General features: G+C 69.9%; 52 protein-coding genes, 3 pseudogenes and 1 riboswitch (1 of these 56 running past the window's edge). Of the genes and pseudogenes, 32 read left to right on the plus strand and 23 right to left on the minus strand.

Annotation, left to right across the window (positions count from 1 at the left end; all coding sequences use genetic code 11):
- Nucleotides 1-90 precede the first annotated feature (90 nt).
- From ACFWBT_RS10625 to ACFWBT_RS10635, 3 genes are all read right to left on the minus strand, one after another.
- Nucleotides 91-771: a TetR/AcrR family transcriptional regulator gene (locus tag ACFWBT_RS10625; protein ID WP_385698042.1), complete on the minus strand. Its 681-nt coding sequence runs from the start codon at nt 769-771 to the stop codon at nt 91-93.
- A gap of 43 nt (nt 772-814) precedes the next feature.
- Complete coding sequence (locus tag ACFWBT_RS10630; protein ID WP_385698044.1) at nt 815-1,510, minus strand: type 1 glutamine amidotransferase domain-containing protein; 696 nt, start codon at nt 1,508-1,510, stop codon at nt 815-817.
- Between the two features lie 217 nt (nt 1,511-1,727).
- Nucleotides 1,728-2,291, minus strand: a complete 564-nt coding sequence (locus ACFWBT_RS10635) for a PadR family transcriptional regulator (protein WP_385698046.1) — start codon at nt 2,289-2,291, stop codon at nt 1,728-1,730.
- A gap of 82 nt (nt 2,292-2,373) precedes the next feature.
- On the opposite strand from ACFWBT_RS10635, the gene ACFWBT_RS10640 reads away from it, so the two are divergent.
- Together ACFWBT_RS10640 and ACFWBT_RS10645 are read left to right on the plus strand one after the other, a co-directional pair.
- Entirely contained in the window at nt 2,374-2,766 is a 393-nt protein-coding gene (locus tag ACFWBT_RS10640; RefSeq protein ID WP_266755525.1) for a nuclear transport factor 2 family protein, read from the plus strand.
- A gap of 51 nt (nt 2,767-2,817) precedes the next feature.
- Nucleotides 2,818-3,192 carry a ferredoxin gene (locus tag ACFWBT_RS10645; RefSeq protein WP_385698049.1) on the plus strand — a complete coding sequence of 125 codons (375 nt, stop codon included), beginning with the start codon at nt 2,818-2,820 and terminating at the stop codon, nt 3,190-3,192.
- Nucleotides 3,193-3,224: 32 nt separating this feature from the next.
- Here the strand turns inward: ACFWBT_RS10645 and ACFWBT_RS10650 are convergent, their stop codons facing one another.
- Nucleotides 3,225-3,800, minus strand: a complete 576-nt coding sequence (locus ACFWBT_RS10650) for a histidine phosphatase family protein (RefSeq protein ID WP_385698051.1) — start codon at nt 3,798-3,800, stop codon at nt 3,225-3,227.
- A gap of 168 nt (nt 3,801-3,968) precedes the next feature.
- A riboswitch (cobalamin riboswitch) is annotated at nt 3,969-4,059 on the plus strand.
- A gap of 62 nt (nt 4,060-4,121) precedes the next feature.
- Between ACFWBT_RS10650 and ACFWBT_RS10655 the strand changes: the two genes are divergently transcribed.
- Together ACFWBT_RS10655 and ACFWBT_RS10660 are read left to right on the plus strand one after the other, a co-directional pair.
- Complete coding sequence (locus ACFWBT_RS10655; protein WP_385698053.1) at nt 4,122-4,343, plus strand: CbtB-domain containing protein; 222 nt, start codon at nt 4,122-4,124, stop codon at nt 4,341-4,343.
- A gap of 208 nt (nt 4,344-4,551) precedes the next feature.
- Complete coding sequence (locus ACFWBT_RS10660) at nt 4,552-5,742, plus strand: acyl-CoA dehydrogenase family protein (protein ID WP_385698054.1); 1,191 nt, start codon at nt 4,552-4,554, stop codon at nt 5,740-5,742.
- Nucleotides 5,743-5,825: 83 nt separating this feature from the next.
- On the opposite strand, the pseudogene ACFWBT_RS10665 reads toward ACFWBT_RS10660, so the two are convergent.
- Nucleotides 5,826-6,017 (minus strand): annotated as a pseudogene (locus ACFWBT_RS10665) (transposase family protein); the annotation flags it as partial.
- Between ACFWBT_RS10665 and ACFWBT_RS10670 the strand changes: the two are divergent.
- The 4 genes and pseudogenes from ACFWBT_RS10670 (at nt 5,985) to ACFWBT_RS10685 (ending at nt 8,213) form a co-directional block, all read left to right on the plus strand.
- On the plus strand, nt 5,985-6,203 hold the full coding sequence (locus ACFWBT_RS10670) for a hypothetical protein (RefSeq protein WP_385698134.1): 219 nt from the start codon (nt 5,985-5,987) through the stop codon (nt 6,201-6,203). The pseudogene ACFWBT_RS10665 and the gene ACFWBT_RS10670 overlap by 33 nt on opposite strands.
- Before the next feature lie 71 nt (nt 6,204-6,274).
- Entirely contained in the window at nt 6,275-6,733 is a 459-nt protein-coding gene (locus ACFWBT_RS10675; RefSeq protein WP_229876805.1) for a MarR family winged helix-turn-helix transcriptional regulator, read from the plus strand.
- Between the two features lie 77 nt (nt 6,734-6,810).
- Nucleotides 6,811-7,644, plus strand: a pseudogene (locus ACFWBT_RS10680) (MFS transporter); the annotation flags it as partial.
- A 164-nt stretch (nt 7,645-7,808) separates the two neighbouring features.
- Complete coding sequence (locus ACFWBT_RS10685) at nt 7,809-8,213, plus strand: MFS transporter (RefSeq protein ID WP_385698127.1); 405 nt, start codon at nt 7,809-7,811, stop codon at nt 8,211-8,213.
- On the opposite strand, the gene ACFWBT_RS10690 is transcribed toward ACFWBT_RS10685, so the two are convergent.
- Nucleotides 8,158-8,289, minus strand: a complete 132-nt coding sequence (locus tag ACFWBT_RS10690; RefSeq protein ID WP_385698056.1) for a hypothetical protein — start codon at nt 8,287-8,289, stop codon at nt 8,158-8,160. The genes ACFWBT_RS10685 and ACFWBT_RS10690 overlap by 56 nt on opposite strands.
- A gap of 36 nt (nt 8,290-8,325) precedes the next feature.
- Between ACFWBT_RS10690 and ACFWBT_RS10695 the strand changes: the two genes are divergently transcribed.
- On the plus strand, nt 8,326-8,619 hold the full coding sequence (locus tag ACFWBT_RS10695) for a DUF1330 domain-containing protein (protein WP_385698057.1): 294 nt from the start codon (nt 8,326-8,328) through the stop codon (nt 8,617-8,619).
- 45 nt (nt 8,620-8,664) lie between these two features.
- On the opposite strand, the gene ACFWBT_RS10700 is transcribed toward ACFWBT_RS10695, so the two are convergent.
- Together ACFWBT_RS10700 and ACFWBT_RS10705 are read right to left on the minus strand one after the other, a co-directional pair.
- Nucleotides 8,665-8,886 carry a hypothetical protein gene (locus tag ACFWBT_RS10700; RefSeq protein ID WP_385698058.1) on the minus strand — a complete coding sequence of 74 codons (222 nt, stop codon included), beginning with the start codon at nt 8,884-8,886 and terminating at the stop codon, nt 8,665-8,667.
- 118 nt (nt 8,887-9,004) lie between these two features.
- Nucleotides 9,005-9,748 (minus strand): SDR family oxidoreductase, encoded by a 744-nt coding sequence (locus ACFWBT_RS10705; RefSeq protein ID WP_385698060.1) that lies wholly within the window; start codon nt 9,746-9,748, stop codon nt 9,005-9,007.
- A gap of 104 nt (nt 9,749-9,852) precedes the next feature.
- Between ACFWBT_RS10705 and ACFWBT_RS10710 the strand changes: the two genes are divergently transcribed.
- From ACFWBT_RS10710 to ACFWBT_RS10725, 4 genes are all read left to right on the plus strand, one after another.
- Nucleotides 9,853-10,701, plus strand: a complete 849-nt coding sequence (locus ACFWBT_RS10710) for a LysR family transcriptional regulator (RefSeq protein ID WP_385698062.1) — start codon at nt 9,853-9,855, stop codon at nt 10,699-10,701.
- Between the two features lie 238 nt (nt 10,702-10,939).
- Entirely contained in the window at nt 10,940-11,152 is a 213-nt protein-coding gene (locus ACFWBT_RS10715; RefSeq protein ID WP_385698064.1) for a hypothetical protein, read from the plus strand.
- Entirely contained in the window at nt 11,134-12,111 is a 978-nt protein-coding gene (locus ACFWBT_RS10720; protein WP_385698066.1) for a hypothetical protein, read from the plus strand. The genes ACFWBT_RS10715 and ACFWBT_RS10720 overlap by 19 nt, the downstream gene beginning before the upstream one ends.
- Nucleotides 12,112-12,195: 84 nt before the next feature.
- On the plus strand, nt 12,196-13,332 hold the full coding sequence (locus ACFWBT_RS10725; protein WP_385698068.1) for an FAD-dependent oxidoreductase: 1,137 nt from the start codon (nt 12,196-12,198) through the stop codon (nt 13,330-13,332).
- Nucleotides 13,333-13,771: 439 nt separating this feature from the next.
- Here the strand turns inward: ACFWBT_RS10725 and ACFWBT_RS10730 are convergent, their stop codons facing one another.
- The 10 genes from ACFWBT_RS10730 to ACFWBT_RS10775 all read right to left on the minus strand — a co-directional run bounded on the left by ACFWBT_RS10730 (nt 13,772) and on the right by ACFWBT_RS10775 (nt 22,389).
- Complete coding sequence (locus ACFWBT_RS10730; protein WP_385698070.1) at nt 13,772-14,425, minus strand: CoA transferase subunit B; 654 nt, start codon at nt 14,423-14,425, stop codon at nt 13,772-13,774.
- The gene (locus ACFWBT_RS10735; protein WP_385698071.1) at nt 14,425-15,180 is read right to left on the minus strand and encodes a CoA transferase subunit A; all 756 of its coding nucleotides are present in this window, start codon (nt 15,178-15,180) and stop codon (nt 14,425-14,427) included. Before ACFWBT_RS10735 ends, ACFWBT_RS10730 begins: the two co-directional genes overlap by 1 nt.
- A 14-nt stretch (nt 15,181-15,194) precedes the next feature.
- Nucleotides 15,195-15,359, minus strand: a complete 165-nt coding sequence (locus tag ACFWBT_RS10740) for an SDR family oxidoreductase (RefSeq protein ID WP_385698073.1) — start codon at nt 15,357-15,359, stop codon at nt 15,195-15,197.
- Between the two features lie 145 nt (nt 15,360-15,504).
- Entirely contained in the window at nt 15,505-16,260 is a 756-nt protein-coding gene (locus ACFWBT_RS10745) for an SDR family NAD(P)-dependent oxidoreductase (RefSeq protein WP_385698075.1), read from the minus strand.
- A complete protein-coding gene (locus ACFWBT_RS10750) occupies nt 16,257-17,228 on the minus strand; it encodes a fumarylacetoacetate hydrolase family protein (protein WP_385698076.1) in 972 nt (323 codons plus the stop codon). Before ACFWBT_RS10750 ends, ACFWBT_RS10745 begins: the two co-directional genes overlap by 4 nt.
- A gap of 91 nt (nt 17,229-17,319) precedes the next feature.
- Nucleotides 17,320-18,258 (minus strand): VOC family protein, encoded by a 939-nt coding sequence (locus ACFWBT_RS10755; protein ID WP_385698077.1) that lies wholly within the window; start codon nt 18,256-18,258, stop codon nt 17,320-17,322.
- 12 nt (nt 18,259-18,270) lie between these two features.
- Nucleotides 18,271-19,275: an amidohydrolase family protein gene (locus tag ACFWBT_RS10760; RefSeq protein WP_385698078.1), complete on the minus strand. Its 1,005-nt coding sequence runs from the start codon at nt 19,273-19,275 to the stop codon at nt 18,271-18,273.
- Complete coding sequence (locus ACFWBT_RS10765) at nt 19,272-20,402, minus strand: FAD-dependent oxidoreductase (RefSeq protein WP_385698080.1); 1,131 nt, start codon at nt 20,400-20,402, stop codon at nt 19,272-19,274. The genes ACFWBT_RS10760 and ACFWBT_RS10765 overlap by 4 nt, the downstream gene beginning before the upstream one ends.
- 23 nt (nt 20,403-20,425) lie before the next feature.
- Nucleotides 20,426-21,391 (minus strand): cyclase family protein, encoded by a 966-nt coding sequence (locus ACFWBT_RS10770; RefSeq protein ID WP_328552408.1) that lies wholly within the window; start codon nt 21,389-21,391, stop codon nt 20,426-20,428.
- Nucleotides 21,388-22,389 (minus strand): fumarylacetoacetate hydrolase family protein, encoded by a 1,002-nt coding sequence (locus tag ACFWBT_RS10775; protein ID WP_385698082.1) that lies wholly within the window; start codon nt 22,387-22,389, stop codon nt 21,388-21,390. Before ACFWBT_RS10775 ends, ACFWBT_RS10770 begins: the two co-directional genes overlap by 4 nt.
- A 126-nt stretch (nt 22,390-22,515) precedes the next feature.
- Here ACFWBT_RS10775 and ACFWBT_RS10780 point away from each other — a divergent pair, with 126 nt between their 5' ends.
- Both ACFWBT_RS10780 and ACFWBT_RS10785 read left to right on the plus strand, forming a co-directional pair.
- The gene (locus tag ACFWBT_RS10780) at nt 22,516-23,427 is read left to right on the plus strand and encodes a LysR family transcriptional regulator (protein WP_385698083.1); all 912 of its coding nucleotides are present in this window, start codon (nt 22,516-22,518) and stop codon (nt 23,425-23,427) included.
- Nucleotides 23,428-23,694: 267 nt separating this feature from the next.
- Nucleotides 23,695-24,921 carry an MFS transporter gene (locus tag ACFWBT_RS10785; RefSeq protein ID WP_385698085.1) on the plus strand — a complete coding sequence of 409 codons (1,227 nt, stop codon included), beginning with the start codon at nt 23,695-23,697 and terminating at the stop codon, nt 24,919-24,921.
- Between the two features lie 10 nt (nt 24,922-24,931).
- On the opposite strand, the gene ACFWBT_RS10790 is transcribed toward ACFWBT_RS10785, so the two are convergent.
- Nucleotides 24,932-25,942, minus strand: coding sequence for a LacI family DNA-binding transcriptional regulator (locus ACFWBT_RS10790; protein ID WP_385698129.1), 1,011 nt, complete (start codon nt 25,940-25,942; stop codon nt 24,932-24,934).
- Nucleotides 25,943-26,032: 90 nt separating this feature from the next.
- Nucleotides 26,033-27,046 carry a LacI family DNA-binding transcriptional regulator gene (locus ACFWBT_RS10795; RefSeq protein ID WP_385698087.1) on the minus strand — a complete coding sequence of 338 codons (1,014 nt, stop codon included), beginning with the start codon at nt 27,044-27,046 and terminating at the stop codon, nt 26,033-26,035.
- A 296-nt stretch (nt 27,047-27,342) separates the two neighbouring features.
- Here ACFWBT_RS10795 and ACFWBT_RS10800 point away from each other — a divergent pair, with 296 nt between their 5' ends.
- The 14 genes and pseudogenes from ACFWBT_RS10800 to ACFWBT_RS10865 all read left to right on the plus strand — a co-directional run bounded on the left by ACFWBT_RS10800 (nt 27,343) and on the right by ACFWBT_RS10865 (nt 47,176).
- Nucleotides 27,343-28,659, plus strand: a complete 1,317-nt coding sequence (locus tag ACFWBT_RS10800; protein WP_385698089.1) for an ABC transporter substrate-binding protein — start codon at nt 27,343-27,345, stop codon at nt 28,657-28,659.
- A 101-nt stretch (nt 28,660-28,760) separates the two neighbouring features.
- Nucleotides 28,761-29,645: a carbohydrate ABC transporter permease gene (locus tag ACFWBT_RS10805; protein WP_385698091.1), complete on the plus strand. Its 885-nt coding sequence runs from the start codon at nt 28,761-28,763 to the stop codon at nt 29,643-29,645.
- 5 nt (nt 29,646-29,650) lie between these two features.
- Nucleotides 29,651-30,562: a carbohydrate ABC transporter permease gene (locus ACFWBT_RS10810; RefSeq protein WP_385698093.1), complete on the plus strand. Its 912-nt coding sequence runs from the start codon at nt 29,651-29,653 to the stop codon at nt 30,560-30,562.
- Between the two features lie 45 nt (nt 30,563-30,607).
- A complete protein-coding gene (locus ACFWBT_RS10815) occupies nt 30,608-33,205 on the plus strand; it encodes a family 78 glycoside hydrolase catalytic domain (RefSeq protein WP_385698095.1) in 2,598 nt (865 codons plus the stop codon).
- Nucleotides 33,206-33,706: 501 nt separating this feature from the next.
- A complete protein-coding gene (locus ACFWBT_RS10820) occupies nt 33,707-36,142 on the plus strand; it encodes a glycoside hydrolase family 3 C-terminal domain-containing protein (protein WP_385698097.1) in 2,436 nt (811 codons plus the stop codon).
- A gap of 167 nt (nt 36,143-36,309) precedes the next feature.
- Nucleotides 36,310-37,521 (plus strand): ABC transporter substrate-binding protein, encoded by a 1,212-nt coding sequence (locus ACFWBT_RS10825; protein ID WP_385698099.1) that lies wholly within the window; start codon nt 36,310-36,312, stop codon nt 37,519-37,521.
- A gap of 49 nt (nt 37,522-37,570) precedes the next feature.
- Nucleotides 37,571-38,335, plus strand: a complete 765-nt coding sequence (locus ACFWBT_RS10830) for an IclR family transcriptional regulator (protein WP_385698101.1) — start codon at nt 37,571-37,573, stop codon at nt 38,333-38,335.
- A gap of 130 nt (nt 38,336-38,465) precedes the next feature.
- A complete protein-coding gene (locus tag ACFWBT_RS10835) occupies nt 38,466-39,455 on the plus strand; it encodes a PDR/VanB family oxidoreductase (protein ID WP_385698102.1) in 990 nt (329 codons plus the stop codon).
- A gap of 44 nt (nt 39,456-39,499) precedes the next feature.
- Nucleotides 39,500-40,717, plus strand: a complete 1,218-nt coding sequence (locus ACFWBT_RS10840; RefSeq protein ID WP_385698104.1) for a cytochrome P450 — start codon at nt 39,500-39,502, stop codon at nt 40,715-40,717.
- A 63-nt stretch (nt 40,718-40,780) separates the two neighbouring features.
- Nucleotides 40,781-41,866, plus strand: a complete 1,086-nt coding sequence (locus ACFWBT_RS10845; protein ID WP_385698106.1) for an S-(hydroxymethyl)mycothiol dehydrogenase — start codon at nt 40,781-40,783, stop codon at nt 41,864-41,866.
- 14 nt (nt 41,867-41,880) lie between these two features.
- Nucleotides 41,881-42,311: pseudogene (locus ACFWBT_RS10850) on the plus strand (MBL fold metallo-hydrolase).
- A complete protein-coding gene (locus tag ACFWBT_RS10855; RefSeq protein ID WP_385698131.1) occupies nt 42,274-43,146 on the plus strand; it encodes an oxygenase MpaB family protein in 873 nt (290 codons plus the stop codon). The pseudogene ACFWBT_RS10850 and the gene ACFWBT_RS10855 overlap by 38 nt, the downstream one beginning before the upstream one ends.
- A 65-nt stretch (nt 43,147-43,211) precedes the next feature.
- Nucleotides 43,212-45,491, plus strand: a complete 2,280-nt coding sequence (locus ACFWBT_RS10860) for a tetratricopeptide repeat protein (RefSeq protein WP_385698108.1) — start codon at nt 43,212-43,214, stop codon at nt 45,489-45,491.
- Between the two features lie 119 nt (nt 45,492-45,610).
- A complete protein-coding gene (locus ACFWBT_RS10865; protein WP_385698110.1) occupies nt 45,611-47,176 on the plus strand; it encodes a phytoene desaturase family protein in 1,566 nt (521 codons plus the stop codon).
- Between the two features lie 314 nt (nt 47,177-47,490).
- Here the strand turns inward: ACFWBT_RS10865 and ACFWBT_RS10870 are convergent, their stop codons facing one another.
- Nucleotides 47,491-49,209: a serine hydrolase gene (locus ACFWBT_RS10870; protein WP_385698132.1), complete on the minus strand. Its 1,719-nt coding sequence runs from the start codon at nt 49,207-49,209 to the stop codon at nt 47,491-47,493.
- 237 nt (nt 49,210-49,446) lie between these two features.
- Between ACFWBT_RS10870 and ACFWBT_RS10875 the strand changes: the two genes are divergently transcribed.
- From ACFWBT_RS10875 to ACFWBT_RS10885, 3 genes are all read left to right on the plus strand, one after another.
- Complete coding sequence (locus ACFWBT_RS10875) at nt 49,447-50,559, plus strand: NAD(P)H-dependent flavin oxidoreductase (RefSeq protein ID WP_385698112.1); 1,113 nt, start codon at nt 49,447-49,449, stop codon at nt 50,557-50,559.
- Entirely contained in the window at nt 50,556-52,106 is a 1,551-nt protein-coding gene (locus ACFWBT_RS10880; protein ID WP_385698114.1) for an acyl-CoA synthetase, read from the plus strand. Before ACFWBT_RS10875 ends, ACFWBT_RS10880 begins: the two co-directional genes overlap by 4 nt.
- 101 nt (nt 52,107-52,207) lie before the next feature.
- The gene (locus ACFWBT_RS10885; protein ID WP_385698116.1) at nt 52,208-53,707 is read left to right on the plus strand and encodes an acyl-CoA synthetase; all 1,500 of its coding nucleotides are present in this window, start codon (nt 52,208-52,210) and stop codon (nt 53,705-53,707) included.
- Between the two features lie 94 nt (nt 53,708-53,801).
- Here ACFWBT_RS10885 and paaK read toward each other — a convergent pair whose 3' ends face one another.
- A complete protein-coding gene (gene paaK / locus ACFWBT_RS10890) occupies nt 53,802-55,100 on the minus strand; it encodes a phenylacetate--CoA ligase PaaK (protein WP_385698118.1) in 1,299 nt (432 codons plus the stop codon).
- Between the two features lie 469 nt (nt 55,101-55,569).
- Nucleotides 55,570-56,849, minus strand: the 3' portion of a protein-coding gene (locus ACFWBT_RS10895) for an enolase C-terminal domain-like protein (protein WP_385698119.1). 52 nt of this gene lie beyond the right edge of the window; the window shows 1,280 of its 1,332 coding nt (coding positions 53-1,332); the start codon falls outside the window, past its right edge; it ends in the stop codon at nt 55,570-55,572.

Below are 56,849 nucleotides of genomic sequence, written 5' to 3' on the forward strand. Positions count from 1 at the left end.
AACTCACCCCGGAGCCGGTCCACTTCCCCCAACCTCATTCCGGGAAGCTGCCCACACTCAGCCGAGATCACTCAACGTAACGAAGCACTACTAGGGGCTGCCGATCGGATCAGGTCGCGGGGCGCGGACAACGCCGCGGACGGGCACGCCGGACCCCGCGTCCGCGGCGTGGTCCGGACGACAGCCCCCAGGTGCGCCGGCCGCATCCGCCGGTGTGCCCAGCAGCCCCGTCAGCAGGGCGTCCGCCGCCGGAGCGAGCAGCCGCCCGCCGTCGGGCGCCGACTCCAGCCCGGCCACCAGCGCGAGACAGATGTCCGCGGCCTCGGCGGGCTCGACACCTGCCGGTGACCGGGCCTCCGCGTCCGCCGCGCTGAAGAGCGCGATCAGCAGCCGACGAAGATCACCGGTGAACGCGTGGCAGATGTCGCCGAACAACCGGGCCTTCTCGTCGAGGAGTTCGGCCGTGTGGGGGGAGTCCCCGGCCAGACCGCGCGCCAGGTCGAGCTTGGCGGCCAGGACGCCCCGGACGCGTTCGGCGTACGGGGCGTCCTCGGCGCCGGCCGCCCGGCGGGCCCGTACGAGCGCCCGCTCGTGCAGTCGCCCGGCGAGGCGCCGGAACGCGTCGTCCTTGCCGTGGACGTACTGGTAGACCGCCGACCGGGACACCCCCATGGCGGTGGCGATGTCGTCCATCGTCGTGCGCCGCACGCCGTACCGGGTCAGGCAGGCGTAGGCGGCGTCGAGGACCTCGTCCAGCCGGTCACCGGGCATCGCGGGGACCGGCCGGGCTTCGCGGGCCGGGGCGTGTCATCGTTCAGGCCAGCTTCTTCAGCAGTTCCACGGCGAGCGGGGCGGAGGAGGCCGGGTTCTGGCCGGTGACGAGGTTGCGGTCGACGACCACCTTCGGGGTCCACGGCTCGCCCTCCTGGAAGTCGACGCCCACCTCGACGAGGCGGTCCTGGAGCAGCCACTTGGCCTTGTCGGCGAGACCGGCCTGGGTCTCCTCGACGTTCGTGAAGCCCGAGACCCGGTAGCCCGCGAAGGAGTTGGAGCCGTCCTCCCGGGTGGCGGCCAGCAGCGCCGCCGGGCCGTGGCACACCACGCCCAGCGGCTTGCCCGACTCCAGCGCGAGGGTGAGCAGCCGGCCGGAGTCGGCGTCGGCCGAGAGGTCCTCCATCGGGCCGTGGCCGCCCGGGTAGAAGACGGCCGCGTAGTCGTCGAGGTTGACCTCCGACAGCTTGAGCGGCTGCTGGAGCTCGGTCATGGACGCGAGGGTGCGGGCGACCTTGTCGGCGCCTTCCTGGCCACCGTTGTAGTCGGGGGCCAGGCTCCCCTGGTCCACGGTCGGCACGACGCCGCCCGGGGTGGCGACGACGACCTCGTGGCCGGCCGCCTTGAAGGCCTCGTACGGTGCGGCGGCCTCCTCGGCCCAGAAGCCGGTCGGGTGCAGGGTGCCGTCGGCGAGCGTCCAGTGGTCGGCGCCGGTCAACACGAAAAGGATCTTCGACATGGTGCGTTTCTCCGAGGGTCGGGCCCTGACGGACCTGGGAGGGATCTTGGTCGTACGTCCTGACGTTCTGTGCGCGGATCGTCAGGGCGGCGATGTCTTCGACCGTATGCGTGCCGGACATAGGTGACCAATAGGGAACCCGCTCGCAGCCATAGGCCATCCGATGGGGCCGCGGGAATACCCGGTGCCCGGGGTGGTGGCCGGGGCCCGCGACCGCCTAGCGGGGCACGGACGCGCGCCGCTCCAGGACCCGCAGTGCCTGCTCGGCCCAGTCGATGATCGCCTGCTCGAAGGCGCGTCCCCCCAGGAGAGTGAGATAGGGGCCGACGCGCTCGGCCCCGGCGAGGTACTCCTCCTCGGTGCGGCCGTCGAGGAGGCGGGCGCCGATCCGGTCGTAGTGCGCCAGCTTGGCGCGCGCCGACTCCAGCCGCTCGGCGATCGCCGCCCGGACGGCGTCGGCGTCCCCCTCGTCCAGGGCGTACACCTTGACCATCAGCTCGTCGCGGATCGCGGTGGGCCTCGCGGGACCGGCGGTGAAGGCGGCCAAGGTGCCGAGGCCCTCCTCGGTCAGGGAGAAGACCCGTTTGTTGGGCCGGCGTTCCTGCCGCACGAGCCGGGCCTCGATGAGCCCGTCCGACTCCATGCGGTCGAGTTCCCGGTACAGCTGCTGCGGGGTCGCCATCCAGAAGTTGGCCATCGAGGCGTCGAACCCCTTGGCCAGGTCGTAGCCCGACGCCTCGCCCTCCAGGAGCGCGGCCAGAACCGCGTTGCGCAATGCCATCCTCCAAGGCTAGACGGCATGCACCCGCACGACTAATCTGATCCGCACCTAATCAATTAGTTGAGTATGTGAGGTGGGTGCGATGAACTCCTTCCGCAAGGCCGTGGAGGCCGGAGACCTCGGCGCGGTCGAGGAGCTGCTGGCCGACGACGTCGTGTTCACCAGCCCTGTCGCCTTCAAGCCCTACCCGGGCAAGGCGATCACCGCGGCCATCCTGCGCGGCGTCTGGCGCGTCTTCACCGACTTCCGCTACGTCCGCGAGATCGCCGGCGCCGACGGCCGTGACCACGCGCTGGTCTTCACCGCCAAGGTGGGCGACAAGGAGATCAACGGCTGCGACTTCCTGCACTTCGACGAAGACGGACGCATCGACGAATTCACCGTGATGGTGCGCCCGTTGACGGCCGCGCAGGCGCTCTCCGAGGCGATGGGAGCGCAGTTCGAGCAGATCTCCCGCGAAGCGGCCGGCGCGTGAGGTCTCTGCCGCGCGCTGTTTGAACCGACTCCCCGCGGCTACCCGGCCGTTGTGACGACGACGACTTCCCAGCAGGAGCTCTTCCGGTTCCTGGAGGATCGCTTCGCCTGCGCCCAGGCCTGCGCCGACAGCGCGCTGGCCTGCGCGCTGCGCGCGAGCCTCCTGGACCCCGACGGGCCGAAGGAACAGGACCTCGCACGGCGCAAGGGCATCCAGTGCGCGGAGGTGTGCGAGGCGACCTGCCATGTCCTGTCCGGGCAGCCGGAGCAGAACGAGCGGCGTATCCGCGCCCAGTTGGAGTGGTGCCGTGACGTCTGCCTGGAGTGCGCCGACGTCTTCGACAGGCACCCCGGCGCGGAGGTCGCGGCGAAGACCAGCCGCACGTGCGCCCAGGCCTGCGCGGACTTCATCGCCACGCTGCGCTGAGGGCGCAGGTCCCCCGAGTCGGGTCGGGTCGGCTAGGCGAGCGGGCGTCCCGCGCGGACGTTCCAGCGCCCCGCGCGCCCGCTGAACTCCGTGACGGTGAGCGGCGGCACGTCCACGCGCCAGAACGCCGACTCCGGTGCCCCCAGCACCCGTACCACCAGGGCCCGTACGACCTCGGGCTCCACCACCGCGACGGTTCGGCCGTCGAACTCCGCGGCCGATTCCAGGCGTTCCGCGACCCGGTCGCAGAACTCCCGCACGGACTCCCCGTCGTGCGGCGCCGACGCCGGATCGGCGAGCCACCGGGCCACCGCCTCCGGCTCCTTCGCGCTCACCTCGGCCAGGGTCGCACCGCGCCAGCGGCCCACGTCCAGCCCGGCCAACTCCGGTGCGTCGACGCCGTCGTCGAGCCCGAGAGCCTCCGCGGTCTGCCGGCATCGCGGGGTGGGGGAGACCCACAGCCGTCCCCCGGCGGGCACGGCGCCCGCAGCGGCCGCCGTCCGGGCGGTCCGCAGGCCCGCGGCGTCCACCGGACTCCCGTCGTCGAAGCGGGCCTCGCGCAGCGCCTCGCTGATCGCCGCGGAGATCAAGATCACTCGGCTCGTCATGCCATCACTCTCATACGTTCTGGACCGTGCCCGGAGGTAAATCCCTGATCCGGCAGGGCGGTTGCCGTGCTTCCCGGCGTACGGGGCGCACATGGTGCGGGGCGTGCGCGCCCTTGGCCGGGACCCGGCTTCGCGGTACGGTCGCGTGGATATTGACGACGGTTCGGCGGAAGCCCGGTGGAAATCCGGCACGGTCGCGCCACTGTAAGCCCAGCACGCGTCGCTCCGGCCAGGGGCGGCGAGGCGGGCCAAGTCAGACCCGTGGCTGTCGTCCTGTGCACCACCGAGATGGGACGCGAGTTCCCCAGGAGGTTCTGCCCCATGGCGCAGTCCGTCGCTCAGCCGACCGTCACCCCCACCGCCCTTCCCGCCAAGCTGCCGATCGGGGCGATCGTCCCCTGGGCGGCCTTCTTCGGCATCCTGATGCTGGTCCTGCTCTACTTCGTCGGTGCCGAACAGGGCGCCACCTCCCTCGTGTCGGGCGAGAACGTCCACGAGTGGGTCCACGACGCCCGCCACCTGCTCGGTTTCCCCTGCCACTGACGGCCACGAGGAACGCGCGGGCGGGCCGACGCGCGCACCGGCACCCGCCGGGCTCCGCCTCCCGCGGCGGCGCCCGGCCTCAGGCGCGCCATGGACGGACCGCGGACGGGTTCCCGGGCTGAGCTTCCCCGTCATCTGCATTCCCAATTTCTGAAACACGTTCTACGGTGTGCGCCGTCAGGTCGGGCTCGGGGAGGCAGGAGGCGCCGTGCATCTCGAATACACGCCGGAGCAGCAGCGGCTGCGCACCGAACTGCGGGTCTACTTCGCCGAGTTGGTACCGGACAACGCCTATGCGCGCTACGGCGATCCGGCGGCGCAGAAGCGGTTCTACCGCGAGACGATCCGCCGGCTCGGCGCGGACGGCTGGCTGGGGGTGGGCTGGCCCAAGGAGTACGGCGGGCGAGGTCTGAGCCCGATGGAGCAGTTCATCTTCTTCGACGAGGCGGCGCAGGCCGGGGTACCGCTGCCGCTGATGGCGCTCAACACCGTCGGGCCGACCATCATGCAGTTCGGTACGGAGGAGCAGAAGTCGTACTTCCTGCCGAAGATCCTCGCAGGCGAGATCGACTTCGCGATCGGCTACAGCGAGCCCGACGCCGGGACGGACCTCGCCGCGCTCCGGACCAAGGCCGTACGGGAAGGCGACGAGGAGACCGGCCACTACACGGTCGACGGCCAGAAGATCTGGACCACCAACGGCGACACGGCCGACTGGGTGTGGCTCGCCGTCCGCACCGATCCCGACGCCCCGCCCCACAAGGGCATCACCATGCTCCTCGTACCGACCTCCGACCCCGGCTACTCGTGCACCATCATCAACACGCTCGCCTCGCACGACACCACCGCGAGCTACTACGAGAACATCCGGGTCCCCGTCACGCGCCGGGTCGGCGAGGAGAACAAGGGCTGGCGGCTGATCACCAACCAGCTGAACCACGAGCGCGTCACCCTCGCGGCGCACGGCACCATGGCCATCCGCGCCCTGCACGATGTCCAGCGCTGGGCGATGGAAACCAAACTCGCCGACGGCCGACGCGTCGTCGACCTGCCCTGGGTGCGCCGCCTCCTCGCCCGGACGCACACCAAACTGGACGCCATGAAACTCCTCAACTGGCGGATGGTGAACGCCGTCCAGGAAGGCACCCTCACCCCGCAGGACGCCTCCGCCGTCAAGGTGTACGGCTCCGAGGCGCGCCGGGACGCCTACGCCTGGCTGATGGAGATCGTGGCGGCCCCCGGTGTCCTCAAGGAGGGCTCCGCCGGTGCCGTCCTGCACGGCGAACTCGAACGCGGCTACCGGTCGGCGGTGATCTTCACCTTCGGCGGCGGGAACAACGAGATCCAGCGAGAGATCATCTCGTGGATCGGACTGGGGATGCCCCGGGTGCGGCGTTAGCCGCGTTGAGCTGAAGGAACGGGGTCGTCAGCGACAAGAGCGTCAACGTGTCCATGCCGCCGTCTGCAGACAGAGAGCCTGCCGACGCAGCGGATCTTGGCGTGGGTGGTGTTGTGGCGCCGCTTCCATCGCTTGAGGCGACGGCCCCGGAACGGGACTCGGATGGGACCGCCGGCCCCCTGATACGCCTTGTCCGCCCAGCACTTCAGCTCTGCAGTGGTGAGCGCGTCGATGATCCCGTGGTGCCGGGCGGCCGTCAGATCGTGAGTGCCGGGGTCCAGGTGGTCGCGATCGACATGTGCACCGTGTTCAAAGCCGCGGTGCGCGACTCGCTGCCGCACGTCAGCACGTGGTGGCCGCAGATCCTCGCCGCGATCACGACCGGCGTCACCAACGCCGCCTCCGAAGGGATCGACAGGGCGATCAAAACCGACGCCGTTCATCTTTACGCGAACGCGTAGTAAGTGAAGTATCGCCGAACCCTGCTCGGGAGATACATAAAGGATTCATATAAACCTGCTATGCTTCAGGCATGAGTCGCCGAGACGCCGCGCACGGCGCTTCCGATGCCATCGGGTCAGCCCTCTACGGTCTGGCCACCAGGGCCGTGAGACGCCTTCCCCGCGACATGAGCCTGACGTCCGCCGCCACCTTGGCCACCCTGGACAAGACCGGCCCGCGACGGATCACCGATCTGGCGGTGGCCGAGGGCGTCACCCAGCCCGCGATGACCGTCCTGGTCCGGGTGATGGAGGAATCCGGGCTGGTCGAGCGGAAGGGCGATCCGTCCGACAAGCGGGTCACGCTGGTGTGCCTGACCGAGGCCGGCGCGTCGTACGTCCGGACGCGACGCCAGGCGGGCGTCGACGCGTACGCGCGGTTGATCGACGAACTCACCGGTGACGAGGTCGAGGCCTTGGCAGCTGCCCTTCCGGCGCTGCTGCATCTGGCGGAGCTCGAAAGCCACGCCCGAGAGGAGTCGGACCGGTGACCGCGGCCCAGGCTCATGACCAGCCCATGAGCACTGCCCTGTTACGTTCCGAGGCACGTCTGCTGGTCCCCGCCCTGATGTTCATCGCCCTGGTCGTGGCGGCGGTCGCCAGCCTCGGGACGCCGCTCATCACCAGCGTGGCGACCACGTTCCACGTCTCCCTCGACAGCGCGCAGTGGACGCTGACCATCGCCCTGCTCAGCGGCGCCGTCGCCACACCCGTCCTCGGCCGGCTCGGAGCCGGTCCGCACCGGCGGGCCACGATTCTCGCCACGCTGGCGATCGTCGTCGTCGGCAGCGCGCTCACCGTGCTGCCGCTGCCGTTCGCCTGGCTGCTCGTGGGCAGAGCGGCCCAAGGCGTCGGACTCGGTCTCACGGCGCTGATGATGGGCGTGGCCCGTGACCATCTTCCCGAGGAGCGCAGCGCGGCCACGATCGCCCTGATCTCAGTGGTCTCCATCATCGGAGCCGGCGTCGGCTACCCGCTGGCCGCGCTGCTCGCCGAGTTCGGCGGACTGCGGGCCGCCTACGGCCTCGGCCTGCTCGTCACCGCCATCGCCTTCGTGACCGCGTGGCGCTCCATGCCCGCAGCTCCCGAAGGCCGCTCCGCTCACGTGAACGTGGCCGGTGCGCTCGTCCTGGCGGGTGGACTGCTCCTCGTCCTGTTCCTGGCCGGCGAGAGGAGCCTGTGGAGCCGACACCTCGCCGTGGCGGTGACCCTTGCCGTCGCCGCCGTACTCCTGCTCTGCGTCTGGACCGTTTCCGAACTGCGAACCAAGACGCCCCTGGTCGACGTCCGGGCGGTTCGGCACCCGGCGGTCGCCGGGGCGAACATCGCCATGTTCGTCGGCGGGAGCGGCATGTACCTCCTGCTCACGCTCATCACCCGCTACGCGCAGACGCCGCACAGCGCCGGCTACGGCTTCGGACTGACCACCTTCGTGGCGGGGCTGGTCCTCATCCCGTTCTCCGTGCGGGGTTCGTCGCCGGCAAGCTCACGCCGCGGGTCCGCGAACGGATCGACGGCCCCCTGCTCCTGGCCGGCAGCGCCGCCATCGTCGGCGGCGGGTTCGTCCTGTTCGCCACCGCCCGGTCCAACCTGGCCGAACTGCTCGCGGCCATGGGCGTGCTGGGCTTCGGCGTCGGCAGCTTCTCGGCCGCCATGCCCGGCGTCATCCTGGCCGTCACCCCCAAGAGCGAGACGTCGAGCGCCATGAGCTTCAACTACGTCGTCCGCAGCGTCGGGTACTCCCTGGGCAGCGCCATCGGCGGTCTGGTCCTGGCCGCCGGCACCGCCACGGGCCGCCTCTTCCCGAACGACGACGCCTACACGACCGCGGCGCTGGTCGGCGTCGCCGCGATGGCGATCACGACGATGGCCAGCCTCGCCCTCGCCCGCCGACGCTCACCCGAGACCGATCCGATCACAGCCCCAGTCGGTGTGCCGGGCCCGGGCCGCTCGAGTCGAACCGAAAGCTGAGATCGAAGCCGTCCGACTTCGACGCCGTCTCCGTCGGCTCGCTGACCCACAGCGCGCCGGCCATGGATCTGAGCATGCTTCTGAGCATCAATTCCGAACACAGGAGGTAACCGTGGCCAAGGGCTATTGGGTCAGCGCCTACCGCACCATTGCGGACCCCGAGAAGCTGGCTGCCTACAACAAGCTGGCTGGTCCAGCCGTCAAGGCCGCCGGCGGGCGGCTGCTCGCCCGCGGCGGCCGGGTCGTCGCACACGACGCCGGAATCGCCGAGCGCACCGTCCTGATCGAGTTCGACAGCTTCGAAAAGGCGGTCGCCGCACATGCGAGTGCGGCCTACCAGGAGGCGCTGGCCGCACTTGCTGACGGCGTCGAGCGCGACTTCCGCATCATCGAGGGCCTCGACTGACGATCGAGGCTGCGTCGGCGACGAACACGAAGCCGACTGCGGGGATCATCCCGGCTCGTCAGCGCGCCGCACCGTCGCGAACAGCGTCAGGCCAGTGGCATCGGCGGTGATGTCCAGTCCGGCGACGGTTCCCGGCGGCGCGGCGGCACGGACGTCGGCCTCGATGTCGGCGGGGGTGCGTTCGACGAGGTTCCGGCGGCCGATGTGGGTCATCAGGGCGGCGTAGGGGTTCGGGGTCGCGATGTTGGGAGCGACAAGGGCGGCCATTCCAGGGGGACACCGGCGCCAACGCCAGACCCGGGGAATGAGACATGACCTGCGAGGGACACACCTACCGCTGAAACAACATCGGCCATCTCCCCGGGGTGGCGCGAACCGGAACGCGTCACCAGGGCACCTCTCCCTCGTCGTCGAAGAAGCGGCCCGTCGGCCCGTCGGCCGATACGGTGGCCAGCCGGATCGCGGCGGCTGCGCCCTGCTGGGGAGTGCGCACTCCCCGGAAGCCGTTGAGGTCGGTCGCCGTGAAGCCGGGGCAGACGGCGTTGATCAGGATGTGGGTGTCGGCGAGTTCCTTGGCGTACTGCACGGTGACGGCGTTGAGGAACGTCTTCGACGGAGCGTAGGCGATGGCGATGGGGCCCGTCTCGGCGCCAGGCGTGGTCTGGAGTGCGAGGGAGCCGACGCTGCTGGAGACGTTCACAATCCGCGGCGACGGCGAGCGGCGCAGCAGAGGGAGCAGGGCGTTGGTGACGCGGATGACGCCGATCACGTTGGTCTCCACGGCCGCCCGTACCCGGTTCACGTCGACCGTGGTGGGCTCCTGCGGTCCACCGCCGGTGATCCCCGCATTGTTGACGAGCGCGTCGAGCCGCCCGGCCCGCTCCTCCATCAACCGAGCCGCCGCTGTCACGCTGGCGTCGTCGGTCACATCCAGCGGCACGCCGAACGCGTCGGCTCCGGCCGCGCGCAGCTTATCCACAGCGGCCTCGCGCCGCTCCTCGTTCCGCGCGCCGATTCCGACGGACCAGCCGAGGGCGCCGAGCCCGGCGGCGATCTCGTACCCGATGCCCTTGTTGGCCCCGGTCACCAGCGCGACCTTGTGGTGGTTCACGGTGTTCGTCTCACTCATGACATCGATACTTCTCCCCAACCGGGCAGGGCGTCCAAGACCGACTGGGTGGACGGCGATACCGCCCGGGTATCGCTCCTGGCCGTCCCGGTTAGGCTGGCGGGGTGGAGACACGTGAGCTGCGGTACTTCGTCGCGGTCGCCGAAGAGCTGCACTTCGGCCGGGCCGCGCAGCGGCTCGGGATCGCCCAACCCCCGCTGTCGCGGGCGATCGGCGGGCTCGAACGGCGCCTGGGCACCCTCCTGCTGGAGCGCGGCAGCCGGGGCGTCGCCCTGACCGGGGCAGGGGCGGTGCTGCTGCGGGAGGCGCGGGCGGCGCTGGACGCCGTCGAGGCCGCCGAACGACGGACCCGCCGGGCCGCCCTCGCGGCGACCGGCCGCCCCGCCGTGGTCCTGGCCGCGAAGGCGGGCGCCTCCGGTGAACTGCTGGCGAAACTCCTCGACGCCTACGCCGCCGAGCCCGGCGCCGTCGCCGTGGACGTCGTGCTGTGCGGGCCGGGCGAGCAGACACGGTTGCTGCACGACGGCCGGGCCGACGTAGCCCTGCTGCATCGGCCTTTCGACGACACGGCCGGCTTCGACACCGAGGACCTGCACTCCGAGGGTCAGGTCGCGATCCTCCCGGCGGGCCACCCTCTCAGCGCCCGCCCCCACGTGCGGCTCGCCGAGATCACCGACCTTCCCGACCTGCCCCTGCCCCGCTGGCCTCGCCCTGACGGCACCTTCCCGGACGGCCCCGGACCGCAGGTGCGCGACCACACGCAACTCACCCAGCTCATCGCCCTCGGCCGCGCCTGCGCGGTCGTGCCGGAGTCGGGCCGCACCGGCCTGCGCGAGGACCTCACCGCCGTACCGGTCCCCGACGCCCCCCACGTCACCACGGTCATCGCTTGGCCCCCACACAGCCGCTCAACGGCGGTCGCGGGGCTGGTCCGCGCCGCCACTGCCCTGTGACCGACGGCGGTGAACGCCGGGACACCGTGCTGGATTTCGGGGACAGCGTCCGGTCTGCCATCAGCTCCCGACACATCGTGCGGTACGAGGTGACTGGCCCGCACCGGCGTTGCCGGAACCGCGCCCCTGGCACAGCCAGGCTCTGACGCGAAGTGACAACAAGCCTGCCTTGGTGACACCTATCGCGCCGCGGCTCACCAACACGCGAACACCATCGGCAGGTTGGAAAAGGCTCAATGTGAGAGTCCCGCGCGATCGGCTCACCTGGCGCAACGGCAACGACGGGCTGATCTGGGACCCGACCGCCGAGAACCCGAAGCCCTTCAACCGGACGGTGACCTACGAGCATCTGGACCCGGTGGTCCAGCACTGGAACCGCGAGGGACCAGGAAGTCGGAGAGGGCTACTCATGCACCTGATCGTGGAGGAATCATGGACATCCGTGCCGTAGTGAGCGGCTTCCGCAATGTGGAGCCGCTTCCCGGCCCGGCGGACGCCTGGCACTGGTCACCCGCTCCGGGGATCGACTTCGCGGGCGCGCTCTCCGCGGACGGCCGGCGGCTGCTCCAGCTCAGTGCCCGAAATTCGTACGACCAGGAACTGGCTGTCGCCACACTGGAGTTCGCGCGGGAGCACGAGGAGGACATCTTCGCGGGCCATCCCCATCTGGGCACGGCCGGCGGATTCGCGGCGCCCGGGGGAAGGCGGTTCGACGTGGTGGCGGGGGTGGGGCCGCAGGTGCACGGCTTCTACCGGGTCGAGAATCCCGACCTCACTCCGCACGTCCGCCTGACGTTTCCCGCCCATTCCTGCGAGTTCTCCGGAGACGAGACCCTCGAAGAGGCCGTCTCCCGGTACCGCATGCTCAAGATGAACAACTTCGACCGAGAGCCTCTCCCCTTTCTCAAGATGCGCTACACCAATACGCGCACCCGGGGCCGGAGCGGCAACCCCGGACGCGGCCTTACCGAACCGAAGCGCCTGCTGGAGGAGCTTCGGCTGCTGGAGGGCGGCGAGGGCAGCTTCGTCGAGTTCGAGAACCGTCACGGCAAGGTGTGGCGGGTCGAGTGGCACGGAGCGTGGTTCATCGCGGAATGGGAGACACCGGACGGCCGGCCCCGCGAGATCGGGGGCGACGACCTCCTGTTGTTCGCACAGAGCCGGTTGACATGCAGATGCTCCGGACATGGGCCTGGTGACTCCCTGCTCCACTGGCCCGAAAGCTGCCCAAGGCGTCCATCTCCGCGACATCAGCCCCTGGCTACAACGTATGGGCCTTGCGGTCCGAATGGCCGTGGTTCACTCGCACACCAGCCTGGGAAAGGGGAGTTGGAGCACGGTCGAGCGTGTCGACGGGCACAGGGGGCGGGCGGCGGCGACCCGGCCGGTTCGCTCCGGGCTGACGGCTGATAGAAAGTTGCAGGTCGCACCGGAAAACCTCGGGGCGTCCGGTTGCCCGGTCGGTCCGGATCGTTCACCAAAGGATCGAGCATCGTGTCCTCTCGTCGAGTCGTCGTCATCGGTGGCGGGGTCATGGGCTCGTCCGCCGCGTGGCGGCTTGCTGCCCAGGGTGACCGCGTCACCCTGCTGGAGCGCTTCCCGCCCGGCCACGACCGGGGCAGCTCGCACGGCACCTCGCGGATCTTCCGGCTGGCCTACACGGACCCCTTCTACGTCGGTCTCGCCGTGCGGTCGCTGCCGCTGTGGCGGCGGCTGGAGCAGGAGACGGGACGGCAGGTGCTCACCCTCACCGGAGCCGTCGACCACGGCCCGGCCGCCACGACCGAGGCACTGTACGAGGCGCTGACCGTCGCCGGACACCCTGCCGAGCGGCTGGCCCCGGAGGAGGTCGCCGAGCGCTGGCCGGGGCTGCGCGCCGACACCGGTGCGGTCTTCCACCCGGAGGCCGGACGCCTGCACGCCGACGAGGCGGTCACCGCCTTCCAGCAGGCGGCGCGGGCGCACGGCGCGGAGGTCCGGCACGGCGTCCGGGTGACCGGGCTGTCGGTGCACGGCGACGCCGAGGTCCGGGTGGTCACGGACACGGAGGAGGAACTGCGCGCCGATGCGGTCGTGGTTGCGGTCGGCGGCTGGGCGCCCGGAATGCTGGGCGGCGGTACCGCTCCGCTGGTCGGCGGCGTACCGGTGCTGCGTGTTACCCAGGAGCAGCCCGCGCACTTCCCCGCGGCGGACGCGCTCACCTGGCCCAGCTACATTCACCACCCTGGCGCCGCGCTGCCCATGGACGGCCTCACCGCGGACGGGGTGTACGGACTCGGCAGCACCGACGGCGTCAAGGCGGGCTTCCACGGCGTCGGCCCGGTCGTCGATCCCGACCGGCGCGACCGCACCCCGGACGCCGCGATCCTGCAACAGCTGGCGGCGTACGCCGAGCGCTGGCTCCCCGGCGTGGACCACACCGCGCCCGAGGCCGTGACCTGCCTGCACACCACCACCCCCGACCATGACTTCGTCATCGACCGGCAGGGCCCGGTCACCGTGCTGGGAGGGTTCTCCGGGCACGGCTTCAAGTTCGCGTCGGTCATCGGCGAGCTGGCGGCCGCGCTGGTACGCGGAGAGCCCGGACCGAGCCGGTTCGCGCTCGGACGCCCGCGTCCCACGAGTCACTGAGCTGTCCCCGAAGAAGGGGCACCCCCCACCAAGTTTCACCAGCGTAGGGCGGGCGACCCGGCCGCTCGTCCCGTCCCGTCCCGCCGCGCCCCCGCACCGAGGATCTGCTCTCGCTCGACAACCCGGTGCGATCGGTGTGCTTCGCGCAGGAACGCGGCCCCAATCGGCTTCGCTCTCCCGTATGTCGCGGCCGCCTCCGCCCACGTAATTCGTATGCACGCGCGAGACGGCTTCGAGCCGTACCGAACAGCTTCAGGCCCTCATCGCCACCGCAACCAGGGACTGAGCCGAGCCGGGTCCCGACCGACCGGTCTCTCGCCGGGTCGGCCCTCGCTACCAGGAAGGCGGGTGGGAGGAACGAAGGAGGGAGTGGGGGACTGCTGCCTGCTGACCCGCGCTGCGTCGTCTCCTGGCTCCTGGACGATGTCACGCCGTGAAATCACGGCGTTGCCAAGGTCATGCTGTCCACGCTGAGAGGAGCATTCGTGCGGGCAGTGATGTCCTCGATCGTGACGCCGGGGGCGGTTTCGACGAGGGCGAGGCCGTCTGGGGTGATGTCGAGGACACCGAGGTCGGTGATGACGCGGTGCACGCACTGTTCTCCTGTGAGCGGGAGGGTGCATTCCTTGAGGATCTTGGGGCTGCCGTCCTTGGCGGTGTGTTCCATGAGGACGATGACCCGGCGGGCGCCGTGGACGAGGTCCATGGCTCCGCCCATGCCTTTGACCATCTTGCCGGGGATCATCCAGTTGGCGAGGTCGCCCCGCGCCGAGATCTGCATGGCACCCAGCACGGCTGTGTCGATGTGTCCGCCTCGGATCATGCCGAAGGAGAGGGCGGAGTCGAAGAAGCTCGCACCGGGCAGGACGGTGACGGTCTCCTTGCCCGCGTTGATGAGGTCGGGATCGACCCCCGCTTCCGTGGGGTAGGGACCCGTACCGAGGATGCCGTTCTCGGAGTGCAGGACCACGTGCACGCCGGTCGGCAGGTGACCGGGGATCAGTGTCGGCAGGCCGATGCCCAGGTTGACGTAGGAGCCGTCGGTGAGTTCGGCGGCGGCGCGGGCCGCCATCTGCTCGCGTGTCCAGGCCATCAGGAACGTACCGTCCTCTTCTCGATCTTCTTGTCGGCGGCTTCCTCGGCAGTGAGCGCCACGATCCGCTGGACGTAGATGCCGGGCAGGTGGATTTCGTCGGGGCGCAGCTCGCCCGGTTCGGCGAGTTCCTCGACCTCGGCGATCGTTGTGCGGCCGGACATCGCGGCCAGCGGGTTGAAGTTGGCGGCGGCTCTCCGGAAGACGAGATTGCCGTGGCGGTCGCCGCGCCAGGCCCGTACGAGGGCGAAGTCGGTGACGATGCCGTGCTCCAGGACGTGTGTGCGGCCCCCGAAGTCGCGGGTCTCCTTGGGCGGGGAGGCCACGGCGACCGACCCGTCGTGCCCATGACGCCAGGGGAGTCCGCCCCGGGCGACCTGCGTTCCGACGCCGGCCGGGGTGTAGAAGGCCGGAATACCGGCGCCGCCGGCCCGCAGGCGCTCGGCCAGAGTGCCCTGGGGCACCAGTTCGACCTCGAGTTCTCCGGACAGGTATTGCCGGGCGAACTCCTTGTTCTCACCCACGTAGGAACCGGTGACTCGGCTGATGCGGCTCGCGGCGAGGAGGACGCCGAGGCCACGGTCGTCGACGCCGCAGTTGTTGGAGATGACCTTCAGACCGCTCGTGCCGTGCGCGTGCAGGGCGCGGATGAGGGCTTCGGGTACGCCGCTGAGTCCGAAGCCGCCGACGGCCAGCGAGGCGCCGTCGGGGATGTCGGCGACCGCTTCAGTGGCGCTCGCTCGGACCTTGTTCATGCGAAGGAGTCCTTTCAGGGGCTCGTGCCGGGCAGGACGGCGGACCAGTCGCCGTCGACGACGAGGTTGGCTCCCGTGATGTGGGCGGCGCCGTCAGAGGCGAGGAAGACGGCGGCGTCGACGACGTCGTCGGGGCGTCCGACGCGGCCGAGCGGGATATGGCGGGCGATGGCGCGCATCGGGTGGTCTGCGTGTCGAGTGCCTGCTCGTGCAGCAGGTCGCCTCCCACGACGAGCGCGCCCTCGGCGGCGAAACGCAGTGCCGCGGCTCGGCCCGGGCCGCCGGCGGTGCCGGAGATCAAGGCCACCTTGCCGTCGAGTCGCCTCACGCGCCGGCCTCCCCAAGGAGTGCGTCCGACACGGACTTCACGCCGCCGTGCGCGGTCAGGCCGCCGTCGACGGCGATCTCCGCGCCGGTGATGAAGGAGGATTCGTCCGACAGGAGGAAGACGACCAGCGGGGCCACCTCGGCCGCGGTGCCCGTGCGCCCGAGCGGGGTCTCGCGGATGTTGGCTTCGCGGAAGGCCGGTGCGGCGGAGGCGGTCATCTCGGTCTCGATGTAGCCGGGATGGATCGTGTTGACGCGGATGCCGCGCGGGCCGAGTTCCGTGGCCGCGGTCTTCGACAGGCCGCGCAGGGCCCATTTGCTGGTCGTGTAGGCGACCGGATAGTGAGCGGTGAGGGCCGCCGAGGAACCGACGTTCACGATGGATGAGCCGGGCGGCATGAGCGGGGCGAGGTGCTGAATGCCGAGCAACGGGCCGGCCACGTTGACCGCGTGGACCCGTGCCAGGTCTTCGGGGCGCACGTCGCCGACGCGGGCCCGCCAGGTGATGCCGGCGTTGTTCACCAGGCCGTGGACCTGCCCGTACGCCTCCTTGAGCTCGGCGGCCAGATCCGCCCAGTCCTCCTCACTGGTGACGTCGAGGCGACGACAACCCTCGGCGGATGCGACGTCGGTGGCGATGACGCGGGCTCCCTCCCGCACCAGTGCCTCGGCCTCAGTGGCCCCCTGGCCCCGGGCCGCTCCGGTGACCACGACGACCTTGCCGAGCAGCCTCTTGGGGCGCGGGTCGCTCACGGCCTCTCCCGGGAGCGGCGTCGGCCGACGGGCAGTGCGATGGGTTCAGTGCCGGGAGCGACGGTGTTGGACACGGTGCCGATGCCCTCGACCGTGAGCGTGACGGTGTCGCCGGGCTTGAGCGGCGGCGGGGTCTGTTCTCCGCGTACGCCCCACAGTTCGGCGAGGCAGCCGCCGTTTCCGCAGGTGCCTGAGCCGAGCACGTCGCCCGGGACGACCCGGGTGCCGCGGGAGGCGTACGCGACCATTTCCTCGAACGTCCAGCTCATGTTGGACAGCAGATCCCTGCCGACGACCTCGCCGTTGACTTCGGCGGTAAGGGCCAGCCTCAGGAGGCCGTCGTCGTCCCGATGCCGCTCGAGCTCGTCGGCGGTGACCAGGTACGGGCCGAGGGTGGTGGCGGTGTCCTTTCCCTTGCACGGGCCGAGACCCACCCTCATCTCGGCGGACTGAAGGTCTCGGGCGGACCAGTCGTTGAAGACCGTGTAGCCGATGATGTGGTCGCGTGCCTGGTCGGGGGTGAGGTCGCGGCCTTCGCGGCCGATGACCGCGGCAACCTCCAGCTCGAAGTCCAGGACTGCGGAGCCCGGCGGCATCGGAATGTCGTCGCCGGGCGCGTAGATCGCGTGCGGGTTGGTGAAGTAGAAGGTGGGCGCGGTGTACCACTGTTCGGGCACGCCGCCTGTTCCCTCCACCGAGCGGCGTACGCCTTCGACATGCTCCTCGAACGTGACGAAGTCCCGCACGGAGGCCGGCCGAAGCGGCGGCAGCAGGCGTACCTGGGAGACGTGCGGTCCGGCCGGGACGTCGAGGGTGGCGGCACCGAGATCGAGGAGTGCGGGGAGACCGCCCCCGGCACTGATGACCTCGGTCAACGAGCGGAGGCCGGGCACGGGATACAGCACGCCATCGGCCTCGACCACGGCGACGCGGGGTTGATGCTGGTGTTCGTAGGCGGCGAAGCGCATGAGCAGCTCCTGGCTGGGGCTGGGCCCGAGGCGCGGCACTATGTGTCAGGGCAGGTGACAGGCTGCCGCGCCCCGGGAGTTCGGAGAGGGATCAGACCGGCGGGGCGACGAAGCAGCCGCGGTCGGGGTCGTTGAAGGACTCCTTGGCGACCAGCTCGTTCATCGGGTTGGCGGTGCCCCACTGGTCGGTGACCTCGGGCCGGGAGAAGTCGTAGACGTGCGGGTGCCAGGTGTCCTCGTCCAGGCATTCCAGCTCGGTCGTGTACTCGACGGTGTTGCCGTGCGGGTCGAGGAAGTACGTGAAGGTGTTGTCGCCTGCCATGTGGCGGCCGGGGCCCCAGATCTTCTTGAAGCCGGCGCGGATCACACGGCCGGAGCCGCGCATGTACTCGTCGATGCCGCGCATTTCGAACGACACGTGGTGCAGGGAGGCGTGCGGTCCCTTCGCCAGTGCCATCGAGTGGTGCTGGTTGGAGATCCGCATGAAGTGCATGACCTCGCCCATGTGCGGCGAGCTGAGTGAATCGGAGAGCCGGAAGCCGAGGTGCTGCTCGTACCACTCCTTCGTCCGGTCCAGATCCGGAGAGTTGAGCACGACGTGGGACAGCTTGACCGGGATCGACTCCTTCTCCTCGATCTTCCGGTGCTGCCGTACCGCCACGTCGGCAGAGACCTCGATGGTCCGGCCGTCCACGTCGAAGAAGCGGAAGCCGTAACCCCCGCCGGGCGTGTCCACCTTGCCCGGCTGCGTGATCAACCGCACCCCACCGGAGAGGAGTTGCTCTGCGAGAGTGTCCACGTCAGCCGGCGAAGCGGCACCGTAGGAGACGAGGTCGAGGCGCTTCTCCTCAGCCTTGCGCAGCCTGATGACGTATTGCTCGGGGGAGCCCTCGGCGGCGAGGAAGGAGATCCCGGAGTCCTCGGCGACCTTGGTCAGACCCCAGACACCCGCGTAGAAGTCGAGCTGCTTGTCGTAGTCGGGCACGGCCAGGTCGACGTGCCGCAGATGGGTGAGCAGTCGTGCGCTCATGAGGGTTCCTCCTCAGGACAGGGTCAGGTTGAGCAGGGTGGAGGCGGTACCGCCCCGGATGGCCTCGAAGTCGGCCTCGGAGACACGTGCGGCGCGCAGAGCGCCCACGGGGTCCTTCGTGCCCATGTCGAAGGGGAAGTCGGAGCCGAGCAGGACACGGTCGGGCCCGGCGACCCGGACCAGCTCCCGCAGGACGGACGGGTCGTGAACGAGCGAGTCGAAGTACAGGCGTTTCAGATAGCTGCTGGGCGGATGAGCGCAGCCGGCAGCCGCGTCGGTGCGGGCGGACCAGGCGTGGTCGGAGCGGCCGATGTGAGTCGGCAGGTAGCCACCGCCGTGGGCGGCGATCACCTTCAGCCCCGGGTGACGGTCGAGTACTCCCGAGAAGATCAGGTGCGACAGTGCCACGGCGTTCTCCGTGGGCTGGCCCACGGTGTTGGACAGGTACCACTGGTCCAGGCGCTCGTCCAGCGTGCATCCGAAGGGGTGCAGGAAGATGACGGCGCCGGTCTCCTCCGCTCGCGACCAGAACGGCTCGTAGGCCGGGTCGGACAGTTCCAGGCCCGGAGCGTGGCTCGAGATCTCCACCCCGGCCAGGCCCTGCTCCAGCGCGTGATCGAGCGCCCCCACTGTGTGGTCCGGGTGCTGGAGCGGCACCAACCCGAGTCCGCGCAGCCTGTGCGGAGCGGCTGAACAGTGCGTGGCCGTCGCCTCGTTGGCCAGCCGGTACAGCTTCTCGGCCGTCACCTCGTCCGTCCAGTAGTGGTAGTGCGAGGGTGAGGGGCTGACGAGTTGGACGTCCACGCCCTGTGCGTCCATCGCGGCCAGCCGTGCGGCCGGGTCGGTGAGCCGGGGGATGCGCTCGCGCACCATGGGGCCGCTGACCGCGAGGGCCGCGGGGCCGTTGCGCAGGGCATCCAGCGCTCTCGCCATCGCCAGTCCGGGCAGTCCGTCGACGAGGGACTCGACTTCGGGCAGCAGCACATGAGCGTGGACGTCGACGGTCGGTGAGGTCACGGCAGCTCCCTGAGCATCGTCATCGTGCGGCCCATCAGACCGGGTACGTCCGCGTCGCGTACGCCGTCGAGCTGCCACTGCCCGATCTGCACGGACGCCTCGACCACCGGACGGACGCGGGCGATACGCCGGTCGTAGTACGCCTGGAAGAGCGCGTCGTCCCAGACCTCGGCGCTGGTGAGCAGACGCGAGAGCACCCACGCGTCCTCCAGGGACAGGGCAGCGCCCTGCGCGAGAGTGGGCGGACAGCAGTGGGCGGCGTCGCCGACGAGGACCACACGGCCCCGGTGCCAGGAGCCCTCGACCAGCATCCGGTCGAACCAGGTGTAGTTGACCTTCGCCGGATCGGTGATCTGCTGGGTGATCTCCGGCCAGAATCCTCCGTAGGCGGCGGCGAGGCCGCGCATCTCGTCGGCGTAGGACTCCGGCGGGATCGACGCCCGGTCGCGACTGGCCTCGACCACGTAGGCGTAGATCGTGGTGTCGCTCGTCGGACAGTAACCCGCGATGTAGGCCGGACCGCCGTAGGCGAGATCCGTGCGGGTGACGCCGGCCGGCCGGGGGACGGCGACGCGCCAGATGGCCATGCCGGTGGGTTCCGGCTTGGCCGTGATCCCGATGGCCGCGCGGGTGGTGGAACCCAGTCCGTCGGCGGCGATCACCAGGTCGTAGCGGCCCTCGGTGCCGTCGGTGAAGCGCGCGCTCACCCCTGTGCCGTCCTGCTCCAGCTGCTCGACCCGGGTGCCGAGGCGCACCGAGGCGCCGCTGGCACGGACGGCGTCGATCAGGATGCGTTGCAGCCGGGGGCGCTGCATGCCGACGGTGGCGGGCAGGTCGTCGCCGCCGGTCCGAATGTCGCGTGCGACGTGCAGGACCGTTCCGTCGGGAGCGGTGATGCCGACGGAACCGAAACCGAAACCGGACGCGCTGACCTCCTTCCACACGCCCAGTTCGCGCAGCACACGCAAGGCGTTGCCCTGCAGGGTGATGCCTGAACCGGCGGTGGCGTTCCAGTCGTCCTTCGCCTCGATGAGGTCAACGGTCAGACCGGCCCGGCGCAGCAGAATGGTCATGGCGTTTCCGGCAGCGCCACCACCGATCACCAGGACCGTGCGGGCTGTGCTCATGGAGGACTCCCTTGCTGAGCGCGTCACTTGATCGCGATCGGGTTGACGGGGGAACCGACAGCGCCGGTGATGCGCAGGGGCGCGGCGGCGAGCAGGAACTCGTACACCCCGTCTGCCGCGCAGTCCTCGGCCAGGGCTTCCAGGTCCCACATCTCACCGATGAGGAGGCCGATATTGGGTATCGCGACCTGGTGCAGGGGCTGGAAGGCGTTCTCGAACTCGTTGGGACGGACCTCGAAGCCCCAGGTGTCCGTGGCGATCGCCGCGATCTCGGTGCCGTGGAGCCAGCCGGCCGTGGTGAAGGAAAGCCCCGGCGCGGGTCCGCCGGCGTAGTCGCCCCACCCGTCTCGGCGTACGCGGGTCAGCTGACCGGTGCGTATCAGCACGATGTCACCGCGTCCCACGCTCACGCCGTGCGCTTCCGCGGTGGCGGCCAGGTGCTCCTCGGTGATGGCGAATCCGTCGGGCAGCTCGCCGGCGGTGCCCACGACCCGTCCCACGTCCAGGAGCACGCCGCGTCCGGCGACATGGGGAGCCATGTGCTCGATGCCGGTGACCAGGTCGCCGTCGGAGGTGACGACCTTCTCGGCCGCACGACCGTTCCACGCCTTGCCATGATCGAAGATGTGCCCGAGCCCGTCCCATTGGGTGGAGCACTGGAGCGGCATGGCGATCACGTCGTCGGCGCCGCCGATGCCGTGCGGGAAGCCCTGGTGGCCGAGCGCGGCGTCGGTGCCGGTGTCCAGCATCGTGTGCACCGGGTTGGTGCGCCGCCGCCAGCCCTTCTGCGGGCCGTTCATGTCGAAGGACTGCGACAGGGAGAAGCTGGTCCCGCGCCGGACGAGACCGGCACCTTCGCGGCGCTTCCCCTCGTCCAGGAAGTTCAGTGTGCCGAGCCGGTCGTCCTCGCCCCAGCGGCCCCAGTTGGAGTACGTCTTGGCCGCCAGCGCGATCGCGCCTTCCGGATCACGGGGATCGACGGCGGTCATGCCTTCGCCTCCGCCACACATCGGGTGCTCTGGACGCCGAGCCCGGTGACCGAGCCCTCCATCACATCGCCGTCGCGCAGAAGGCGGCCCCAGTGCATGCCGTTGCCTGCCGGGCTGCCCGTGAGCACAAGATCACCCGGGAGGAGATGCGCCGTCTGCGAGGCGTACGACACCATCCGCGCGACCTTGAAGATCATGTCCTTGGTGGACTCGTCCTGCATGGTTTCGCCGTTGAGCTTCAGCGTCACCCGCAGGTCGTCAGGGTTGGCGATGGACTCGGCGGGCACGATCCACGGGCCGAGCGGTGTGAAGCCGGGCGCGTTCTTGCTGCGCAGCCAGTCGGTGCCGATCTGCGGCATGTCCCTGCGGAAGACGGTCGACCGGTCGGTCAGATCGTTGGCGATCGTGTAGCCCGCGATGTGCGCGGATGCCTCCGCGACGGACACCTGGTACGCGGGGCGGCCGATCACGACCGCCAGTTCCAGTTCCCAGTCCGGCTTCTCGGCCCAAGCGGGCAGTACGACGTCGTCGTAGGGACCCGTGATCGCACTGGGCAGGCCGATGAACACGTACGGCAGGTCCTCGGTAGCCCGCCGGTCCATGATCTCGGCCGCTTCCGCTCGCCGTTCGGCCTCGGACCGGTCATCGCCGGGGGCACGGTGGGCGACGTGCAGGTCGATCACGTGCTGCCGGTAGTTCGCACCCGACTGGAAGACCTGGCGCGGTTCGACCGGGGCATGGACGTGAAGGTCCGTGATCGGAGTGCGGTTGACGCCGGTGTCGGCGGCCAGGGCACGCAGCTGCGGCAGGGACTTGTCCCAGCGATCCAGCAGGCTCAGCACGGTCAGCTGTTCGTCACCCAGTGCGGCCCGAAGGTCGAGAGCGTTGCCGTCCGGCATGACGAGAGCGGGAAAGCGGGGCCCGTCGGGGGCCGAGAGAGTCGCGAGGGCGAAAGGTCCGGCGAAGAGTGCGGACGCGGATTCAGGTTTCACGGACATGTCCTCCTGATTGCGGTGGGACTAATCTGGACCCCGCACCACCGATCAGGGAAATCGATTCTATGGATGCCCTCCATCCATTTTGTGGATTGTTCCGGGTCGGCATCGCTCTGCAGAGGGACTTTCATGAACCTGGCCCGCTTGGATCTCAACCTCGTCGTCGCTCTGCGCGCCCTGCTGGAGGAGCGCAACGTCACCCGTGCCGGGCAGCGTGTCGGCCTCAGCCAGCCGGCGATGAGCGCTGCCCTCTCCCGGCTGCGCCGGCACTTCGACGACGACCTGCTCGCCCGCGTCGGCGGCCACTACGAGCTGACCGCGCTGGGGCAGGTCCTTCTGGACCGGACCTCGACCGCCTATGACGTGCTGGAACGACTCTTCGCCAGCCAGGCCGACTTCGACCCGGCCAAGGAGAACCGGGAATTCAAGCTGGTGGCGTCCGACTACGCCGTGGCGATCTTCGGCACCGAGCTGGCTCGCGTGATCCATGAGGAAGCTCCCGGGATTCGGTTGCGCTTCTCCCAGACCCCGACGACGGTGGTGGACGACACCGCCACCCTGCTGAGCGCCAGCGACGGTCTGTTCATGCCGCACGGCGTCATCAGCGACTTCCCCGCCACCGACCTCTATGACGACCGCTGGGTCTTTCTCGTCGCGCGGGACCACCCGAGCGTCGACGACCGGCTCACCCGCAAGGACCTTGCCCGGCTTCCCTGGGTGACGTACCAGCGAACGTACGACGCCCCAGCAGTACGCCAGCTCGGCATGCTGGGGATCGAACCGCGGGTCGAAGTCTCCGTCGACAGCTTCCAGTCGCTGCCGCTGCTGGTCGCAGGCACCCGGCGCATCGCGCTGGTCCAGGCGCGTATGGCCCGGATGATGGCACCCATCGCCGCGGTCAAGGTGGTGGAGCCTCCCTATGAAGCCGTACCGCTGAGAGAGGCACTGTGGTGGCACCCGGTGCACACGCATGACGCGGCACACATCTGGCTGCGTGAGACCGCCGCGCGCGTCGGAGCCCGTCTGGCCCCCCGAGGCTGAACGGCACTTCTGACCCACCGGCTGTAACGGCCCACAGGGCGGGAAGTCGCTGAAGCCCGACGCTGCAATGACATCACTATCCACACGATGGATCGATGGCATCGGCAACTTGGATGGCGTGAGGGGTGGGCAGGCCGAGACCCGGAACGCATAGTCGTGGGACACCACCGCGCCCGTGAGCCGACTGCGGGGGCCGCCCGCACAGCCCGTCCGGCCCGGTCCGCTACACGGCGCTCCTCCCTTCCTCACGTCCCACGGAGTGCCGCCATGCCCGCTTCCGCTGCCCTGCCCGCTCACGAACATACGGGGGACCCGGCCGTCTGGGGCAGGCTGCCCGCCGTGCTGCTGATGGCCGGCAGCTGCCTGCCGATCCTGGGAGCTGTCCTCATCGCTCCGGTCCTGCCACGCATGCAGGACGAATTCCAACACGTCCCGGGCAGCGCCGCTCTCGTCCCGCTCGTGCTCACCGTCCCGGCCCTCTCGCTGGCCGTGCTCGCCCCGTTCGCCGGTGTCCTCGTCGATCGGCTCGGCCGCAAGCGCCTGCTGGTCGTAGCCACCGTGCTGTACGCGCTGTTCGGCACCGCCCCGCTGTGGCTGGGCTCGCTCGTAGGCATCCTGCTCAGCCGTGTCCTGGTGGGCGTCGCCGAAGCGGCCATCATGACGTGCTGCACCACGCTGATCGGCGACTACTACAGCGGACGGACCCGTGACCGGTACCTCGCCCTGCAGACCATGTGCGCATCGGCGTCCGCCACACTCTTCTTCGTCCTTGGCGGGGCCCTCGGCTCGATCGGCTGGAGGGCGCCCTTCTGGCTGTACGCCGTCGGCCTGCTGCTCGCTCCGGCCATGGCCAGGGTGCTGCCCACTCCACATCCGACGGCCGAGCCGGCAACAGCCGACCAACACCCCTTCCCGCTGCGGCGCATGGCGGGGATCTGTCTGCTGACCGTCTTCGGCGCGGTGGTCTTCTACACCGTGCCCGTGGAGATGGCGTATCTCATGGACGACCTGGGCGTGCGGTCCACCGGAGTGGTGGGTGCGGTCACGGCGCTGGCCAGCGCGGCCACCGTCCTGGGCTCGGTGCTCTTCACCAGGCTCACCGATCGGCCACGCCGCCGTATGCCGGCCCTCTTCCTCCTGTGCGCCATGGGCTTTCTGCTGATGGGGGCGACGGACCACATCGCCGTTGTCATCGTCGGCGCCGTCGTCAACTGCGTCGGTACGGGGCTGCTTCTTCCCTCCCTGCTGACGCTGGCGCTGTCCCGGCTCGATTTCGCCGATCGCGGGCGTGGCACCGGTCTGTGGACGGCGGCCTTCTTCCTGGGTGAATTCGCCTGCCCGCTCGCCCTGCTGGCCGCCAAGGGCATGCTGGGCACGCTGGCCTCGGCCGTCGTGCTGCTCGGCCTGCTCACGATGCTGGTCTCGGCCGCGCTGCTTCCCCTGACCCGCCGATCACCGAAGACGCTGCCTCAGCATGTTCCCGAAAGCATCTGACTCCGACGGGTCACCGCGCCGGCGTCCGCATGGTCGACCGGCGCACGACCAGTTCCGGCTGCAGCACCACGTGGGTGTGTTCGTGCGTGGCGGCTTCGGCCGTGTCCTCGAGGAGCAGCCGGCCTGCCTCGCGGCCCATTGCGAGAGCGGGGCGTCGTACCGAAGTGAGCGGAACGACGGCGGACGCGGCGAATTCGATGTCGTCGTATCCCACCACTCCGATGTCTTCCGGCACCCGCAGGCCGGCCTCGTACAGGGCCTGCATCACGCCGAGTGCAAGCAGGTCGTTGGCGCAGAAGACGGCGGTGGGGCGCTTTCTGAGGCCGAGGATCCTGTGCCCGGCGTCTCTGCCGGCGCCCACGGTGAGCGCCGGGCACGGCAGGTCCCGAAGGGACTCCGCCGGAAGTCCGGCCAGGTTGACCGCGATGGCCGCTCCCCGGCGCCGGTCCCGAACCTGCTGGAGACGGTCGGGTCCGCTGACGTAGCCGATCGACCGGTGCCCCTGCTGGATCAGGTGGCGCACAGCGGCCTGTCCCCCCGCGACGTCGTCGATGCCGACCGAACAGGCCCCCGGCTGAGGGGCGTTCTGGTCCGCGATGACGAACGGCACCCCGTTGCGGCGGAAGCCCGCCACCCTGCGCCCCGTGCCGTCTCCGGAGGCCAGGACGGCGCCGCGGACCTGGTGCGAGGTGATCAGCGAGAGGTGGCGGGCCTCGTCGGCCGGTCCTCGGCCGGCCGTGCACACCATGACCCCGAGGTCGGCTTCGAGAGCGGCCTGTTCCACGCCGGCGGCCAGCGCGGTGAAGAAGGGGTTGGCCAGGTCGAGGACCAAGACGGCCACGAGTCGGGAAGCGAAGCCGCGCAACTGGCGCGCGCCGTCCGAACGTACGTATCCCAGGGTGTCGATGACGTCCAGGACCCGCTGCCGGGTCGGTGCGGCGACGATGTCGGGGCGGTTGAGGACGTTGGACACCGTGCCGAGCGAGACGCCGGCTTCCCGCGCCACGTCCTTGATGCCCACTCTGCGCCGGGCTCTGGCTTCCCGGGCGGCTGCTGTGTGGTGGCGCGGTGGCTCGCGCCGGACCACGGGCACGGTGGGCAGTTCCACGGTCTACCGGCCTCCTGGCGTTGCCGTGCTCTTCCGCACGACCAGACGTGGCGTCATGGTGGTGCGGATCGCCCGGTCGCGGCGGCCTTCGACTCTCTCGATGAGAAGGCGTGCGGCTGTCGAGCCCATGGTGTGTCCGGCCTGGTCGACGCTGGTCAGCTGGACCGGGGCCAGGGCCGCGAGGGCCGTGTTGTTGTAGCCGACGAGGGAGAGATCGTCGGGGATGCGCAGGCCGAGTTCGTGGGCGGCGCGGTAGATGCCCAGGGCCGCGACGTCGGCGCCGGTCATGATGGCCGTGGGGGCGCGTTCCGCGGTCAACAAGGTCATACCGGCTTTGAAACCGCCATCGTCGGAGTACGCGCCATGGTGCACCTGGGCGTGGTCAGCGAGGCCGTGCCGTTGCATGGCCTCCATGTAGCCGGAGGCGAGCACGATCTCGGGTGTTCTCTTCCACCGGCCCGTCTTGGCTCCAGGCGCCGAGACCAGGGCGATGTCGCGGTGGCCGAGGGAGACCAGGTGGTCCACCACCAGGCCGGCGCCGACATCGTCGGCGTCGACGACGGAATCGTGGCTGTCCGCGGCGTCGTCGTGGCCGATCACGACCGTGGGCGTCGACGCAGCGGTGGCGAGGACCTCCGGGCGGGGCGTGCTCGGCGCGATGAGGATCAGGCCGTCCATCTGGCGGTCCACCATGGAACGGATGGTGCGGGCCTGGTCCTGTGCGTCGAACCCGGCCGCTCCGATCAGCACGGTGTAGTCGGAACTGCGCAGCTCGTCCCGGATGCCGTCCAGGATGTCGGCGAAGAAGGCGTTGCGGACGTTGTCCAGCAGGACGCCGATGGTGTAGGTCCGCCCGCGCATGCCACGGGCGGCGGCGTGCGGGCGGTAGTCGAGTGCGGTGATCGCGGCCTGCACCTTCTCGTGCATGGCAGGGCTCACCCCGTAGGCGTTGTTGAGCACCTTGGACACGGCCGCGATGGACACGCCTGCGTGCCGGGCGACATCGGTGATCGTCACGCGCTTGTTCTGCCTGGGTCCCGCAGCCCCGTCCATCGTCCGCACTCCGGTTCTCGTGGTCGTTGGTGTAACGGTTTACAGGATGTCACACGCCCAGCGTCAAGTCTCTGGTTGAAATCCCTCGTGTTACAGCTCCGTGTCTTGACGGAGTTGGGCGACGGGTGCAGGGTGTTGCCCACTCGACATGGAGAACGTTTTACGAACTCCGCCGCGGCGCGGCCGCCTGTCGCTCTCGGCGCCGTCCTTGCGTCTTCCGCCTCACCTCTCGCTTCTTCTCCAACCTCTGGGAGTCACCCGTGTCCCTTCGCACGTTCCGCGCTCGGCGCACACGTCTGGGTCTGTTCACGGCCGGCGCGGCCTCAATGGCCCTGCTCGCCACCGCATGCGGCGGCAGCGGGAGTGGCACCGCGGCGGTGCCGAAGAACTTCAGCTACCTCAGTGTCACCGAGAACACCACCGTCAAGACGGCCCTGACCAGCCTCTCCGAGGGGTCGTGCAAGTCCGCGAACGCCGCGCTGCCCCTGAAGGTGGAGACCGTTCCCCAGGCGAGCCTCGACCAGAAGCTGCAACTGCTCGCCGGGCAGGGCGCCCTGCCGGTGCAGTTCGCCGCGGGCAATGCCCCCGCGCTCACCCAGAAGCTCGCCAAGTCGGGGAAGATCGCCGACCTGGAAGCCAAGCTGAAGGAGCTGGGAGTCGACGACCAGCTGGAGCCGGCCGCCGTGTCGACGATCAAGGCACTGTACGGCGGCAAGCTGGAGGTGCTGCCGTACGAGTACAACATCGAGGGCGTCTTCTACAACAGGAAGATCTTCGAGGCCAAGGGCCTGAAGGTCCCCGGCACCTGGGACCAGCTGGTCGCTTCAGCCGCCAAGCTCCAGGCCGAGGACATCCAGCCCTTCTCCGCCTCCGGTCAGCAGGGGTGGCCGCTCACCCGCCTCCTCAGCGGCTACCTCTACCGCAGCCTCGGCCCGGACGCACTCAAGGACGTCGCCGACGGCAAGGCGAAGCTGACCGACCCGCAGTACGTCAAGGCCGCCACCGAGATCGCCGCCCTCGGCAAGAAGGGCTACTTCGGCAAGGGCGTCGGCTCCATCGACTACGACACCGCCATGAACCAGTTCCTCACCGGCAAGGCCGCCATGCTCTACATGGGCAGCTGGGCACTGGCGAACATCTCGGACGCCAAGCAGGACAAGATCGGCGCGGGCAACGTCGGCTTCATGCCCTTCCCGGCCGTCTCCGGCGGCAAGGGCTCCATCGACCAGTACCCGTCCAACGTCGGCCTCGGCATCACCCTGGGCGCCAAGTCCTTCGACAAGAACACCGGCGCCTGGGTTTCCTGCATCGCCAAGAACTACGGCAGCAAGGCGCTCAAGGACCACGGCTCGATCTCCGGTTTCAAGGTCAACACCCCGGTCACCGACGCCAACGAGGTCACTACCCAGGTGCGCGACACCATCAGCGCCTCCAAGCAGAACGTCCTGTGGTTCGAGGCCCTGTTCGGCACCAAGGCCACCACGATCAGCCAGACCAACGCCGCGGGCCTGGTCAGCGGAAGCATGAGCCCCGAGCAGTTCATGCAGACCGTCCAGGACGCGCTGTCCGCTCAGTGAGCCGACCGGGGCGGCGTGCCTGACGCCGCACGCGCCTTCCGCGCGCCGCCCCGGCGCCTGCTCGGCACAACTCCTCATCGTCATCGAAGTGGATACCACTCATGCACCGCGTACTCGGTGACCGCAGGGCCATCGCGATCCTGCTCGGTCCCGCACTCGTCGTCTATTCCCTGATCATGCTCGTCCCGATGGTGTGGTCGCTCGGCTACTCCTTCACCAAGGGCAACTCCATCGACGGCTTCACCGGCAACGGCGTCGCCAACTTCTCCCGCCTTCTCGATGATCCGGCCGTCCGCCACGCCCTGTGGTTCACCCTCAAGTACGCCGTCGTCGTCACCGCCGGCCAGGTGGTCGCGGGCTACCTCCTGGCCCTGCTCTACGTCTTCTTCCTCAAGCGCGCCTCCGCGCTCGTGCGCACCCTCGTGTTCTTCCCCGTAGTACTGCCCACGGTCGCCGTCGGCCTGCTCTTCCAGAAGTTCTTCCAGGTCGCCCCGCAGACCGGCCCCGTCAACTCGCTGCTGAACGCGGTGGGGATCGACTCCATCGACTTCTTCGGCAGCTCTTCGAGCGCCTTCTGGGTCCTCATCGTCATGGACATCTGGCGCTCCATGGGCTTCTACGCCGTCCTGCTCTTCGCCGGTCTCGTCGACATCCCGGAGGAAGTCCTGGAGTCCGCGCGCCTCGACGGAGCGACAGGCCTGCGACTGGTGCGCCACATCGTGCTGCCGCTGTCCCTGCCCGTGCTCATGTCCTCGCTGATCTTCAGTATCAACGGCACGCTGAAGGCCTTCGACTCCATCGTCGCGCTCACCAACGGCGGCCCGGGCAACGACACCACGCCACTGACCCTGTACATGTTCCAGACGTCGTTCACGTACGGCGACTACGGCTACGGCAGCACCATCGCCGTGCTGCTCACCGTGGTGTGCCTGCTGGTGAGCCTGGTCGTCTTCCGCGTCTCACGGCGCGACCTCACGGAAGGCTGACAACCATGGCCATCGACACCCCTGTGAAGGCCACCGCTCAGGCAGGCCGCGGACCGTCCGCTGCTTCCGGACGGTCCCGTTCCCGGCGGCGCGTCCGGGTCAGCAAGGTGTGGGTGAAGATCGTCGTCACCCTGCTGCTGGTCGTCGAGATCTACCCCCTCGTCTGGATGTTCCTGACCTCACTGAAGTCCAACAGCGACTACCTCAACCACTCGACCTGGAGCCTGCCCACCACGTGGGAGTGGGGCAACTACACCGAAGCGTGGACCACCGGCCACATCGGCCTGTACGTCCGCAACAGCCTGCTCGCCGTCGTCCCGGCGCTTGCCCTGATCCTGCTGCTGGGAGCGGCAGCCGGTTTCGCGCTCCAGGTCATGCTGTGGAAGGGCCGCAACCTGACCTTGCTTGTCTTTCTGGCCGGCATGATGGTGCCGCCGCAGATGATCCTGCTTCCCCTGTTCACGGTGTACTTCCAGACAGGTCTGTCCGGCACGCTGTGGCCGCTGATCCTGACCTACACCGGCACAGGCCTGCCGCTGACCGTCTTCATGATGGCCACCTACTACAAGTCCGTCCCCCGTGAACTCTTCGAGGCCGCCACGATCGACGGCGCCGGGATCCTGCGCTCCTTCTGGACCATCAGTGTCCCGATGGTCCGCAACGCGCTCCTGACGGTCGGCCTGGTCGAGTTCTTCTTCATCTGGAACGACCTGCTGATCGCCCTCACCTTCACCAACAGCCAAGACCTGCGCACCGTCCAGGTCGGCCTGCTCAACTTCACCGGCGACTTCGGCGCCACCCAGTACGGCCCCCTGTTCGCCGCCATCTGCCTCAACGTCTTCGGCACCCTCCTGATCTACCTCTTCCTCAACCAGAAGGTCATGAAGGGCCTCACTTCCGGAGCGCTCAAGGGCTGAACCTCCGAAGCCCAACCCGCTCCCGCACGTGAAGAAAGGTTCCCCTTGTCGACCCCCCAACCCGCCCCGGTCTCCTTCGAACACCTCCCGGACGGCCTCGGTATCGGTACGGCCACCCCACGACTGACCTGGAAGCTTCCCCCCGGCTCCGGCAGCCAGCAGGCCTACGAGGTTCGGCTCGAACGTTCCGGCCGTGAGCACAGCACCGGCCGGATCGAAGGAAGCGACCAGCTACTGGTGCCCTGGCCCGGTGAACCGCTGGTCTCACGCGAGAGCGTGACCGTCCGAGTCCGGGTCTGGACAGCCGGAGCCGCGGCTCCTTCCGCATGGAGCGAGCCCAGCGTGGTGGAAGCCGGACTGCTCGACCCGGCGGACTGGAGCGCGGTACCGGTCGGCGGCGGATGGACCGAGGATCCGGCCGCCGAACGCCAACCGGCCCGGGTACGCAAAGACTTCCACCTGGATCGCCCGATCACCCGAGCCCGCCTCTACGTCACCGCTCACGGCCTGTACGAGGTGGAGATCAACGGACTCCGCGTGGGCAGCGAGATCCTCGCCCCGGGCTGGACTGTCTACCCCCACCGCCTGCGCTACCGCACCCATGACGTCACCGCCCACCTGGCCACAGGCACCAACGTCATCGGTGCCTGGCTCGGCGACGGCTGGTACCGCGGCAAGTACGGATTCGACGGCGGCACCCGCAACATCTACGGCACCGACCAAGCCCTCATCGCCCAGCTGGAAGTGACCTACGACGACGGCACCACCGCGGTCATCGCCACGGACGCCACCTGGACGGCGGCCACAGGGCCCATCGCCGGCAGTGGCCTCTATGAAGGCGAGCACTTCGACGCCCGACTCGACGACCCCTACTGGGCGACCCGCACGCCCGAGCAGCACACAGAATGGACCCCCGTACGGCTCGGCAACCGGAACCCGCGCACACTCGTCGCCCCCCAGGGCCCACCCGTGCGCTGCACCCAGGAGATGGCCCCTGTCGCCATCACGCGAACGGCCGACGGCCGTCACCTCCTCGACTTCGGCCAGAACCTCGTCGGCCGACTCCGCCTCACCGCCGACGGCCCCGCCGGCACGACCATCACCGTCCGGCACGCCGAAGTGCTCCAGGACGGGGAACTGGCCACCCAACCCCTGCGCGAGGCGTACTCCACCGACACCCTGACTCTTTCCGGACGTGGTCCGTACACGTGGGAGCCCCGGTTCACCCTGCACGGCTTCCGCTATGCCGAAATCAGCGGCTGGCAAGGGGAGTTGACGCAGGAGTCGGTGACGGCCCGTGTCTATCACACAGACATGCGCCGTACGGGCTGGTTCGAGTGCAGCGACCCGCTGATCAACCGGCTCCACGAAAATGTCGTATGGAGCATGCGCGGCAACTTCGTCGACATCCCCACCGACTGCCCTCAGCGCGACGAACGCCTCGGCTGGACGGGCGACCTTCAGGTCTTCGCCCCGACCGCGAGCTTCCTGTTCGACTGCGCCGGCATGCTGGACTCCTGGCTCACCGATGTCGGGCTCGAGCAGCTTCCCGACGGCACCATCCCCTGGTACGTGCCCGTCATCCCCGGCAAGCCGATGTGGACGCCGATCCAGCCCGGTGCCGCCTGGGGAGACGTCGCCACACTCACCCCCTGGACCCTGTACCGGCGCTTCGGCGACCTGCAGATCCTGCGCCGCAACTACGCCATGGCCAAGGCATGGGTGGACCTCGTCGAACAGCTCGCCGGCCCCGATCGCCTCTGGGACACCGGATTCCAGCTGGGTGACTGGCTCGACCCCGCCGCCCCGCCGGATGATCCGGCTGCCGGCTGCACCGACCGCTACCTGGTGGCCACGGGGTACTTCGCCCATTCGGCCCGCCATCTGTCCCTGGCCGCGGCCGAACTGGGCAGGGAGCAGGACGCCGCGCGGTACGCCGAACTGGCCGCAGAGGTGGCGGCCGCCTTCCGCCGCCGGTACGTACTGCCCGTCCACCGGATGACCAGCGACAGCCCCACCGCCTACGCACTCGGTATTGCCTTCGACCTCCTCACCGAGCCGCAACGACACGCAGCCGGCGACCGGCTGGCCGAATTGGTCCTCGCCGACGAAGCCCGTATCGCCACAGGATTCGTCGGGACCCCGGTGATCTGTGACGCCCTCACCGACACCGGCCACCTGGACGTCGCCTACCGCCTGCTGACCCAGACCGAGTGCCCTTCCTGGCTCTATCCGGTCACGCAAGGGGCAACCACCATCTGGGAGCGGTGGGACAGCCTTCGCCCCGACGGCACCCTCAATCCCGGCGGTATGACCTCCTTCAACCACTACGCTCTCGGAGCCGTCGCCGACTGGCTGCACCGCGTCGTCGGAGGCATAGCCGAGTCCATGCCCGGCTATCGGCAGCTTGTCTTCCAGCCCCGGCCCGGCGGCGGCATCACCTGGGCACGGACACGCCACGAAACGCCCTACGGCGCAGCGGAGTCGTCGTGGGAGACAACCGTCGACGGCCGGATGCGCATCCATGTCGTCGTGCCCGACGGCTGCTCCGGCGTCGTGCGGCTCCCGGGGTGTCCGCCGGTCCATGTGGAGCCAGGCGAGCATGAGCTCGACTCCTGGGAACTCCTGGAGAAATCAGCCTGAGAATCATTCACCGATTCCAAACGGTCCGGCGCTGATCACGGCGCCGGACTGTTTATTTTCGACATCCTCCACGGCTTTGCCATTCGGCCTGTCGATGACGCCTATCGATACGGTTTATAGTCAGTCACGCGGCCTGCGGGTTTCAATTGAAATTTCACTCACACTTTTCAACGTGAGTAGCAAACTGGCTGGTCAACAGCCTTTTATCGCACGGCTTCCGAAAGGGTTGACCCTGCTGATCGGGTCCTCTATTTTATCCGTTCAACAAGCATACGCCGCATGGAAATCTCCATTCCCTCACTGCTTCTGCTGCCGCGGGACTCGGTAGGCAAGCAGGTGAGTCCGGGAACACCGCAGGGATCCGTTTCCCTCCCCGAGTCGGGGCCGGCCGTGAACCTGACCCCTCGGCCGGCCCCTTTTTCCATGAGCGTAGATCCGCCCCCCTTTCGGAGAGCCGCCGTGAAAAGAAGATCATTTCTGTCTGCTGCCACCCTCACCGCAATGAGCCTGAGCATGGCTCCCCTGATGACCGAAACGGCAGCCGCCGCACGATCCGAGACACCGCAGGCTCAGGCGGACGCGATGCTCGCCCGTATGACAGCGGCCGAGAAGGAAGCGCTCGTCCGGTGCGACTTCGCGACCGTCGCTCACCTGGGTATACCGGCTCTGACCATGGTGGATGCCTCGGCCGGGCTGCGCGGCGAGCACGGCGTGACCGCATTCCCGGTTCCGGTGGCGCAAGCGGCGACGTTCGACGAGAACCTGGCGGCACGTATCGGCCGCGCGATCGGCGCGGAGGGCCGTTCCAAGGGCTATAACAACCTCCTCGGCCCCACCATCGATCTCACCCGGACCTGGCACTCCGGCCGACAGTCCGAAGGCATGGGCGAGGACCCGTTGCTCGCCGGCCGGTTGGGCGCGGCTCTCACCACCGGCATACAGAGCCAGAACGTCGCAGCCACGGTCAAGCACTTCGCCGCCTACACGCAGGAGACCAACCGCTTCTCCACAGACACCAAGCTCTCCGACCGTGCGCTGCACGAACTCTACGAAGCACCGTTCCGCCGCGTGGTCGCCGCCGCCCCGACCGCTTCGGTCATGATGGCCTACCCGAAGATCAACGGGACCTTCGCGACACAGAGTTCGGCTCTCTTCGACGACTTGAAGAAGGCCATCGGACTGCAGGGCTACACCGTGCCGGACTTCTGGGCGGGTGACGACCAAGTCGCCGCCGCGCGAGCCGGCATGGACCTCGCCGGGCTCGGATCCTCCGCAGTCAAGATCCCCGCCGGAGCGCTCACGGGCGGTGCGATACCGCGCACCCGGCTCGACGACGCGGCCCGACGCATCCTCGTCACGATGTACGCGAACGGTCTCTTCGACCATCCAGTACCCACTCCGGCGGCCGACGTCAGCACCCAGGCCCACCAGGACCTCGCCCATGAGACCGCCGTCGCCTCCCTGGTGCTTCTGGCCAACCGGTCCGCAGCACTCCCTCTGCCGGCCACCCTGAAATCCCTGGCCGTCATCGGCCCGGCCGGCACCGACGTCCTCACCGGCGTGGGCGGCTCCACCTACGTCGACCCGGGTACATGGACGACGCCCCTGAACGCCATCCGCGCCCGCGCCGGCAGCGGCGTCACGGTCACGCACGCACAGGGCACCAAGGGAGATCTTCCCCTGACCGCGGTGCCCTCCACCGTGCTGCGCAGCGGCGCCGGGACCCCTGGACTGTCCGCCACCTACTACTCAGGGGCAGAGGCCTCCGGCACCCCGCTCACCACCCGCACCGACGCCACCGTCGACTTCACCGCTGCTCCCGTGGAAAACCTGCCCGACGTGTGGTCGGCGAAATGGACCGGCACCCTGGTGCCGACGACCACGAGCCTGCACCGGTTCTCCCTGCTCGCCGCCGGAACCGCCACCTTGAAGGTCAACCGCACCACGGTCGCCGCCGGCACCCGGCACAGCCGCCGCTTCTTCCTCGGCCCCTACGACTACCCCCTCCAGGGCACCGCCGCGCTGACCGCCGGAAAGGCCGTCACCATCGAGGTGACCTACACCAACGCGACCACCGACGCCGGCACCTGCGGGCTCACCCTCGGATGGCAGCCCGAATCCCTGATCCCCGCCGCCGTAGACGCGGCGCGTGCCGCGGACGCCGCCGTCGTCTTCGTCAACCGGGTCGCCGGCGAGGACATGGATCACCAGGGACTCGGCCTGCCCGGCGACCAGGAACAGCTCATCGCCGCCGTGGCAGCCGTGAACCCGCGCACCACCGTCGTCCTCAACACCGACGGTCCCGTGTCCATGCCCTGGCTCGGCGACGTCGAGGCCGTGCTCCAAGCCTGGTACGGGGGTCGCGGCATGGGCACGGCGCTGGCCGCTGTCCTCTTCGGAGACAGCGACCCTTCCGGCCGCCTGCCTGTCACCTTCCCCGCCGACGCCACCCAGGGACCGGGCACCACACCCGCGACCTACCCCGGCAGCAACGGAGCCGTCTCCTACGAGGAGGGCATCTCCATCGGCTACCGCTACTACGACAGCAAGGGGCAGCAGCCGCGCTTCCCCTTCGGCCACGGTCTCTCGTACGCCACCTTCGCCCACGGCTCTCTCGAAGCCACATACAACAAGAGCACCAAGACAGTGACGGTGGGCGTGACCGTCACCAACACCAGCTCACGCAAGGGCACGGAACTCGTGCAGTTCTACGCCGCACTGCCGAGCCCCGCCGCCGCCGAGCCGCAGCGGCTCGTCGCGTTCCGCAAACTCACCCTGGCCCCCGCGGGCTCCCAGCGGCTCACGGTCACCATTCCCGTGGACCACCTCACCATCTGGAAGGCAGGTGCCTGGGCACTTGTCCCCGGCAGGTACACCTTTGCCACAGCGCACAGTTCCCGTGACCTGACCGCGCAGCGAGCCGTTCCCATCAGCTGACCGCAATCCCAGTCGGCGCGTCACACCGTCCGCCTCCCCGCCTCGGCGTGACGCGCCTCAGTCATTCCCGTCCGGCTCGTCGAACCTCCGCCTCCACCACCGCATGGAGCCCGCCAGTGTCCCGCAGACCGAGACCCCTTCGCTTCGCCGCATCCCTGGCGTTGAGCATGACGCTTCTGACCGGCTGTTCCGTCATCGGAGCCGACAGGGACACCTCCGACTCCGAGGTGTCCGTCAGGGCCAACATCACCGACAAGGCTTCGATGCAGGCCGTCGCCGCGGCCTTCCACCGAGCCCGTCCCGGCATCCACGTCAGCGTCAGCTACGCCGACACCAACACCCTGCAGAAGGAGCTTCCGCGGCAGCTTCGGGCAGGCAAGGCGCCGGACGTCTTCACCGTCTGGCCCGGCAGCGGCAATCCTGCCTCTGTCCTGGCCTTGGAAGAGGACGACTTCCTGGAAGCACTCAGCCTGCGCTTCTTCGCCGGCCGGATACCGGACAGCATGCGACCGGTCACCGACGGCGGCGTCGGTACGCACCTGGTACCTGTCACCTTCAGCGCTATCGGCGCGATCTACTCGGCGGAAACGCTCAAGGCCATCGGCGGAACCCGGCCCACCACCTACAGCGGCCTCCTCGCCCTGTGCGACACCGCCCGCCGGCACGAGAAGGTGCTCTTCGCACTGGGCAACCAGACCCCATGGGTCACCCAGCTCGTCGACTACGCACTGGTCGCCACCACGGTGTACGCCCACGACCCCGACTTCGACACGCAGATGGAGTCCGGCAAGGAGACCTTCGCCCGGTCGGGATGGCGCCAAGCGATGGCCAAGTACCTGGAGATGCGCGATCGTGGCTGCTTCAGCACTGCTCCGCTCAAAACCAGTTACGAGGACGCCCTCGACCAAGTGGCCGACGGGCGAGCAGTGGGAGTGGTACAGGTCGCCGGCACTCTCGCCGCTCTGCGTTCCGCGGCCCCAGGAATGCACTTCCGGATGTCGGCCCTGCCGGCCACGGATCAGCCGAACGAAACCCGCATTCCCGGCGCCGTCTCCGCCGCCTACGGGCTCAACGCCAAGGCCTCCCACCGCAAAGCGGCACTGGCGTTCGTGGACTTCCTGGGATCAGAACGGGGCCAGAACCTGTACAGCCGGTCCGGAGCAACGCTGCCCGCTCTGCCCAGTAACTCCTTCTCCGTCGATCCCGCCGTCGCGGAGGTGGCACGGCGGCAGAAGGACGGAACGACGGTACCGTTCATGGATCAGCGATGGCCCAACTCAGAGGTGCAGCAGACGCACTTCGAGCAGGTGCGTGCCCTCTTCGCAGGCACCACGGACATCGCTCACGCACTGGCCGCCATGGACAGTGCGTACGAGTAGACGCAGACGGACACCGCCCCCGGCTGGGAGATCAGCAGAACGCTTTGCCATGCACACACCTCATCAGGAGTCGGTGCTGTCCAGGGCAGCTCGCATTCTCGAAGCGTTCAGCCAGGACGAGCCGGCGCTGACGGTCTCCGAGATCGCCCGTCGAACCGGCCTGCACGTGGCCACGGTCTCTCGCCTCGTGGCCGAGCTGGTGGCGCACGGTTTCCTGAGCCGGGACTCCGACCGCAAAGTACGCATCGGTGTGCGGCTGTGGGAGCTGGTGACGCGTGCTTCCCCCACTCTCTCCCTGCGTGATCACGCAATGCCGTTCATGGAAGGCGTCCACGACGTCGTGGGCCACCACGTGCAGATCGGCGTCCTCGACGGCGACGACGTGCTCTTCCTCGAGCGGCTCTCGGCACCACAGGCGGTGATCAACTACACCCGGATCGCCGGGCGGCTTCCTCTGTACGCCTCCTCCAGCGGTCTGGTGCTCCTCGCCCACGGCCCCAGTGACCTCAAGCAAAGGATCCTGGACAGCCCGCTGACCGCGTACACACCGGCCACACCGGCCACACCGGCACAGCTGCGCACGACCTTGGCCGAGATCCGGCAGCAGGGTTGTGCGTACTGCCCCGGCTACGTCCATGCGGAGGCCCTGGGCGTAGCCGCGCCCGTCCGCGGTGCGGACGGCACGGTGATCGCGGCGCTGTCGGTCATCGTGCCCAATGAGGCCGGCGCCCAGGCCGTGGTCCCCGTCGTACGGACCGCCGCCCGGGGCATCTCCCGCGCGCTGGCCGGACGCGGGACACAGGACGCTCCATAGGCACGTGACGGCGATGCGACGGCCGCATGACATCTCCGCGAAGTCGGTCTCTCACTGAATGAGAATGCCGTCGCGGTCCGACGGTGCCCGCGCGCATGCTTCCTGCATTCCACAGACGAGAGGCGACAACGTGGTCGTACACAACCTGCTGCCCACCGCTCCGCCGCAGCAGAACCTCTCCACCGTGACGTTGCAGGTGCAGGACAAGGACCCTGTCGCCGACGGCGTCGTGTCACTCACCCTCGCGCATCCCGACGGCACACGGCTACCGGACTGGACGCCCGGCTCGCACATCGACCTCATCCTGCCGAGCGGAGTGACTCGCCAGTACTCCCTGTGCGGCGACCGATGGGACCCGTACACCTACCGCATCGCTGTCCTTCGCGAAGCCCCTGGCAGGGGCGGCTCCGCCTACGTCCATGATCAGCTCATGCCCGGGAACCTCGTGGAGGTCGGAGGGCCGCGCAACCACTTCCCCCTGGCGCCTGCCGAGCGGTACCTGTTCATCGCGGGCGGCATCGGCATCACTCCGCTGCTGCCGATGATGCATCAAGCCGACGTGACCGGAGCCGACTGGCAGCTGCTGTACGGAGGCCGCAGCCGAGCCTCCATGGCCTTCCTCGAGGAACTCACAGCCTCCTACGGCGACCGCGTACACATCAGCCCCCAGGACGAGGTCGGCCTGCTCGACCTGGAGGCCTGGCTGAGCGAACCAGAAGCGGGAGCCAAGGTGTACTGCTGCGGACCGGCTCCCTTGCTCACTGCCGTCGAGGCAGCCTGTTCCCAGTGGCCCACGTACAGCCTGCGGACCGAGCGATTCACAGCCAAGGCCCTGACAGGGCCCGTGCACCGCGGACCCTTCGAGGTGGAACTGTGCCGCAGCGGGCGGACAGTGACCATCACCCCCGACGTCACCGTCCTTCAAGCCGTTCGGCAGGCAGGTGCCGACGTGCTGTCCTCCTGTGAGCACGGCACCTGCGGTACCTGCCTCACCCCGGTCGTGGAAGGTACCCCGGACCACCGGGACTCGGTGCTGGCCGAACACGAACGCGCCGCCAACGACTGCATGCTGCCCTGCGTTTCACGTTCCCGCTCGGCCCGCCTGGTCCTGGACCTCTGAGTCACGACCCGCCTCTTCCCGAGCCGCACTTCGCTGGAGCCGCCATGTCCGAATCACCCGCCATTGCCGTCGAACCGCCCACGAGCGACGCCGACCCGTTCGCCACCGAACACCTCACGACGCCCGAACCCCTGCACCACGCCCTCCGGGAAGCAGGTCCCGTCGTGCGGCTGTCCCGCTACGACGTCTACGCGCTCGCCCGATACCGCGAAGTGCACGCGGCCCTCGTCGACTGGCAGACATTCCAGTCCGCCGCCGGCGTGGGACTGGCCAACTTCCGCCATGCGAAGCCCTGGCGGCCTCCGAGCCTGCTGCTGGAGGCCGACCCGCCGCACCACGACGCACCGCGCCGCGTCCTGCGCGAGATACTCGCCCCACCAGCACTGCGCCGACTGCGTGCGGCATGGCAGCCGATAGCCGACGACCTCGTCGACACCGTCCTGGCCACCCAGGGAACCGACTTCGACGCGTTCGAAGCGCTGGCCGCAGCATTCCCGCTGCGCGTCTTCCCGGACGCCGTGGGACTGGGACCCGACGGCCGCGACAACCTCCTGCCCTACGGCAACATGGCTTTCAATGCCTTCGGCCCCGTCAACGCCCTCGTGCAGGAAGACGCTCCCAGGGCCGCCGACCTGTCCGCCTGGGTGAACGCCCAGTGCGCCCGCCGAGCCCTCACCGACGACGGATTCGGCGCCCGCATCTGGGCCGCTGCCGACCGCGGCGACCTCACCCACGAGCAGGCACCGCTGGTCGTACGCTCCCTTCTCACCGCCGGCGTCGACACGACAGTGCATGGCCTGGCCGCCACCCTCCACGCCCTCGCCGGCCACCCCGGCGAATGGGAGCGGCTCCGCGAACGCCCCGACCTGGCCCGCGTGGCATTCGATGAGGCAGTGCGCTGGCAGTCACCCGTCCAGACCTTCTTCCGCACCGCCACGACCGACGTCGCGATCGCAGGATCCCTCATCCCCGAGGGATCCAAGATCCTCATGTTCCTCGGCGCGGCGAACCGCGACCCGGCCCGCTGGAACGACCCGGACCGCTTCGACCTCAGCCGCGATCCATCCGGACACGTCGGCTTCGGCATGGGCATCCACCAATGCGTGGGCCAGCACGTAGCCCGCCTGGAAGCCGAAGCACTCCTCACCGCCCTGGCCCGACGGGTGGAACGCATCGAGCTCACAGGCGAACCGCGCCGACACCTCAACAACACCCTGCGCTCCTTCGCGGCGCTCCCCGTACGCGTGCGCCCCGCGAGCTGACCATCGTCCGTCGGAAAGCCGAGCCTCACTTCCCGCACAGACAGACAGTCGAAAGGATCCTCCATGCCTCAGCACGTACGCGGCGTCGTCGCCCGCGCCAAAGGCGAGCCGGTGCGCGTCGAGACGATCGTCGTGCCCGATCCAGGGCCGGGCGAGGCGGTGGTGACAGTGCAGGCCTGCGGCGTCTGCCACACCGACCTGCACTACCGAGAAGGCGGCATCAACGACGACTTCCCGTTCCTCCTCGGACACGAGGCGGCGGGCATCGTGGAGTCGGTCGGCACCGGAGTCACCGACGTGGCGCCGGGCGACTTCGTCGTCCTGAACTGGCGGGCGGTCTGCGGCCGTTGTCGCGCATGCCGACGCGGACGCCCCCAGTACTGCTTCGACACACACAACGCGCGTCAGAGGATGACCCTCACCGACGGCACCGAACTGTCACCCGCCCTCGGCATCGGCGCCTTCGCCGAAAAGACCCTCGTCGCCGCCGGCCAGTGCACGAAGGTCGATCCGGCCGCCTCACCAGCCGCCGCCGGCCTGCTCGGCTGCGGGGTCATGGCAGGCATCGGCGCGGCGATCAACACAGGAGGAGTAGGCCGAGGCGACACCGTCGCTGTCATCGGCTGCGGCGGCGTCGGCAACGCAGCCGTCGCCGGCGCACGGCTGGCCGGCGCCGCGAAGATCATCGCCGTGGACATCGACGACCTCAAGCTCGAGACAGCACGGACGATGGGCGCCACGGACACCGTGAACGCACGCGACACCGACCCGGTCGAGGCGATCCGCGAGCTCACCAGCGGATTCGGCGCCGACATCGTCATCGAAGCCGTCGGGCGGCCGGAGACCTACCGACAGGCGTTCTACGCCCGTGACCTGGCCGGCACCGTCGTCCTCGTGGGCGTCCCCACCCCCGACATGCAACTCGACCTGCCGCTGCTGGACGTCTTCGGACGAGGCGGCGCGCTCAAGTCCTCCTGGTACGGCGACTGCCTCCCGTCCCGCGATTTCCCCATGCTCATCGACCTCTACCTCCAAGGCCGCCTGGACCTCGACTCCTTCGTCACCGAGACGATCACCTTGGACGAGGTCGAAGACGCCTTCGCCCGCATCCACAAGGGCGATGTCCTCCGCTCGGTGGTGGTCTTCTGATGACCTAGGTCCGCATCGAACGCCTCACAACCTCAGGCACCTTCAGCCTGGACGGCGGCCTCTGGGACGTCGAGAACAACGTCTGGATCGTCGGTGACGACCACGAGGCGATCGTGATCGACGCCGCCCACGACGCCGATGCCGTCGCGGGTACGGAATTGCGGGTGGTACACACCCCCGGCCACACACCGGATCGATCTGCCTGTACGCATCGACGCTCGGCACCGTATTCACCGGCGACACTCTGTTCGCGGGCGGCCCCGATCGGTGCATCACTGGTCGACCCGGCGGAAATGTGATCGACTTGACGCTCGGCCAAGGACGGAGGGATGTCGGGTGTCCCATGCTGAGGCTGGATGGCGAAAGCGCGGATCGATATCGTGCTCGGGAGAAACCTGGCGGCCGTGGTGACATCCGGCGGAGTGGATTCCAGCGGAGCCGGTGACCCCGGGCTGTTCGGGCCCGGCTCGGTCACCTGGCAGCTGCACGGCGACCCGATGATGTGGGTCGCCGGGATCCGCGCGCTCTACCTCCAGGCCCTCCACCCGCGCGCCGTACGCGGCGTCATGCAGAACTCCGACTTCCGGAACGACGCCTGGGGCCGGCTGATGCGCACCGCGAACTTCGTCGGAACGACGACATACGGGACCACCGAGGCGGCGGAGCGGGCGGGGGCCCGGGTGCGGAAGATCCACCGCATGCTCACCGCCACCGACCCGGACACCGGCGAGCGCTACGGGGTCGACGAGCCAGAACTGCTGCTCTGGGTGCACTGCGCGGAGATCGACTCCTATCTGCACGTCCTGCGGCGCTCCGGTTTCCACCTCACGGACGCGCAGGCCGACCGCTACATCGGGGAACACCGGGTCGGCGCGCGGCTGGTGGGGCTCGACCCGGACCGGGTGCCGGCGGACCGGGCCGAACTGGCCGCGTACTTCGACCGGGTGCTCCCGGAACTCGCCGCGGGACCCGAGGCCCGCGACGTGGACGACTTCCTCTCGCGTCCGCCGGTCCACCCGCTGCTCGTACCGGCGCGCGCACTGCTGTGGCGGCGCGTGGCCCGGCTCGCGTACGCCGCTCTGCCGCCCTACGCCCACGCGTTGTACGGCAGGCCGGCGCCGCCGCAAGCCGCGGTGACCCGGGGTCTGCGCGTCACGGGCACCACACTGCGCTGTGTCCCCGCACGGCTGCGCTGGCAACTCCCGCCCAAACACATTCTCTCGGCCATGTCACGGCTCGGCCCCGGCTCGCGCCCGGCGCCGTACAAAGTCGGAAGATAGCTCGTCATACTGGACGGGCCGGGGGAGGGCTCGAGGCTGAGCAGTGACGGGGGCGATCGCACCAGATGGCGGAGAGCAGGCTGATCCAGGGCCGTTACCGGCTGCTCGACCTGATCGGGCGCGGTGGCATGGGCGAGGTGTGGCGGGCGCGGGACGAATCGCTGGGCCGCCAAGTGGCCGTCAAGTGCCTCAAGCCGCTCGGCCCGCACCACGACCAGTCCTTCACCCGCGTCCTGCGTGAGCGGTTCCGGCGCGAGGCCCGGGTCGCCGCGGCCCTTCAGCACCGCGGGGTGACCGTCGTCCACGACTTCGGCGAGTCCGACGGCGTGCTGTACCTCGTGATGGAACTGCTGGAGGGAAGCAACCTCGGCCAGCTCCTGGAGGAGAACAAGAACCATCCGCTCGCCGTCGCCCTGGTCGTCGACATAGCCGACCAGGTGACCGCCGCCCTCGCCTACACCCACCAACAGGGCATCGTGCACCGCGACTTGAAGCCCGCGAACATCATGCGGCTGACCGACGGCACCGTGAAGATCTGCGACTTCGGCATCGCCCGCCTCGGCCACGACATCGGATTCACCTCGCGGCTCACCGGTACCGGCATCGCGATGGGCACCCCGCACTACATGTCACCGGAACAGATCGGCGGCTCGGAGGTCGACCAGCGCAGCGACCTGTACTCCTTCGGGTGCGTGCTCTACGAAATCGCCACCGGTGCACCGCCGTTCGACCTCGACGACGCCTGGGCCGTCCTCGTCGGCCACCGTGACACCGTGCCCGAGCCGCCGCGCAGCCACCGGGCCGAACTCCCCGAGTACCTGGAGCGGATCATCCTCGATCTGCTCGCCAAGCGGCCCGAGCAGCGCCCGCAGGACGCCCGCGAACTCGGCCGCCGCATCAGTGCCGGGCGCACCACACCGATGTATGTGCCGACGGTCGTCACCCCGGCTCTGCCGCACCCCGCCGCCGATGGGCGGCCCCCGGCGCCCCGGGGCACGTCCCGCCCCGAGCAGCCGCCCTCCCGGGAACCCCGGCTGCCGTCCTGGACGCGAGGCATGACCACCGGCCACAAGGCCACCGGCGCGGGACTGCGCGTCACGCCGCCGGACGCCTCCGCCGGTCTGACCGGCGAGTGGATCGCCCGCCCGTCCACGGCCGTGACGTCCCAGCCGGATCGCAACGAACGGCCCACCCCCGCACCTGAGTTGCTCACCACCCTGGCGGGTCGGCACAACGCCGGGCTGAGCCTCGGGCGGCTCGGCCGGTGGACCGAGGCGGGGGAGGTGCACCGCTCGGTCGCCGCCGAACGGGAGCATCTGCTCGGGCCCGACCACCCGGACACCCTCGCCAGCCGCTACGAGGTCGGCTTCACCCTCAGCCGCACCGGACGCCCCGCCGAGGCGCTGCGCGAGTACGCCCGGGTCGCCCGGGCCAGGGAGCGGGTGCTCGGCGCCGAACACCCCGAGACCCTGGCCGCCCGGCAGGAAATGGCCTATGTGCTGGGCCAGTTGGGCCGACACTTCGAGGCGCACCAGGCCTACGGCGCGGTGCTCGCCGTCCGGGAGCGCGCGATGGGCCCCGACCACCCCGACACGCTGCGCTGCCGCCACAATCTCGCCTTCAACCTCAGCCGGCTCGGGCGCCTGGAGGACTCGTACCGCATGGCGAGCGAGGTCGCCGCGGCCCGTGCCCGGGTGCTCGGCCCGGCCCACCCCGACACCCTGGTGACCCGCTACGAAGTGGCCTACGCGCTCGGCCAGTTGGGGCGCTGGCCGGAGGCGCTGCACACCTACCAGGAGGTGGCCGCGGCCCGTGCGCAGGCCCTGGGCCCGGACCATCCGGACACACTCGCCGCCCGCTACGAGGTGGGCATCAGCCTCGGCCGGCTCGGCCGCAGCGGGCAGGCGCTGGAGCTGTACCGCTCCCTGGTCGACGACCGCACCCGGGCACAAGGGGCCACAAATGCCGAGACGCTGCGTGCCCGGCACGGGCTCGGCGTGAACCTCGGCCGCCTCGGCCGCTGGGAGGAGGCCCTCGCCGAGTCCCGTGACGTGTGCGCCATCCGCGAGCGCGTGCTCGGCGCCGACCACCCCGACACCCTCGTCAGCCGTCGCGAGGTGGCCGTCGGGCTCGGCTGGCTGGGCCGCTGGGCCGACGCTCTCACCGAGTACCGGCGCGTCGCCGCCGCCCGCGAGCGCGTCCTCGGCGCCGACCATCCCGACACCCTCGCCAGCCGCAACGACGAAGCGCACTGCCTGGAGCAGCTGGGGCACGGACAGGAGGCGGTGGAGCTGTACCGAAGAGTGGCCGCGCTGCGACAGCAGCGGGCCGCCGGAGGCCGCTGACCCTGGATCCCGCCGGGCGACGACCCCGGAGTCCGGGATGTCCTTGCCCCCTCGTACGGCCGCCCGCCGCTTGCCGCGCACCCCTGGCCGACGTAGATCATCACGTGCTACGAAGAACCATGCCTGCACACGAGGAATATGACGCCGTGATCGTCGGCGGAGGCCACAACGGACTGGTCGCCGCCGCCTACCTGGCGCGGGCCGGGCGGTCCGTGCTGGTGCTGGAGCGCCTGGGGAACACCGGCGGCGCCGCCGTCTCCACCAGGCCGTTCGCCGGAGTCGACGCGCGTCTGTCGCGCTACTCGTACCTGGTGAGCCTGCTGCCCCGGAAGATCGTGCGGGACCTGGGTCTCGACTTCCGGGTCCGTGGCCGCACGGTCTCCTCGTACACGCCCGTCGAGCGCGACGGACGGCCCACCGGGCTGCTCGTCGGCGGCGGCGAGCGGCGCACCCGCGAGGCGTTCGCCCGGCTGACCGGCTCGGATCGCGAGTACGAGGCGTGGCAGCGCTTCTACGGGATGACCGGCCGCGTCGCGAAGAACGTGTTCCCGACGCTCACCGAGCCGCTGCCCACCCGCGAGGAGCTGAGGGCGCGTGTCGACGACGAGGAGGCCTGGCGGATCCTCTTCGAGGAGCCGGTCGGCGCGGCCGTCGAGGACTACTTCAGCGACGACCTCGTACGCGGTGTCGTCCTCACCGACGCGCTGATCGGCACCTTCGCCGACGCCCACGACCCGTCCCTGCGGCAGAACCGCTGCTTCCTCTACCACGTGATCGGCGGCGGCACCGGAGACTGGGACGTACCCGTCGGCGGGATGGGCGCCCTCACCGACGCGATCGCCGCCGCGGCACGCACCGCGGGCGCGGTGATCGCCACCGGACACGAGGTGCTGCGGATCGACACGGACGGCCGGTCCACCGAGATCACCTACCGGACCGCCGACGGCGAGGGCGTCGTCGCGGCCCGGCACGTCCTGGTGAACGCCTCGCCGCAGGAGCTCGCGCACCTCACCGGAGACGAGCAGCCCACCCCCGCCGAGGGTGCCCAGCTCAAGGTGAACATGCTGCTCAAGCGGCTGCCGAGGCTCCGGGACACCTCCGTGGACCCGCGCGAGGCGTTCTCCGGGACCTTCCACATCGCCGAGGGCTACGAGCAGTTGGCGATCGCCCACGCGCAGGCCGCGTCCGGTGAACTGCCCGCCCAGCCGCCCTCGGAGATCTACTGCCACTCGCTCACCGACCCCAGCATCCTCGGCCGGGATCTGGTCGAGCAGGGATATCAGACCCTCACGCTCTTCGGCCTCCACACGCCGGCCCGGCTCTTCGAGCGGGACAACGACGGCGTACGGGAGGAACTGCTGAAGTCGACGCTGGCGCAGTTGGAGGCGCACCTCGCCGAGCCGCTCGCCGACTGTCTGGCCACCGACGCGGACGGACGCCCGTGCATCGAGGCGAAGACCCCGCTCGACCTGGAGCGGGACCTGCGCCTGCCGGGCGGCAACATCTTCCACCGCGACCTCGCCTTCCCGTACGCCCAGGAGGGCACCGGCCGCTGGGGCGTCGAGACCCGGCACGCGAACGTGATGCTGTGCGGGGCGGGCGCGGTGCGCGGCGGCGGGGTGAGCGGAGTTCCGGGGCACAACGCGGCGAAGGCCGTACTGGAGTCGCTGGGCCAGGGACGCTGAGGCCTGTCCCTCTGTTCGCCTGGATATCCGCAGGTCGACAATCAACCGGCCTGCTGAAGGTCCTACGCAAGATTCGGCCTCGGCCGCCACCCGGCAGATGCGGATATCTCGGAAACCTCAGCTCTGTACTACGAGGCGTGCGTCGGCGAATAGGGAGCCCGGGATGTCTGGACAACGACCTGTAGCAGCCCATCCGGGCTCACCGTAGCCTGATGTGCCGTTGTGAACCATGGCGGCCTTTGTCCCTTCGCGACAAAGGCCGCTTTCGGTTGGGTGGGTGTGGATGCCGACATGATGAGGATGAGGTCCCGAGATCAGTCCTTGGACGGCTCCCAGCCCGCCGCCGCGATCCGCGCCGCGTCCGCGGGCCGTGACTCGTCGAAGACGGCGCGGTCGCCGCTCTCGACCCGCAGGGCGTCGACGTACGCGCCGCGGCCGACGTACAGCCGGTCGGTCGTGTACCGCCAGCGCAGTGTGAGCCCCGCGGCGCTCGGCAGGTCCGCGCCGACTCGGTGCCACACGCGCCCCGACCAGCCGGTGGCCGTGCCCGTCGGATGGTCCTGCGGGTCCTCGGAGCGCCGCCGGGTCGTGAAGGGGACCGGCCGCCAGGTCGTTCCGCCGTCGGTGGAGGACTCCAGGAACAGGAGGTCCGACCGGGGTTCGGTGTCCCACCACAGTGCGCAGCCGAGGCGCGCGGGACCGGCGCTGGTGTCGAGGGCGGGCAGCGTCAGGGTCGCGGTCGTCGCGCTCGCGGTCCCGGAGAACCAGGACGTACGGCCGCGCGCGGGACGCACCGCGACGGCCCGCGCCAGGTTGTTCGCGGCGGTGACCCGGGGAGCGGAACCGGATCGCCAATTGCGCACGGGGTGAACGGAGTTGCCGAGGACGATCAGGAAGGAGTCGGTCGTCGGGTCGAGGACGAGCGAGGTGCCCGTGAAGCCGGTGTGGCCCGCGGTGCGCGGCGTCGCCATCGCGCCCATGTACCAGTGCTGGTAGAGCTCGAAGCCGAGGCCGTGCTCGTCGCCCGGGAAGGCGGTGTTGAAGTCGGTGAACATCAGGTCCACCGTCTCCGGCTCCAGGATGCGTGCCCTGCCGTACGCGCCGCCGTTCAGCAGCGTACGGCCGAGAACGGCCAGGTCCCACGCGCAGGAGAAGACCCCCGCGTGACCGGCGACCCCGCCGAGGGAGTACGCGTTCTCGTCGTGGACCTCGCCCCACACGAGCCCGCGGTCCAGTCCCGACCAGGGCAGCCGGGCGTCCTCGGTGGCGGCGATCCGGGGCTTCCAGGAGGCGGGCGGGTTGTAGCGGGTGCGGTCCATGCCGAGGGGGCCGGTGATCTCGTCGCGCAGGAGGGTGTCGAGGGTCCGGCCGGTGATCCGCTCCAGGACCAGCTGGAGCGAGATCAGGTTCAGGTCGGAGTAGAGGTACGTGGTGCCCGGCTGATGGAGGGGCACCTCGTCCCAGATGAGCTGGAGCTTGCCCTCGGGGGTCGGCGCTCTGTACAGAGGGATCCAGGAGCGGAACCCGGAGGTGTGGGTGAGCAGTTGACGGACGGTGATGTCCTTCTTGCCGCCGCCCGCGAACTCCGGGAGGTAGGAGGCGACGGCGACCTCCAGCTCCAGGGCCCCGCGCTCCAGCTGCTGCACGGCGAGGATCGACGTGAACAGCTTGGAGACGGAGGCGAGGTCGTAGACGGTGTCTCTCGCCGCCGGGATCTGCCGGTCGGCGGGGAACTCCACGCCCGTGTCGGTCTTCTCGTCGTACGCCGCGTAGCGCACGGCCATGCCGATCGGCTGGTGCAGGGCCACCGTGCCGCCGCGCCCGGCGAGCAGGACGGCACCGGCGTACCAGGGGTGCTGGGGGGAGGGGCCGAGGAACGCCTCGGCGTCCGCGACCAGTTGGCGCAGATGCCCGGCGAGCAGTCCGGCCTGGCCGGGGGTGCCGTGCCGCAGGGTCCGGCGGCCGTCCCCCGTCGAGGCGGCGGCGGGACCGGCCGGGAACGGCGCGACGGCCAGCGCTCCGCCCACGCCCAGTAAGCCCTTGCCTCATTGACGACGGGTCAGCCCGTCGCCCCCTCTGCCCTTCGCGCCTTCGGTCATCGAGAAGCCTCCCGCTCACGTAGCCTGAAAGTATCTTTCCGGGTCTGCCGTGCCGAGTGAAACTTTCCCGTCAGGCGCGGGCGTGTCAACCTTCCCGGCGGACCTTCAGGTATCTGACGGAGTATCAGAAAAGGCCTTCCCTCGTCCGGACGTCTGCGGCATCCTGCGGCCATGCAGACGGAGCTGAGCAAGGAACTGGGAGTCGAGCACGCCATCTTCGGCTTCACGCCGTTTCCCGCAGTCGCCGCGGCCATCAGTCGCGCGGGCGGATTCGGTGTGCTCGGCGCGGTCCGCTACACCGCCCCCACCGACCTCGAGCGCGACCTCGACTGGATCGAGGCGAACGTCGACGGCAGGCCCTACGGCCTCGACGTCGTCATGCCCGCGAAGAAGGTCGAGGGCGTCAGCGAGGCGGACGTCGAGGCAATGATCCCCGAGGGGCACCGGCAGTACGTCAAGGACACCCTCGCCAAGTACGGCGTACCCGAACTCGCCGAGGGCGAGGCGTCCGGCTGGCGCATCACCGGGTGGATGGAACAGGTCGCCCGCGGTCAGCTCGACGTCGCCTTCGACTATCCGATCAAGCTGCTCGCCAACGCGCTGGGCTCCCCACCCGCCGACGTCGTCGAGCGCGCCCACGCCCAGGGCGTGCTCGTCGCGGCTCTCGCGGGCAGCGCCCGGCACGCCCGCAAACACGCCGAGGCGAACATCGACATCGTCGTCGCGCAGGGCTACGAGGCCGGCGGGCACACCGGGGAGATCGCCTCGATGGTGCTCACCCCCGAAGTCGTGGACGCTGTCGGGCCGTTGCCCGTGCTGGCCGCAGGCGGCATCGGCAGCGGACAGCAGGTGGCCGCCGCGCTCAGCCTCGGCGCCCAGGGGGTGTGGCTCGGATCCATCTGGCTGACCGTCACCGAGGCCGACATGCACTCACCCGGCGTCACCCGCAAGCTGCTCGCCGCCGGCTCCGGCGACACCGTCCGCTCGCGCGCCCTGACCGGCAAGCCCGCACGCCAGTTGCGCACCGAGTGGACCGACGCCTGGGACGACCCGAACGGTCCCGGCACGCTCCCCATGCCGCTCCAGGGGCTGCTGGTCGCCGACGCCGTCTCCCGCATCCAGAAGTACGAGGTGGAACCCCTGCTCGGCACACCGGTCGGCCAGATCGTCGGCCGGATGAACAGCGAGCGCGCCGTCCAGGAGGTCTTCGACGACCTGACCCGGGGCTTCGAGCGCGCCGTCGACCGCATCAACCGCATCGCGGGCAGGGAGGAACAGGCATGAGCACAGCACCGAACGGCTTCTGGGCCCAGGCCGCCGCGGACCCCGAGCGCGTCGTCCTCGTCACGCCCGACGCGGAGGAGTGGACCGCGGGACGGCTGCACGCGGCCGCCAACGGGCTCGTCCACGGACTGCGGGCCGCCGGCCTCCGGCGCGGCGACTCCTTCGCGGTCGTGCTGCCCAACGGCGTCGAGTTCTTCGTCGCCTTCCTCGCCGCCTCGCAGGCCGGTCTCTACCTCGTCCCCGTGAACCATCACCTCGTCGGCCCCGAGATCGCCTGGATCGTCTCCGACTCCGGCGCCAAGGTCCTCATCGCCCACGAACGGTTCGCCGACGCGGCCCGGCACGCCGCCGACGAGGCGAAGCTCCCCGGAGACCGGCGGTACGCCGTCGGCGCGATCGAGGGCTTCCGGCCGTACGCCGAACTCCTCGACGGGCAGCCCGGTTCCGCGCCCGAGGACCGCACCCTCGGCTGGGTCATGAACTACACCTCGGGCACCACCGGCCGCCCGCGCGGCATCCGGCGCCCGCTGCCCGGCAAGCTCCCCGAGGAGTCGTACCTCGGCGGCTTCCTCGCCATCTTCGGCATCCGGCCCTTCGAAGACAACGTGCACCTCGTCTGCTCGCCGCTCTACCACACCGCGGTCCTCCAGTTCGCGGGCGCGTCCCTGCACATCGGCCACCGACTGGTGCTGATGGACAAGTGGACGCCCGAGGAGATGCTGCGTGTCATCGACGCACACAGGTGCACCCACACCCATATGGTGCCGACCCAGTTCCACCGGCTGCTGGCGCTCCCCGACGACGTGAAGGCCCGCTACGACGTCTCGTCCATGCGGCACGCCATCCATGGCGCGGCCCCGTGCCCGGACCATGTGAAGCGGGCCATGATCGAGTGGTGGGGCGACAGCGTCGAGGAGTACTACGCGGCCAGCGAGGGGGGAGGAGCCTTCGCGACCGCCGAGGACTGGCTCAAGAAGCCCGGCACCGTCGGCAGGGCGTGGCCGATCAGCGAGTTGGCGGTCTTCGACGACGACGGCAACCGGCTGCCGCCCGGTGAACTCGGCACCGTCTACATGAAGATGAGCACCGGCGGATTCTCGTACCACAAGGACGAGACCAAGACCCGGAAGAACCGCATCGGAGACTTCTTCACCGTCGGCGACCTGGGCCTTCTCGACGAGGACGGCTATCTCTTCCTCCGTGACCGCAAGATCGACATGATCATCTCGGGCGGGGTCAACATCTACCCGGCCGAGATCGAGGCGGCCCTGCTCACCCACCCCGCCGTCGCCGACGCGGCCGCCTTCGGCATCCCGCACGACGACTGGGGCGAGGAGGTCAAGGCGGTGGTCGAGGCCGCGCCGGGCCACGAGGCCGGTCCGGCGCTCGCCGCCGACATCCTCGGCCACTGCGAGCGCCGGCTCGCCGGGTACAAACGGCCCAGGAGCGTCGACTTCATCGCGACCATGCCCCGCGACCCCAACGGAAAGCTGTACAAGCGGCGGCTGCGGGACCCCTACTGGGAGGGCCGCACCCGGGGGATGTGACGCGGGAGCCTTCCCCGACCCGGCGCACCCGTCGTGCTGTCCGGGCTCCATGACGTGCGGTGACTTGACCTCCCCGTTCCATGGGCAGAGGATCACGTGACATGACGCCTGGACACGGCAGTACGGTTGACGGGGTGCTGCGCCGCAGCGCACGGCGCACACCCGCGCGGCGCGCGGTCGACTACCGCGAGCGCTCCTGGACGTACGCGGAACTCGACGGGGCCGTCTCCCGCGCGGCGACCGTGCTGCTCGACGAGGGGCTGGCCCCCGGCGACCGTGTCGGCGCCTACGGCCACAACTCGGACGCCTACCTGATCGGCTTCCTCGCCTGCGCCCGCGCCGGACTCGTCCATGTGCCGGTCAACCAGAACCTGACCGGCGACGATCTCGCCTATATCGTCGGCCAGTCGGGCAGCACCCTCGTCCTCGCCGACCCCGACCTCGCCGACCGGCTCCCGGACGGCGTACGGACCCTGCCGCTGCGCGACGCCGACGACTCGCTCCTCGCGCGGCTGGACACGGCACTTCCGTACGACGGTGAGGAGCCGCGCGGCGACACGCTCGTGCAGCTCCTCTACACGTCGGGCACCACCGCGCTGCCCAAGGGCGCGATGATGACGCACCGCGCCCTGGTGCACGAGTACCTGAGCGCGATCACCGCCCTCGATCTGAGCGCCGGGGACCTGCCGGTCCATTCGCTGCCGCTCTACCACTCGGCGCAGATGCACGTGTTCCTGCTGCCCTATCTCGCGATCGGCGCCTCGAACACCATCCTCGACTCCCCGGACGCGGGTCAGCTCTTCGACCTCATCGAGGCGGGCCGCGCGGACAGCCTCTTCGCGCCGCCCACCGTGTGGATCGGTCTGTCCAACCGCCCCGACTTCGCCGACCGCGACCTGAGCGGCCTGCGCAAGGCCTACTACGGGGCGTCGATCATGCCGGTCCCCGTCCTGGAACGACTGCGCGCACGGCTGCCGAAGCTGGCCTTCTACAACTGCTTCGGCCAGAGCGAGATCGGCCCCCTGGCCACCGTCCTCGGGCCCGACGAGCACAAGGGCCGGATGGACTCGTGCGGACGCCCGGTGCTGTTCGTGGACGCGCGGGTGGTCGATGAGGACGGCAAGGACGTGCCCGACGGCACTCCGGGCGAAGTCGTCTACCGCTCACCGCAGTTGTGCGAGGGCTACTGGGACAAGCCGCAGGAGACGGCCGAGGCGTTCCGCGACGGCTGGTTCCACTCGGGGGACCTCGCCGTGCGCGACGCCCACGGGTACTTCACGGTCGTGGACCGGGTGAAGGACGTCATCAACTCCGGTGGCGTGCTGGTCGCTTCACGGCAGGTGGAGGACGCGCTGTACACCCACGAGCATGTCGCCGAGGTGGCCGTCGTCGGGCTCCCCGACGAGCGCTGGATCGAGGCCGTCACCGCGGTCGTCGTCCCGCGCGGTGAGGTCACCGAGGACGAACTGATCGCCCACGCACGCGAGAAGCTCGCCCACTTCAAGGCGCCCAAGCGCGTCCTGTTCGTGGACGAGCTGCCCCGCAACGCCAGCGGCAAGATCCTGAAGCGGGAGCTGCGGGACCGGTTCGGCCAGGCCTAGCGGACGCCGGCAACGCGGCAACGCTCCAACAGGGGGCCGCGCGGGGCCGGTTCGGCGTCCGCTCGTGGCCCGGGGCACCCGGGGCTGCGGCCGGTCACGCGCGCGGGCGCAGGTCCACGATCCGCTTGAGCTTGCCCACCGACCGCTCCAGCGACTCCGGTTCGACGATCTCCACCGTGACCGAGACACCGATCCCGTCCTTGATCCCCGCGGTGATCGCCCGCGCCGCCGCCTCCCGCGTCTCGGGCGTGGCGCCGGACCGCGCCTCGGCCCGTACGGCGAGAGCGTCGAGACGGCCCTCACGGGTCAGCCGGAGCTGGAAGTGCGGGGCGACACCCGGTGTCCGCAGCACGATCTCCTCGATCTGCGTCGGGAAGAGATTGACTCCCCGCAGGATCACCATGTCGTCACTGCGCCCGGTGATCTTCTCCATCCGGCGGAAGACCCGCGCCGTGCCGGGCCGCAGTCGTGTCAAGTCCCGTGTCCGGTAACGGATCACGGGCATGGCCTCCTTGGTGAGCGAGGTGAACACCAGCTCGCCCTCCTCGCCGTCCGGCAGCACCTCACCGGTGATGGGGTCGGCGACCTCCGGGTAGAAGTGGTCCTCCCAGATGTGCAGACCGTCCTTGGTCTCCACGCACTCCTGGGCGACACCCGGGCCGATGACCTCCGAGAGGCCGTATATGTCCACCGCGTCGATCGCGAACCGCTCCTCGATCTCGCGGCGCATCTCCTCGGTCCACGGCTCGGCTCCGAAGACCCCGACGCGCAGCGAGGTGCCGCGCGGGTCCACACCCTGCCGCTCGAACTCGTCGAGCAGGGTCAGCATGTACGAGGGTGTCACCATGATGATCTCGGGCTTCAGGTCCTGGATCAGCTGGACCTGACGTGCCGTCATGCCGCCGGACGCGGGGATCACCGTACAGCCGAGTCGTTCCGCGCCGTAGTGGGCGCCGAGTCCGCCCGTGAACAGCCCGTAGCCGTAGGCGATGTGGACCTTGTCGCCGGGGCGGCCGCCCGCCGCGCGGATCGAACGGGCCACCATGTCGGCCCACATGGACAGGTCGTTCTCCGTGTAGCCGACGACCGTGGGGCGCCCGGTCGTCCCGCTGGACGCGTGGATGCGCCGGATCCGGTCCTGCGGCACGGCGAACATTCCGTACGGGTAGTTCTCGCGCAGGTCCGCCTTCGTCGTGAAGGGGAACCGTGCCAGGTCGGCGAGCGAGCGGCAGTCGTCCGGGCGCAGCCCGGCCTTGTCGAAGGACAACCGGTAGAAGGGAACGTTCTCGTACGCGTGGCGCAGCGACGCGCGCAGCCGCTCCAGCTGGAGGGCCCGCAATCCCTCCGCGTCGAGCAGCTCGCCCGCGTCGAGCAGGTCCTTCGAGTCCGCCATCGCGACTTCTCCCTCACCAACCATGCGATTCCGGACGACCGATCATTCGGTCGTGCTGGTCCGGATCAGTAATTCAGGTGTCCAGCGTCAGTGCAAGGGGTCGGCGGCGCTTTTTGCGGGAGCGAGGGGGAGGGGGAGAAGCTGGGCGTGGGAGTGCGGGTGCGAGGGCGCGGGGCGGTGGCCTACGACGGGCGGCGGGTCTCTGACGTCCGGCACGGGCTCGGGGCGGCGATCTCTGACGTTCGGCACGCTGGCTCGGGGCGGCGGGTCTCTGATGTCCGGCACCGTGCCCCGGCTGCGGATCGGCGATGGCCGGCACCGTGGCTCGGGGCGGCGGGCCTGCGCCGCGGTGTCGGCACCGTGACTCGGCGAGTCTGAATGGCCGCCGGGTCCGTCGTGTCGGTCGGCGCGGGCCCCCGCAGGTGTCGGTCGCCGCGGGTGTCGGTCTCCGCGCGGCCCGGGGCGGCGGTCAGCGCACCAGGGCGGGGCGCTTGGCGTCGAACTCCCACCCGGGGACGAGGTAGCGCATCCCGACGGCGTCGTCCCGGGCGCCGAGCGCCTCCTTCAGGTACAGCTCGTGCGCCGCCAGGAGCCGGTCCATGTCCAGTTGGACGCCGAGGCCGGGGGAGTCCGGAAGCGCGATCTCGCCGTCGACGATGCGCGGCGGGGCGACCGTGAGCCGCTCCAGACCCTCCTGCCAGATCCAGTGGGTGTCGAGGGCGTTGTAGGGGCCCGGTGCCGCGGCTCCGCAGTGCGTGACCATGGCGAGCGAGATGTCGAAGTGGTTGTTGGAGTGGCAGCCCCAGGTCAGGCCCATCGCGTTGCACAGCTGGGCCACACGCACCGAGCCCCGCATGGTCCAGAAGTGCGGGTCGGCCAGCGGGATGGAGACCGACTGGAGGGCCAGGGCGTGGGTGAGCTGTCGCCAGTCCGTGGCGATCATGTTGGTCGCCGTCGGCAGCCCCGTCGCCCGGCGGAACTCGGCCAGGATCTCCCGCCCCGAGTAGCCGGCCTCGGCGCCGCAGGGGTCCTCGGCGTAGGCGAGCGTGCCGACCAGCGGCTCGCACAGCTCGATCGCCTCGCGCAGCGACCAGGCGCCATTGGGGTCGAGGGTGATCCGGGCCTCGGGGAAGCGGTCCTTCAGCGCGCGTACGGCCCGGACCTCCTCGGCGCCCTCCAGGACACCGCCCTTGAGCTTGAAGTCCTGGAAACCGTACAGGTCATGGGCGGCCTCGGCCTGCCGGACGATCGCGCCGGGCGTGAGGGCCTCCTCGTGCCGCAGGCGGTACCAGTCCACGTCCGAGTCGCTCTGCCGGGCGTAGGCCAGATCCGTGCGGTCCGGGTCGCCGACGTAGAAGAGATAGCCCAGCACCCGCACACGATCGCGTTGGAGGCCGTCGCCGAGCAGGGCGGCGACCGGGACGTCGAGATGCTGGCCGAGCAGGTCGAGGAGAGCGGACTCGACAGCGGTGACGGCATGGACGGTCGTCCGCAGGTCGAAGGTCTGGGCGCCGCGCCCACCGGCGTCGCGGTCGCGGAAGCGGTCCCCGATCTCCCGCAGGACGCGCTGGTAGTCGCCCACCTTCGCGCCGAGGACGAGGGGCTCCGCGTCGCGCAGCGTCCGGGTGATCTTCTCCCCGCCGGGCACCTCGCCGAGTCCGGTGCGCCCCTCGGAGTCCTTGAGGACGACGACATTGCGAGTGAACCAGGGGCCGTGGGCGCCCGACAGGTTCAGCTCCATGCAGTCCC

The sequence above is a fragment of the Streptomyces sp. NPDC060027 genome, from assembly GCF_042737005.1.
Classification (GTDB): domain Bacteria; phylum Actinomycetota; class Actinomycetes; order Streptomycetales; family Streptomycetaceae; genus Streptomyces.

Coding starts and splice junctions, on each gene's coding strand:
- ACFWBT_RS10625 (WP_385698042.1), bottom strand. CDS start 771: ATGCCCGGTGACCGGCTGGACGAGGTCCTCGACGCCGCCTACGCCTGC.
- ACFWBT_RS10630 (WP_385698044.1), bottom strand. CDS start 1,510: ATGTCGAAGATCCTTTTCGTGTTGACCGGCGCCGACCACTGGACGCTC.
- ACFWBT_RS10635 (WP_385698046.1), bottom strand. CDS start 2,291: ATGGCATTGCGCAACGCGGTTCTGGCCGCGCTCCTGGAGGGCGAGGCG.
- ACFWBT_RS10640 (WP_266755525.1), top strand. CDS start 2,374: ATGAACTCCTTCCGCAAGGCCGTGGAGGCCGGAGACCTCGGCGCGGTC.
- ACFWBT_RS10650 (WP_385698051.1), bottom strand. CDS start 3,800: ATGACGAGCCGAGTGATCTTGATCTCCGCGGCGATCAGCGAGGCGCTG.
- ACFWBT_RS10655 (WP_385698053.1), top strand. CDS start 4,122: ATGGCGCAGTCCGTCGCTCAGCCGACCGTCACCCCCACCGCCCTTCCC.
- ACFWBT_RS10675 (WP_229876805.1), top strand. CDS start 6,275: ATGAGTCGCCGAGACGCCGCGCACGGCGCTTCCGATGCCATCGGGTCA.
- ACFWBT_RS10690 (WP_385698056.1), bottom strand. CDS start 8,289: ATGCTCAGATCCATGGCCGGCGCGCTGTGGGTCAGCGAGCCGACGGAG.
- ACFWBT_RS10700 (WP_385698058.1), bottom strand. CDS start 8,886: ATGGCCGCCCTTGTCGCTCCCAACATCGCGACCCCGAACCCCTACGCC.
- ACFWBT_RS10705 (WP_385698060.1), bottom strand. CDS start 9,748: ATGAGTGAGACGAACACCGTGAACCACCACAAGGTCGCGCTGGTGACC.
- ACFWBT_RS10720 (WP_385698066.1), top strand. CDS start 11,134: ATGGACATCCGTGCCGTAGTGAGCGGCTTCCGCAATGTGGAGCCGCTT.
- ACFWBT_RS10730 (WP_385698070.1), bottom strand. CDS start 14,425: ATGGCCTGGACACGCGAGCAGATGGCGGCCCGCGCCGCCGCCGAACTC.
- ACFWBT_RS10735 (WP_385698071.1), bottom strand. CDS start 15,180: ATGAACAAGGTCCGAGCGAGCGCCACTGAAGCGGTCGCCGACATCCCC.
- ACFWBT_RS10740 (WP_385698073.1), bottom strand. CDS start 15,359: ATGCGCGCCATCGCCCGCCATATCCCGCTCGGCCGCGTCGGACGCCCC.
- ACFWBT_RS10750 (WP_385698076.1), bottom strand. CDS start 17,228: ATGCGCTTCGCCGCCTACGAACACCAGCATCAACCCCGCGTCGCCGTG.
- ACFWBT_RS10755 (WP_385698077.1), bottom strand. CDS start 18,258: ATGAGCGCACGACTGCTCACCCATCTGCGGCACGTCGACCTGGCCGTG.
- ACFWBT_RS10765 (WP_385698080.1), bottom strand. CDS start 20,402: ATGAGCACAGCCCGCACGGTCCTGGTGATCGGTGGTGGCGCTGCCGGA.
- ACFWBT_RS10770 (WP_328552408.1), bottom strand. CDS start 21,391: ATGACCGCCGTCGATCCCCGTGATCCGGAAGGCGCGATCGCGCTGGCG.
- ACFWBT_RS10775 (WP_385698082.1), bottom strand. CDS start 22,389: ATGTCCGTGAAACCTGAATCCGCGTCCGCACTCTTCGCCGGACCTTTC.
- ACFWBT_RS10780 (WP_385698083.1), top strand. CDS start 22,516: ATGAACCTGGCCCGCTTGGATCTCAACCTCGTCGTCGCTCTGCGCGCC.
- ACFWBT_RS10785 (WP_385698085.1), top strand. CDS start 23,695: ATGCCCGCTTCCGCTGCCCTGCCCGCTCACGAACATACGGGGGACCCG.
- ACFWBT_RS10805 (WP_385698091.1), top strand. CDS start 28,761: ATGCACCGCGTACTCGGTGACCGCAGGGCCATCGCGATCCTGCTCGGT.
- ACFWBT_RS10810 (WP_385698093.1), top strand. CDS start 29,651: ATGGCCATCGACACCCCTGTGAAGGCCACCGCTCAGGCAGGCCGCGGA.
- ACFWBT_RS10820 (WP_385698097.1), top strand. CDS start 33,707: ATGAGCCTGAGCATGGCTCCCCTGATGACCGAAACGGCAGCCGCCGCA.
- ACFWBT_RS10825 (WP_385698099.1), top strand. CDS start 36,310: ATGACGCTTCTGACCGGCTGTTCCGTCATCGGAGCCGACAGGGACACC.
- ACFWBT_RS10830 (WP_385698101.1), top strand. CDS start 37,571: ATGCACACACCTCATCAGGAGTCGGTGCTGTCCAGGGCAGCTCGCATT.
- ACFWBT_RS10840 (WP_385698104.1), top strand. CDS start 39,500: ATGTCCGAATCACCCGCCATTGCCGTCGAACCGCCCACGAGCGACGCC.
- ACFWBT_RS10845 (WP_385698106.1), top strand. CDS start 40,781: ATGCCTCAGCACGTACGCGGCGTCGTCGCCCGCGCCAAAGGCGAGCCG.
- ACFWBT_RS10860 (WP_385698108.1), top strand. CDS start 43,212: ATGGCGGAGAGCAGGCTGATCCAGGGCCGTTACCGGCTGCTCGACCTG.
- ACFWBT_RS10865 (WP_385698110.1), top strand. CDS start 45,611: ATGCCTGCACACGAGGAATATGACGCCGTGATCGTCGGCGGAGGCCAC.
- ACFWBT_RS10875 (WP_385698112.1), top strand. CDS start 49,447: ATGCAGACGGAGCTGAGCAAGGAACTGGGAGTCGAGCACGCCATCTTC.
- ACFWBT_RS10880 (WP_385698114.1), top strand. CDS start 50,556: ATGAGCACAGCACCGAACGGCTTCTGGGCCCAGGCCGCCGCGGACCCC.
- ACFWBT_RS10885 (WP_385698116.1), top strand. CDS start 52,208: ATGACGCCTGGACACGGCAGTACGGTTGACGGGGTGCTGCGCCGCAGC.
- paaK (WP_385698118.1), bottom strand. CDS start 55,100: ATGGCGGACTCGAAGGACCTGCTCGACGCGGGCGAGCTGCTCGACGCG.